Origin of the sequence: Nostoc sp. MG11, from assembly GCF_014904695.1 — a bacterium.
GTDB lineage: Bacteria > Cyanobacteriota > Cyanobacteriia > Cyanobacteriales > Nostocaceae > Komarekiella.
The window spans coordinates 1-49,881 of sequence record NZ_JACXXN010000038.1; the positions used below are offsets into that span (position 1 = coordinate 1).

Below are 49,881 nucleotides of genomic sequence, written 5' to 3' on the forward strand. Positions count from 1 at the left end.
TCGTCTGTTAGGCTGCTAGAGTACTGCATGGCTGCTGGATACGGCTTTTGCGGTAACTTTACTTCAATACAGTAAAAGATGTCAAATGGGTTCTATAATTAGCCAGCTAATTTAATAGAAAGCGGGGTTAAACCTCATCCCCTTGTAAGCGAAGAGGAAAGCCGTCCCGCCGTTTGAGATATCGGCATCTGCTTACTTTTCCTGATGCTCTATTTCCCATGCCTCAAGAGGTGTGGTTTTTTATTTTTCGACTTTTGTAAAATATGTCTTCTATTGTTTTTGATGTCGCACCTCGACAACAGTATGCACATTCCCGCGAGGCGTGAAATCTGCTTTCACAGTGACTTCTAAAGGGTCACAAGCTGCAACAAAATCATCGAGAATTTGGTTGGCAGATTCTTCGTGAGAAATATAGCGATCACGGTAACTATTAATGTAAAGCTTTAGCGCCTTCAATTCCACCACCCGCTCATCAGGAATATAGGTAATGTAAATCGTGGCGAAGTCAGGATAGCCAGAAAACGGACATTTACAGGTAAATTCCGGCAAAGTAATATTAATATCGTATCGTCTTCCCACTCGCGGATTAGGAAATGTAATTAGTTTTCCTTCTGCAATCTCGCGTTCGCCATACTTCATTTCTTGGCTTGGTTGGGATACAGTTTTAGGCAAATTGTCGTTAGTCATTTGTCATTTGTACTAAGCGTTTGCGTAGCGTCTCGTAGAGAAGCCGTTGGCGGAGCCTCCCGTAGAGAAGTATTTGTCGTTTATTATTTGTCAGTGCTTTTATCTACTCTTTTCCCTTTCCCCCTTCACCTTTTCCCAGGCGAAGCCTGCTCCTCATCTACTCCTGCTCCCAGTCTGGACAATTCTTATCATCCCATCCATGAGGATGCATGGCGCAGACTAACAAGTTACCACCATACACATGACCGTGATAATTACTACAACCTATGCAGGCAGAATTTTGTTCTAATGTAGGTTCAACTGAATAAGGAAAACCTTGGTCTGCATCTGCCATCAGGTCGCCTATTTCCCCATAAACTTCTAAAATTGGTTCAGCCAGATCTTGTAAATACTGGTCAACTTCAGTGGCAATCGTGTTATGTACTTGCTCGGTAAATTCTTCGGTTAACTCAAAAAGGGTGTCTACCATTTCACCCATTCCGAGAAAGAAGTGTTCTACTTCTTCAGCTACCGTTTCTACGATTTCCATTAAATCTTTTTGCCATTGTTCCATAACCTTGATGCCCTTCCTGGCTATAAATAGAATACCCAGTGCTACCTGGCTTGAAGCACTAAAGTACATTCTAGGCAATGTAAATATATCAAGTTTCTGTGTGTGATGCCATGCCAAAGTGCCGATAACTACTGACGCTCAACGTAAAAATTGCTTTTTACTGATCTCTTTGTAGGCGTTTTAATTCATCTTGCATTTCTATCACTTGCCGACGCAACTCATCAACATTATCGGTATTGGTTGATGCTTCTTTAACAGTTGGTTCTTCATCTTCCTCTAAAATTTCGATGCGGCGAGGTTCCGAAGGAGCTGTTTTGTCAGGGGTTGCGCCAGATGTTGGGGCTTGTTGGGCTTGCTTCATCATATCTTCGACGAAGCGGCGGGCTTCTTCTGTGTTCATTTCGCCCTTGGCGACCATTTCATCTGCCAGTTTTTGGACTTGCGATCGCAGTTCCGCTAGTTTTCCTCCTGCCTTCTCACCCGCATAAGAAGCCAGCCCAACACCGAGGTAAAAAGCTTTTTGAACAATATCTCCAAAACCAGGCATTGCCGCTGAACACTCCTAAAAATAGGGCGACCCGGAGACTACGCCTACCACAAGCATCCTGTATTGCTGCTACCTTCCGGTTCTGACAAGATTTAGGCGTTGAAGTCGCATAGTTCCAGGTCTATAAACACTATAACATCAAAAATCCGTGAGGTATGTTATTCCAATACAATTTTCCATTCGTAAAGCTGATAGTCAACACAGCCGTTTTGCACTAATGGATCAAGAGCTACAATTGCCTCTGCCTCATCCCTTGAGGCTGCCTCAAACAGCAACATGCCACCTCTTTGCTCTGCCCAGTAGCCCGTTCGTGCTTTGTGTCCTTTGGTAATCAAGTCCTGAACATAAGCTTTATGGGCGGGTACGTATTGGTCAAAGGTTGGTTTATCGACTTTGCCTTCTTCAATTTTCACAAACCAAGGCATTTATTTTGTAACCTCAAATGGGGAATGGGGAATGGGAATTGGGAACTGGAAAGAGCGATTTTCATGCTCTGTTGTGAACATAATTCATAGGGAACTGTATTATAAATATAGTTGTAGTATTTTCAATCCCGTCTCCTACCTTCTGGCTTGAAAAAGTGCTGAATGAGGAGTCATTAAGGCTTCAGTTTAAGATGAAGCGATCTTTCTTAATAATGGTGCTACCGCTTCCATCAGCTCAACGTTTGCTCTGCTTATTGAGATTGAACGGAAGTCGAAGTGACAGATCGTCCCAAACATCTTGCCATTTTCATCTAGCAGTGGTACACCGCAGTATGATTTCACTTCTTGTCGCTTCGGATGTCCGTGAATCCGATCATCTTGAAGCGAGTCGTTTATCATAAATGTGTCGCGGTTGCTACGGACAAAAACGCAATATTGAAGACATGACTGGAATATCCTGAGTTAACTTTTGCGTCGGATTCTCCCGGTCGAAGAAGCAAATGTTATGCAGTGTTTCGTCATCGAACCGATACAACGACGTAAAGCGATGCTCGGTCAATCCGTTCAAAAATATCACCGCAGCGCGTATATCTTTCTGAACGAGAATAATGGATCTCAGTTCGTCCAGCAAATCTGTAAAGCTAGTCATGTGCGTGATATTTAACTATTTATTTGATAAATTTCAATCCAGGTTTAGTTATCCCTAACTGTAAGCTTTATTAGCGCTGCAATTAACTTATCTGAATCAAGAGGTTTACGAATGAGTTCTTGAAATCCAGCGTCTAGTATTTATTCCCCCTCTGCTCCTCTAATATAAATGAGCCGTTTTTTCATCGCCCTCCTACCAACCCAGGATATTCAAGACTACGCCAACCAGATTAAGCAATACTTTGCTGAACAGTATGCCAGTAAGGGAGCGCAAAAGTCTCCGCCTCATATTACCCTGCAACCACCTTTTGAATGGGCAGATGATAAATTGCCATTGCTAAAAGCATGTCTGAGGCAGTTTGCTAGTGGACAAAAGTCAATACCAGTTACACTTAATGGGTTTAGTGCTTTTGCGCCTCGCGTCATATACATTAATGTAGACAGGAGTCAAGCACTTTTGACCTTGCAAGCTGATTTAATGGCTTATGCAGAAAGCAACTTAGGAATTGTTGACGAAGTTGGTAAAACCCGTCCTTTTGCGCCCCACATGACAGTTGCATTTCGAGACTTAACAAAGCAGAACTTTAAAGCTGCTTGGCCAGAGTTTGAAAATCGTCAGTTATATTTTGAGTTTACGGCTGAGAAGTTAACACTGTTAATCCACGACGGTAGGCGCTGGAATATTAAATCAGAGTTTGCATTTTTGTCTTATGGCAGTTGAGCTATTCAAAATTAGACTTGTTATCACGTCTACACCACGATTTTGTCGAGCTAGAACTAAAGAACGTGCCGTAGAATCCTCGTCCATATACAAGCGAATTCGGCTCATAAGAGCTTTTGAATTTTATGCAGTTTCTCTAATCTTTCAGCCTCATCTGCTTCTGCTGCAATGTCAGCATCAACTTTGTCGCGGTTAACATGGTAATAAGCTAGAGCTGCATAAACTTGGGTTAAGGTTCAGATGACTAATTTGATCTGCAATTTCTTCTGCGCTGTAACCTTGTTTATACCAAATGGCTATACGCCTGACTGTCACCTCTGTACCAGAAATAATGGGACAATCACCATGTATTTCAGGATTATGGTTAATCAGTGTGCCAATATCGGTAATAGTTGTCAAAACTTGTTCTCCCAAATGTCTGACACTAAATATTATTGTATTAGTCATACACTACATCTGTAGTTGAGTGCAACGGATGGACAACGCTCGTTATGTTAAGTATTCTATCAATGGAAATTAGGCATGATGGGATGAATCTACTCCATCGAGTTTCACAAAAATTCCATTCTTTTTATAACGCCCGTTGATGATGATTTCGCACGCGCTCGGCACTACCAGTAGGAATCGCAGCAATTAATTTTTGCGTGTATTCCTCTTTGGGTTCCAGGTAGATACTTTCGGCTGTGCCTTGTTCGACAATTTGACCGCGATTCATTACTAAAATGCGATCGCTCATAAATTTAACCACGCTAAGATCGTGAGAAATGAAGATATACGTTAGCTGAAAATCTTTCTGTAATTCTTTGAGCAAATTCAATACTTGCGCCTGTACTGAAACATCCAATGCTGAAACTGATTCATCACAGATAATAAATTTGGGATTTAAAGCCAAGGAACGGGCAATACAAATCCGCTGGCGTTGACCACCAGAAAATTGATGAGGATAGCGCTTAATCGCATCTGCACTCAACCCCACTCGTTCTAAAAGTTCTGCCACGCGTTCTTGTCGTTGTCGCTTTGTCTTACCAACAGCATGAATTAACAACGGTTCCATTACTGCATCCCCAATCTTCATGCGTGGGTCAAGCGAACTAAAGGGATTTTGAAAAACTATTTGCATTTCCCGCCGCAATTTCTGCAACGTTTCTCCTTTGAGGGTAGTAATATCTTGCTTCTCAAAGATAATCTGACCACTCATCGGTTCAATTAATCGCAGCAAGGTTCTGCCGAGTGTGGTTTTGCCACAACCAGATTCTCCTACCAATCCTAATGTTTCCCCTGGTTTGACATCAAAGGAAACGCCATTAACTGCCATGTTGTAGCGTTTTGTACCACCAAATACCCCGCGCACCGGGAAACCAACCTTGAGGTTGTGGATTTGCAATAGCGGTTGCTGTTCGCTGAGATTCGCCAATCTTGCAGAAATTTCTTCATTGGAAACTTCTGGAGGTTGTGGGGGTTCTTTTGCCTGAATTACTAACTGTCCCGTTGCTGTCTCCTCTGCACTCATGTAGTCAGAAACGGTGAGTAGTTTTTGGGGACGGCGGTTGAGTGTGGGACGGCAAGCTACTAAACCTTTAGTATATGGATGCTGGGGATTACTAAAAATTTGCTGTGCAGTATCGTATTCTACAACCTTACCTCTATACATCACTGCTACTTCGTCAGCGATTTCTGAAATTAGTCCCAAGTCGTGAGTGATGAAAATCATTGCCATGTCACGGCTTTGCTGCAATTCTCGCATCAATTCTAGAATTGTCGCTTGCACAGTTACATCCAAGGCTGTGGTTGGTTCATCAGCAATTAATAGTAATGGATTGCAGGAAATGGCCATTGCAATCATTACCCGTTGCAACTGTCCCCCAGAGAGTTCATGGGGGTAGCGTTTCAGCATTGCTTCTTTGTGTTCCTTCACCAACTGGGCCAATTTTGGCGCATCTGGTTTAGATGAATTTGAGTTGGTTTGATTCCAGGTTTCGATATACTGCAGCTGGATCTGTTCATCGCTAGGCAGTAATTTTACTTCTTGCAGACCCGCGATCGCAATTTGTCTGGCTTGGGCGGCTGATACATTCTGATGCCGCATAATCGCTTCTGTTAGCTGAAACCCGATATCATAAACTGGATTGAGCGAACTCATCGGTTCTTGAAAAATCATGGCGATGTCGCCACCCCGGTGTAACTGCATTTGTTCAGGAGGCAATTTCACCAAATCTATGGGATTGGCATTCTCCTGAGTACGAAACCAGATTTCACCGCCAGTAATTCTACCAGGACTCTGCAACAAACCCATTACAGCTAGAGCTGTCACTGATTTACCGCTTCCCGATTCTCCTACTATTCCTAGAGTTTCACCTCGATGTAGCTGAAATGAAATACCATCTACGGCTTTGGCGATGTTGCCATCACTGGAAAAGTCAACTTGTAGATTGCGAACCTCTAGGACAGTTTCTCTCATAGGAGTTGGGTATGAATTTTGTCTGAAAATTATTAGGATTTTAACAGTACTTTTAATGCTACATGGATAAATTTGGCTTTTGTACTCCTTGGCAGTTTTTTCGCTGCTTACACCTTAACCACAATCATAATCATGTCGTGTCAAATCCCACAGCGGTACTAAAGTTTATGAAAATGGTCGTCTGCGTAAACGCTATGGCAGAAATACCTTTGATTTTAAGGAAAGCGATTTGATCGGCAAAGTCAAAGGTCAAGCAACAGAAGTAAAACACTTAAAAAGTGCGCGATGGGTGACTGCACTACTTTGTTTTACAAAGGGTAATGTCGATATTCCTAGCAATGAGTCAGTATATTCATTTAACATGAAGTGTTACAAAAGCTTATCAAAAAAAGTATACCTTCCTCTATTCTTAATTTCTTGAATAGTTAAGTAACCGATCGCGAACAAAAAAAATAGCACATCCTTAAGGATGGCTACTTGTGGAAATTGTCTAATTGTAATGCTTTCAGCTAAGTATGGTTAACAAATTGAATACATGCTAAACTACAAACTTTAAAACGGAATATCGTCCTGATTAGGGTCTTCCTCCTTCTCTGGTTGATAGGTGGTTCGCTCGTAATTTGTGGGCTGGAATATGGGTTCTGACTTTGTTACTTGGGCGACGCCAACATTACTTGTAGCTGGAGTAGTGACAGGACGTGGTGACTCATAGCTGGGAACTGCGGCTGGAGAAGACACCTCTGAGGACGGTTGCCGCAAGGAAGTTTCTGTAAATGATGGAGTTATGCTTGCTGAGGACGATGGATCAGTACTGAAACTACCACCTACAGATTGAATTTGTTGTACTGTCAATTCAGCGCGTTTTTCTTTAAACCCTTCTGGACGATCAATAGTATTCATACTCAAACGTCCTACCAGGATAACGCGATCGCCTTGATGGTAATTTTGCTGTATTTCTATTGCTAAATTTCCCCAGCCGACAACTTTCAGAGTGGCTAGTTGGTCTTCTGTGCGCTGGGAATTCGGAAACTGCACCAGCATCTCCGTGACTCCCAAGTTATCCGCTGTATAGCGAAGTTGCGGTTCTTGAATAATTTCCGCCATCAAAACGCAGCTGTTCATTAAAATTTCTCCTGACTGTCAAAAGTGCTGAGTAAAAAAGTGTGAGAAAGAGGGGATTTTAATATTTTCGCAATCAATTTTCTATATGAGCTCTTTATTAGAGTTAGTTCTAGCATAAAAGCCAAGCGATCGCTTTGAACAGCATTTAAGATGCTGCTCTCTACTTTCGCTTGACTAAGATGAGCATTGAATTCTGCACGAACTAGTATAATTGTACCACTATTAGACAGAAAAAATACTCGACATCAGTTAAGTTTGGACATGAACTGGAAAAACACCCAAAGCAATCAACCGTGCGGGTAGGTCGCGCAAGATGGGCAAGCGCAACAAAATAGATGGCTGAAAGTTGCGATTTGAGGTGAGAATCGGGGCGAATATTTGCTTCTGGACAAAGGTCTGAAATGCCTGAATGATGCGTGTGGGCAACTCGCGTTGACGCTGCACTTTTGCTAAATCACTGAGTTTTACTTGTCGGTTCTTGAGTGGTTTGCTGAGTACATTTGCTGCGACAACAGCGTCTTGAATCGCATAGTTAATGCCAACTCCACCCACAGGAGACATGACATGAGCAGCGTCACCGATGAGTAGCAGCCCTGGAAGATACCAACGCTTAACGCGACTGGATTCCACAGAAAGAAAGGCTACCTGTGACCAATCTTGTAAATTTTGGATGCGCTCATTGAATTCTGGTATAACTTCGACAACAGATTTTTTTAATTCCTCTAAACCAGCAGAGCGCAGCTGTTGATAACCACCTTTGGGGATAACATAGGCAAGTTGCCACTCGTCGCCACGATTAAGCATTGCTACGATGTGTCCTTGAGCAAAACGCCCTACTCCCCCCTCTGGGTCTTCTGATTTTCGGGGTAGACGGAACCACAGAACATCCATCGACGGTGAAGTTTCAATTGACTCAAAACCACCCAGTTGCCTTAAACGTGAGTGGCGTCCATCTGCACCAACTGTAAGTAGCGCACGTACTTCGTGCCAACCTCCTCCTCGATAGCGAACACCTTGAACCACACCATTTTCTGTAACTAGTTCCTGTACATTCGCACCCATCACTAACCGAAAATTTGGATATTTCTGGGCTTCTTGGGTGATAAACTCCAAGAATTTTACTTGAGGAAGCATTGTAATGTAGGGGTAGTGAGTTTTCAGGTGACTAAAATCTGCTAATGTAACAGTATCTTGAGGAGTCTGAACCCTAATGCGGTGCATCTTGGCATGGGGTAGTTGTAGCAAGCGATCGCTCAAGCCCATTTCCTCCATAATTTCCATCACCGATGGGTGAATTGTGTCACCCCGAAAGTCACGATCAAAGTCTTTGTGAGTTTCTAGCAACATTACCGAAATACCTTGACGCGCTAATAGCAAGGATAAAACTGCTCCTGCTGGCCCCCCACCAACGACGCAACAATCTGTAGTTTCTACGTCTACAATGTCATGGGCAGGGTTAATGCTTGATTTTTGAGAAGGATTTGCGGGTACATGGGTAGTCATAACAACACCTCTTGACAGCCCTAAAATCCAGGGTAATTTGCTTTTGATAGTGAAAGCTGTTTTTTTAACTTTTCGTATTTACATGGAATTTCTAGTGAGGTGTTGGCGGCGCTCAATATCTGTACCACGGAGCAAATAAGCTTTAATTTTGTGTCAGCGATCACTATTAATAATCAGAACTTACGCACTCAGATCCCCCAACCCCCTTAGAAGGGGGCTTTAGACGTTCCCCCCTTTTTTAGGCTACGGTGTACACACAAGTCTTTTAGAATTGCCCCACAGGCTTTTGATCCCCCCAACCCCCCTTCAAAAGGGGGGCAAAAACCTCTCAAAGTCCCCCTTTTTAAGGGGGATTTAGGAGGATCTACAACGATTTTGGTTTTGTACAGAGATGTGTGTACACCGTAGCCTTTTTAAGGGGAGCCAGCGCGGTCTTGGGGTCTCCCCAAGTGGAGCGACTGGCGTGGGTTAGGGGGGATCGGGGTTTCAGGCTTCAGTGCGTAAGTCCTAATAATAATCCCCCTTGCCAAGGGGGTTGTTAAAATCCCTTGATACTTTAGAGTGAAATAATCAAGCTTTTCAGAATACCCAACCATCAGGAACTACATTATCCCTCTGGCAAATAAAATTTATACATGAACGCTACACAAGAACAACTAAAACTTAAATTTGAACAGGCTTTGGTGGCTGCTTTTGGCGCTGACTTCGCTGGAGTAGACCCAATTTTGGTTCCTGCTAGTAATCCTCAATTTGGTGATTATCAAGCGAATGTGGCTTTATCCCTAAGTAAAAAGTTAGGAAAGCAACCAAGGGCGATCGCAGGGGCGATCGTTGAGAAACTAAATGTATCAGAAGTCTGCGAACCACCAGAAATCGCTGGGCCAGGATTTATCAATCTGAAACTGAAAACAACATACCTAGAAGCACAACTGAAAAGTATTCAAGCAGACTCTAGGCTAGGAGTTCCGGCGGCGAAAATGCCAAAGCGGGAAATTGTAGATTTTTCTAGTCCGAATATTGCTAAAGAAATGCACGTCGGACACTTGCGTTCCACGATTATTGGTGATTCCATAGCCCGCATTCTAGAATTTCAGGGACACGATGTTTTACGATTAAATCATGTGGGTGATTGGGGCACTCAATTCGGGATGTTAATCGCCTACCTGCGGGAAGTTTACCCAGAAGCTCTTACCACCGCTGACGCTTTAGATATCGGAGATTTAGTCAGCTTTTATCGCCAAGCCAAACAGCGATTTGATACAGACCCAGCTTTCCAAGATACAGCACGGCAAGAGGTCGTAAGATTACAAGCAGGTGCAGAAGACACACTTCATGCTTGGAAATTACTGTGCGAACAGTCGCGGCGGGAGTTTCAAGTAATTTATGACTTGCTTAATATCCAAGTAATTGAACGTGGAGAATCTTTCTATAATCCCTTATTACCAGGGATTGTAGAAGATTTAGAAAAATCCGGGTTATTAGTAGAAAACCAAGGGGCAAAGTGTGTCTTTTTGGAAGGATTTACCAATAGAGAAGGTGAACCTTTGCCTTTAATTGTGCAAAAATCTGATGGTGGCTACAACTACGCTACAACTGATTTAGCATCTTTACGATACCGAATTCAACAAGATGAAGCAAAGCGCATAATTTATGTAACTGATGCAGGACAAGCTAATCACTTTACCCAATTTATCCAAGTAGCACGCAAAGCAGGATGGATTCCTGATGATGTGGAACTAGTTCATGTTGCCTTTGGTTTAGTATTAGGGGAAGATGGTAAGAAATTCAAGACTCGTTCCGGGGATACGGTGCGGTTACGGGATTTGTTAGATGAAGCGATCGCTCGTGCTCATGCAGACTTAGAAATCAGATTAAAACAAGAAGAACGCGAAGAAACTGAAGAATTTATTAATAAAGTTGCTGAGGTAGTTGGGATCAGTGCGGTTAAATATGCAGACTTAAGCCAAAATCGCACCAGCAACTACATTTTCAGCTACGACAAAATGTTAGATCTTAAAGGCAATACTGCACCTTATATGCTGTATGCTTACGCGCGGATTCAGGGTATTAGCCGCAAAGGTGGTATCAACTTTGAAGAGTTGCAAGAAAACGCCAAAGTCATATTGCAGCATGAAACAGAATTAGCCTTAGCAAAATACTTACTTCAGCTAGGTGAAGTTATTAGTATCGTAGAGCAAGATTTGCTGCCGAATCGGTTATGTGAGTATTTGTACGAACTGAGTAAAAAGTTTAATCAGTTTTATGACCGCAATCAGGGGGTTCGCGTGCTAGAGGCGGAAGAACCACTGCGGACATCCCGCTTAGTTTTGTGTGATTTGACAGCTAGAACCTTAAAGCTAGGACTATCTTTGCTAGGAATTCAAGTACTGGAGAGGATGTAATCAGAAGTTTTTCATTGGAGTATTGCAGGCGATCGCCAATGTTACAGACACTATCAAAAAGTATATTGAGCGTTGCTATTAATCCTGTAGTTAATCATCAGAAAGTTAGCTAAGTATTTTCAGCGCTGAAATGTAATTTTGATGAAAGATAAAAATAATGCTCATACTCACAGGGCACTCAAGGGAAATTTAATGCGTCACTATTAGTCATTATGGGAAAACCCTAGTTAACAGCCCTTCTGTTAACTAGGGATAATTCTGATAAAACGATTAAAATGTGACAATTAATGTAGGAAAAAACTATGAAGCGAGCAGTTATTACCAAAACACTTATTACATCACTAGGCTTTTTAACTTTATTTGCCCCAAGTCAAGCATCTGCTCAACTCATACCACAGCCTTGGGTTTCAATTGGTGGAAAAGATGGTGATACAACCTTTGCTGTGGGAGCTAGAGCATTAAATTTGGGAGTTGAGTTAGGAAGTGGGCCTGATGGCGCTACTGGCGTAGATGTTCTGAAATTTCTGAGTTTACCAGTGATTTCACCTTATATAGGAGTTGGATATTATTCAGAAGATAAAGGTGTTGCGGTTTCCGGCGGGGTTCAAGTAGGCGCTACTGATCGCTTTTTTGTAGGTGCTGGTTACAATTCTGTGCGAGGACTCAACGGACAACTAGGAATAAGATTCTAATTGCTCTGCTAATCTTTTAATAGGAGCATAGCAAGAGTGATCAAAGCGCAAATTTCTCATGACGTAATGCATACTTTTGCCGACTCTATTAATTTTATTTGTTTAACAGGCATCTCCTTATGGAGCAAGGATTAAAATTACTCATTCAACTAGTGCTAGAGTTTGCACCTGTAATTGTAACTCTAATACAAAAGCGAACGGAAGAAATAGCTATAACTAATTACCCACTTCCAAAAAAAACTCAAGAATTCCTCGAATTCGGAAATATTTCAAATCAGCTAAATAGTTCTGTGGCCAGATTTGAACAACAAAAACTCTTGCAACAGCAATTAGCCATTTACCAACGTGAGACACAAATACAAATAGCCGAACAAGAGAAAAATACAACTCTAAAGCTACCAGAAGTTAATAAAATTCTTGATAGCTGGCCCTTGAGATTATATCCTTCACAAATTCTAGATCACACGAGCAATGAACGTAAACCACTCAAAATTTTTCTTGCTCCTCCGCAAGTTAAGTTTGACCAATTTGATCATAGGAATGATGGAATACCAGAAATCGAGCTAATGTTAGCTGAAGGTTTACGAAAATTTATCAACAAGCATTACTCTCTCCATAGTCCAATTAGACCGACAGAATTTTTAGCAGGAGCCTGGGATAGCAAACGTTTTCATAGTGAATCTAGCATTAAGGCTCTGTTTGGCATCTTAAAAACAGAGCCAATTTTAATTTTGGAGTCGGAAAATGATGGAGATTATCTAAATTTCCGTATTGCTTATTGGGGATTGGGACAAGAAAACTATTACTACAAAACAATTGCTCGATTATCTCATAGAGAAATTGTTCAGGAGTCTGCAAAAAATCGCGCTTTAGAGTGGAAAAAAATTAGAGATGAACTGCTAACACAAGGAGCAAATTTAGAAGAAATTAACCAATTGGGTAGAGATAATGTATTTAATTTGGCACTTTTGGAAAAGGCAGAAAAATGGAAGGCTCAGGGGATTGATATTAGTAAGTTATCTTTGCAATACCAAATTAATCATCAAGATTTTGAAAAACTTTGTCATGTGTTAACTACCTGTCACTTTCTGGTTGCTGCTTGGGTAGCAGATGTTTATCACTTAGTTCATTATGATGTACCTCCCTTACTACCAGAATTGCTGCCGAGTTTGCTTCAAAATGCTCTTGATTTACAATCAGTGCAAGCAATTATTATCGGTTATAAGCAAGTCTACCAAGCTTTAGAAAAAGAACGACGTTACTGGGTTCCAGAGTTGGCTTTGCAATTAGCTCAAAGTTTATCTCATTTACCCGATCGCTCTTGGGCGCAGGAACAGGTTGATTACTCTATAAGCACATGGTTGGAACTACGTCAATCACCACAAGAATTTAGTAACCTCTTAGAGGCAATGCACTCACTCATCAGGATAGAAGATGAGGAATATGTGCAAAAGCTAAGAGAATACTTTATGACAGTGGGCGATCGCCAAAGTATTCTTGATGCTGAAAAACTTTTGGATGCGATCGCCAATCTCAAACACAAACACCCTCTGGAATCTACTGATCCTAGCTACACCCTGCTCAAACATTCAAGCAAAGTTACATCTGTTGCCATTAGTCCTGATGGCGAGATTTTAGTGAGTGGGTGTGTAGATAAAATCATCAATGTATGCAATCTGAAAACTGGCAAATTACTCCGCACCATCACAGAGAATTTAGGAGAAGTTTCATCCGTAGCAATTAGTCCCGATGGAAATTTTCTCGCTGTTGGCAGTTGCGAACATCCTAAAAGTAATGTGAAAGTGTGGCATCTGAAAACTGGCAAACTCCTCCACACACTTTTGGGACATCAAAAGCCAGTAAACATTGTAGTAATCAGCCCAGATGGGCAGATTCTCGCCAGTGGCAGTAATAAAATTAAGATTTGGAATCTGCACAAAGGCGATCGCATTTGTACCCTTTGGCATTCATCCGCCGTTCAGGCGATCGCTATTAGCCCTGATGGTACAATCCTTGCCAGTGGTAGTTCTGACAATAAAATTAGGTTGTGGAATCCAAGTACAGGCGATCCCCTACGCACGCTCAATAGTCACGACGGTGAAGTAAAATCTTTAGTTATGAGTCCCGATGGACAACTACTTTTAAGCGGTAGTGCTGACAAAACCATCAAAATTTGGCATTTAATTACAGGTAAAGTCCTGCATACACTAACTGGACACTCAGATGAAGTGAAATCCCTGGTTATGAGTCCTGATGGACAAATCCTGTTGAGTGGTAGTGCTGATAAAACCATCAAAATTTGGCGTCTTTCCACAGGTGAACTACTGCAAACCCTGACTGGACATTCCGGGACAGTAAATTCTGTTGCATTGAGTCCAGATGGTAAGTTCTTTGCTAGTGGGAGTGCTGATAAAACCATCAAAATTTGGCAGATAGTGCCAAGATTATCTCTCTGACACTGGTTGCAGAATCTTGTTGCAATGCTGATGCTGCGATCGCCTGAGCTTCAACTACAGTTAACTGAGCGATCGCCTGCTTAATTATAGGTATAGCTTGGGGATTTACACTCAACTCATCTAGCCCTAACCCTAATAAAATCGGTGCTGCTAAAGGATCTGCGGCCAACTCGCCACATAACCCCACCCAAATCCCAGCTGCATGGGCCGCTTGGACAGTTTGTTGCACCATCCGCAACACAGCCGGATGTAATGGATCAACCAAATTTGCCACTCGTGGGTTAGTGCGATCGCCAGCCATAATATACTGGCTGAGGTCATTAGTACCAATACTAAAAAAGTCCACTTCTGTTGCCAATTGATCAGCGAGTACTACTGCTGACGGAACCTCTACCATAATACCGACTTCCATCGCTTCATCGAAGGGGATACCAACTTGGTAAAGTTCAGCTTTTACTTCACGCAGAATTGCCTTAGCTGCATATACTTCTGCCAAAGTCGCAATCATCGGCAACATGATCTTAATTTGGTGTCCAAAGCTGGCTCGCAAAATTGCCCGTAACTGAGTTTTGAACAAATCTGGATGATCTAGACAATAGCGAATTCCGCGCCAGCCTAAGAAAGGATTGGCTTCCGGTGCTACGTTGAGGTAAGAAAGTGGCTTGTCACCACCTACATCTAAGGTACGAATAATCAACGGACGGGTATCTAAAGTTTGAGCGATCACCTGATAAACTGCAAGTTGCTCAGCTTCGGTGGGAGCGCTTGGCCTATCAAAATATAGAAATTCGGTGCGAAGCAGCCCCACACCCTCTGCCCCCCCAGCTAAAGCCACCTGAGCATCAGCTACGCTACCAATATTGGCGAAAATACGAACTTGCTGCCCATCACGGGTAATTGCTGGTTGATGCGCTGTGGCTAATGCTTGCTGTTGGGAAGTTTGCCACGCTTCTCGCTTTGCCTCCAGCACACCTAAAGTATCTGGTTCTGGCTCTACCCATGCTTTGCCACTCTCACCATCGAGCGCCATGAGTGTACCATCTTCCAGGTGCAACACCTCCGCATCTATCCCCAAAACTGCGGGAATACCTAACGTCCGGGCGATGATTGCACTGTGGGAAGTGGCACTTCCAGAAGTAGTACAAATGCCCAGCACTTTTGTTGGATCTAGCCCAGCGGTGTCCGAAGGAGTCAAATCAGTTGCCACCAAAATCGCTGGTTCGGAGAGATTCAGTCCTGTAGGGGCATTCCCAACTAATAATCGCAGCACCCTTTGCCCGACATCTACAACATCGTCAACTCGCTCTTGGAGGTAAGAATCTTCAAGTGTGTGATAGGAAGTTGCCACCTCATCGACTACGGCTTGCCAAGCCGCTTCAGCATTTAGATGGTGTTCTAAGATGTGTTGATGAGCCGCTTCTAACAATACTGGATCTTCTAAAAACAAGAGATGGGCATCAAAGATAGCCGCTTCAGTGTCACCAATTTGAATAGATGCTTGTGAGAACACTGCTTGAATTTCATGTTGGGCAGTGTGAATTGCTGTTTGTAACCGTTGCCACTCCGCCTCAGCATCTTCTACGTGGTATTGCGTAATGGTAATCGGAGTGGGTTGATAATGAACAACGGGAGCGATCGCCACTCCTGGAGAAGCTGCGATCCCCAAAAGTTCGCCGGGAGTTGGTGGGGTAATTTCGTGCTGAAATACTGGTGGAGAATTCAGAGTAGTATTATCTTCACCAAAGTTGGTGGCAAATAATGCTTGCAATGCCGCCAACGCCTTATCTGCATCAGGGCCAGTAGCGGTAATCAACAACTCGTGTCCTTGACGCACACCTAAAGTTGTGACTTGATTAATACTGTCGCCTCGAATTAGCTCAGTATTTCTAGTTAAGTTTTGTACTCGAATTTGGGATTCAAACCGGGCTGCGGTTGCCACAAACTGAGATGCGGGACGGGCGTGTAATCCTAATATATTGCTAACAATCAGCTGGATTTCTTTTGTTGGGAACTCTGCATTCGTTGTTGCTTGGTTATCACTACTAACAACTGATGGCGGGATAATGGTTACACCCAATTGAGTCGCTTTTGCTACTAGTGCGCCTCGTGCTTCGGCAATAACTTGCTGAATGTCTCTACCAGCAGCAGCCGCAACGACAGCAGCGATCGCGCCTTCTACCAAGGGTGCTTCACACAGATACACTTTCTGCCGCTGTGCTTCTGGCAAAAACTCCAACGCCATTTCTGCACTCATCAAAGCACTGCCCAAATCCATTAAAACCAGGACACCATCATCACTGAAAACAGAGGCGATCGCTTCATAAACCTGGATAGGATCTGTACCCAGTGGATTTTCGGGATCTTCAATACCTGCTGCAACCGCAAGAGGAATTCTGCCTTGAACCATTTGCGCGGCGAGTTCCCGCACTCCCAAAGCTAGTTGTTTACTGTGAGAAACGATAACAATTGCAACCACTGCAACACCATCAACCTTGTTGAGAGGTTTGTGCTTAGCCAGTTATCCATTTCATTTTTCATTCTGTACCACTAACAACACCTATCTCTATTACAATTGCAACTACCCAAAAATATTTGAGTTTCTCCAGCTATAAATGCGAACAAAATAACCTTTTTTTAAGAGAATAGGTGGTGTTCACTCATAAGCCTCATGGCTAGCGGTACGGGAAGAAATGTTTTGGATAAGTTTGTTCCCATCGTACAACTTAATTGAGGCATCGCCGTCAAGATTATTTCGCCACAATATTAAATAAGGCTGATCCTTTTCCAAAAGGACTTTAGCAACAGGCTGATTAATAAAGATATGTGAGACAACCTGCTTTTACCTTACTGCTACGGAATCATAGATAATGAGGCAAGTGTCGAAAGGCGGAATTTTCTTGCAGATTCAGACGCAGAGCCGGAAGCGCTGTTTGTGGGAGTACAGCGTTAGCAAAGAATATTTACTGCTGGTTTGCGATCGCTTTGCTTTGCCGCTAACTCCCACACTTTCACACTTTCGTTGTGTCAAGCATTTGCTCAACTATACAACTTTTGAGAAGCGATCGCGCTACAAAATCAGAAAGTTAGTGTCTCTCCAAGAGAAACACTAACTATTTATAATTAAGCTACAGTCATCACCACCTATTTTTCAAAGTGTCTAATCTCAAAGGAGAGATGAACTGTATTGTTTGGATGAACATAAAAGGTATGTAGACTTAAAGCTAACATTCTCATTTATACAGAGACTTTGATTTTCCTCATATCATACATTGCTGTAAATGGTTTATCATAGGGATGATTATTAGCAAACTCTAACATTTCATTCAGTGCATCTGTAAAATCTGTAAACACTTTCTCTACAAAAGCAAAGGCTTTTTCTCTCTGTGCTTCTGTCAATTTTATGCTTTTAACAAAATCTTCTACATCATCCATTTCTGCCTGGATATGACCTGTCTCCTTAGCATAATGAGACTCACCAAAATACGGATGATGCTGCTCAGTAATTTGTTGAAGTTCCTTTCCTACTTGTGCAATCTCAAATAAAGCTACAGTTCCCGTTGCTTCTATCGCCTCAATGATAGCCAACTTTATCAGAATATCCTCTTCAAAAGTACACATAGCAAATAAGTTATTAATTAAAGAGCGTACTTTCTGTGTTTCTTCACCCCAGAGGAATTTCAACGTATCGGTATAGTTTATGGAGTAATCATATCCCATCAACTTTAGGTCTTGTATAAACCATATCCAGTGGCGACCATCTTCATAAGTGTGTTGGTTAATCATTTCTTGGAGCCTGCTAGTTGCTGGCTCTTTGCGGAGTATAATTCTATTGAAATCTTTAAAACTCATGGCAAAAGGAGCAAAGGCAGGAGCCCAAGCTAACCTTTGTCTTGGGTCTATACTTTTGTCCTGAAGAAATTTCATAAATGGCGTTTGGGCAAATTCTTGCTTCTTTTTTTCAAGCAATGCAAGGACTTCTTCCATTTTCAGATCCCCATATAGTTGTATAGTAAAAACTTGTTAAGTACAAAATATCTACTTGTGTGAGATTTTAGTTTATGCAGCCACACTGCAAATTCGAGCAACAAATTTAACAGTAGCTTAAGTGTTTCCTTATTTCATTACCTTCAACTTGTCGCTTGCGAATCATGTTCACGGCTTCATACCCTCTCAATGTTCGCCTCGCGGTGTTGAAGGAGCAAAATCTTATCGCCAGATTAATCAATTTTCTAATCTTGATGATGAATTTTAATAGTCTTGTTCTAAATCGCACATTACGTTATATTCTTTATATCATATATACTATAGTCTAAAAACAAATTAACAACCAAATCAAGGACAAAATGCATGATACGCCTCTTGAGTCAGGGTAAGATTCAAGCTAACGCTGGCATAGTTGTTGTCGATAGTAGCAGAAGGATGGTGAGTCTGAATCGGAGGTTTATAGAAATGTGGAGTTTTCCTCAACACATTATAGTTTCACAAAATGAGGGTCAAGCACTAGAATTGGCTTCTAGTCTAGTTGAGAACTCTGATTTGTTTCTTCATCGAATTCAAGAGATTTACACGCATACAGACTTAGAAGCTTATGATACTTTTAAATTAAAGGATGGCCGAATGTTTGAGCGTTCTTCACTGCCTCAATACTTAGAAGATGAATGTGTAGGAAGAATTTGGAAATTTCGTGAAATAACAGAGCGCCACCAATCGAAAACATTGATAGACATTGGAAATAAAATTTTGCTTTTTCCTGCTAATCATAATAATATATCGCATACTAAGTTGTAGAGAGATTCTTATTTTTTTCATTATTTATTCTCTTTACTTGTATACCACCAAGTTTTATTATAGATTACATCTAAGTAATGATTGAGGAGTAAGTAATGCGATTTTAGGGAAATCTTCGTAGTTACTGTTGCCAATCCGTTATGGTAATGTCTAATACAATTTTGTTTCCTCTTTTTGTTGATACCCAAGCGCCAATAACAATTAACGCTCAAATTGCTGAACAAATTAAGCTATTAATTGCTATAGGGGATTTGCAACCAGGTGATACTTTGCCTACTGTTACTCAATTAGCCAAACATTTAAAAGTAAATCATAACACTATTGCAGCAGTTTATAACTATTTAATTGAATCAGGCTATTTGGTAGCCCAAAGAGGTAAAGGGACGTTTGTTGCTCACACTCAAGTTGTACAAAATATTATTATCCATAAAGAATTTTATAATCTGCTAGGGCAAGCTTTCAATGCTGCTGTAATGACTGGGTTATCTCCATCTGAATTTGGTGCAGCAGCCTACGCGCAAGCCGCAATATTGAATAGACACGCTGTTGCTCCTTTAAAATTAGTATTTATAGAATACTTGCAACACAGTACAGGTGTATACGAAACTATTCAATCAGAAATAAAACTTCCTTTATTGTTTCTCTGTTTGGAAGATTTCAAGATTAACAAATCAAAAGTATTAAAAGAACTGTTAACTGCTGACCTTGTAATTACAACTGCACAACATCAGTGGGAAGTAATTAGATTAACTGCTCCAGAGCAAGAAGTTATTACTGTTAACCTCAAGCCTGACTTGCAACTATTGGCACAAATTTCATCTTTACCTCGTAATGCTTTAATGCTGCTTATTTGTCAAGAAGAAGTTACCTGTAAAGTGATGAAACAGATGCTACAACAAGCTGGAATTTCCCATATAAACTTTCAAACTCTAGATTTAGAGTACCTTCAAAAAAATCATCAAATTTTAGAGCAGGCTGATGCAGTTTGTGCTTCAAGACTTGTTGAGAACTATGTACGACAGTATAGTTTTGAACCTTCTGAAGTTATGGTTTTTAATTTCAGTGTTGATGAAACTAATATGTCAGTATTGAAGGCTCGCTTGGCTGCAATTCAGTTAACTAAATCAACTATCTCTCATACCAATCAGTGACAGGATGAGGTGCTAGATAAATAGTCAAAATGTAGCTAATAGCTTTTACTTGTGTTGCAAAAGCTTGTTGAGGGTAAAATATCCACAGCTTTAGAATAATCTGTATTTTTAAATCTACTAAGTTTCTACATCTGGTTCTTAACCCAGACTTATACAGCAGTTGGCATTTTCATAAATCACATATAGAGACCGTGGATGTAACGTCTCTATAGGGTTTCGCGTTTTATTTATGTACTTGATATACCTGAAATCTGCTGTAAATCAATACAGTTCAGTTAACTAAGAATACTAGTTTAGGGAGCCACTTGTATGGGTGGGTTTCTTGGCTTGAATACAATAGCGTTTAAGCGGATGCAACCCAACAAACACTTTAGTAGGTGTTGGGTTTTGTTCCTTAGAGAATGTTTTAAAAGGGCCTTTGTCTATCATGTTGTAGCAAGATCCCGCAGGGTATGCAGTGTAGCGGAATAAAACATCTCAATATGTAGTCAAAAACTTAGCTGTTTCTCTACGAGACGCTGCGCGTAGCTTGCTTCGCCGTAGGAATACCTTACGCTTTGCTCCACTCAGAATGACATTTTTATACTATCTTGGACTTTACAAACATCCTCTTAACCCAACCTACGTAATTTGGTGTTTTTCACGCTAACTAAACTATATTAAGTTATAAACAACATAATACTATAGATATGGGTTTAATAATACCACTATAGCGGTATGCTGATAAAAGACTAGTTAAGGTAAGCAAGCACTATGTTTGAAAACTTGATACGTAGGTAAAGCAAGATAGCAAACTGTTGAAGGTTTCTAAAGTACAAGGGCAAATATTACACTTAGTGGGTGAGATTATGAGTAAAAAATTGACCGTCAAGCAAATTAGCCTCAACCTGGCATTAGATGAAGTCAAAAGACTTGAAACATACTGTAATCAGACAGGGAGAGCAAAAACAGATGTAATTAGAGAGCTTATTCGCAAGTTGCCTGATTAGGGTGGTAACTAGCAGAGAATTCCCGGTTGTTTTGCAAAAACAGACGTTAGTCTGGTAAAAAAGCTGAAGGCATATCAGTAGCATGAAAACCACAGTTTATGAACCCTATCTGTGTGGTTGCATAAACTGAATCTAACTCAAGCGGATCTTTTATCCTCAATAGGCTCTTGCAACACAACCGGTTCGTGAAGGCGATCGCTCTTGATCTTCACTTCAAAACTAGATTGGGATCAAGTATACCGAATCTGTAATGAAGGTTACTTCAGTCTTAACACTTAATCTATATATAATTTTGGTGTATTAAAATCCGCGAGACTAACATCTGCTAACGGACTTTCGTTGTCAACTTTGCCTAAAACGATGTGATTAGTAATTTGGCAAAGGTTAAAAATGAGTTCGTAGTATTTGAGTTTCTGACAAAATTTAGAACTTTTAGAGTACGTTTTTTGAGATTTTATTTAACTTTAACCACCCAGAAGGTGCTTATTACAGAAATCGCCATAAAATTATAAGTATTAATACGAAGTTTTAATTCTTAATTGTTAGATATAGAGTTTTGCTCAATTGTCAAGCGATCGCTCCAGGCATCACTAACTAACATTCAACAGACTAAAATAGCATTTGCTCACAAGGGGTAAACAAAAAAAATTTGTCAGTGAAGTCAACTTAAATACTCGCCAATTAATTTGGCACCTTTTTACTAGGCGTCCAGTAGAGTGTTCTATATCTCTAGAAATTTGTTATATATAGAACTGAATTGGCGAGAAATCGCTGATAATTACCCGATATAATTCCTGAAACCCGGATAACTTTACCTAGGTTTTTACTAGATATTGATGGCTAGGTGTAACATGTGCGATGGGCTACGCCCCGCCGTAGGCGATCGCAACGCCAACACAAATTCAATACAAGTGTGTCATCTTACAGTGATTAGACATAAATAGTATTTGCTAGCCCTAATAACAAATATTTCACTTCACTCTCAATGCATTTCGTCGTATTCTGGGGCTTCAACTCGTCTTGCTTCTAGTCGAGAAGGTGGGAGAAATTCAGCGCGACGCACAGGAACCAAAGGCGGTGTAGTTCCTTGATAGGGATGAATAACTTGTACAGTACGGGCTGGACGTTGCCGAGGTGAGAACAAAGCTAATACCCCAGCGACTACAACACCACCGCCAATAGTCAGACTCATGCCTCCTACTGCCCACACTATGGGTGAAGACCACCAAGGATTTTCTGGTTGGGATGGTGCTAATGCTGCTTTTGGTTGATTGTTCTGGGCTAATTGTAGCTGCTGGGTGTTGTAATTATCGAGAAGTCGTTGGTTTTGAGTTTTTAGCTGTTCGTTGTCGCTTTTTAAACGATCAAATTCTACTTTCAGCTTTTCCCATTCGACGCGCTGTTCAGAATTGGGAGCTACAGGTGGTTGATTGGGATAGATTGGTTGCCCATAAGGCCCATAAGGATACTGCGCTTGTGGCTGCATAACCTGGGGTGGCATTACAGTGGCGGGCATTTGTGGGGCAACAAAGTTAGATTGTAGAGGAGTATTTGTTCCTTTGAGTAATACAAGAGCCGCCAGTCCAGCTACGGCGACCCCGCCGATAAATGCCATACTCTCACTCATCGCCTTTGCCCCTCAATTGCGACGTAATTATAACCATTTGTGACTGACTCACTCTCACACTCATAATTTTTTACCTACTTAACTTCAGATAATACTCAAAATATAAGCAACTGTATCAGCTAGTTTTTTTACATCCTGATATCTGATGTTAATATTCAAGACCATAACCGTCAAATTGTCCACCAACTAAGGACAAAAAAACTACGCTGTTATACTTTTTAATCTACTTTCTCAGTCTGAGCAAGATGAGTATTTGTGCCGTTGTTGTCGGTCTTGATGGCTGACTTGAGACTTTGACAAAAATCAGCGATCGCCCTCAGTCCTTGCTCTGGTGTGCCTTCTGCCAGCCTTTTCACAAAAGCACTGCCCACAATCGCTGCATCAGCGCCCCATTCCCTGACTTGACGAGCTTGCGCTACTTGAGAAATGCCAAAGCCTACACCGATGGGTTTATCAGTAACACCACGAATTTGTTTAAGTAAATCTGACACTCGCGTTTCCATCTGGGAGCGTATGCCTGTAACTCCAGTGACACTAACTAAATAGATAAATCCTTGGGAGGAGCGAGCGATCGCTTCTATTCGTTCGGCTGAGCTGGTGGGAGCCACCAACAAAGTTACATCAATTCCCATTTCACCAGCTGGTTGAAGCAAGCCTGCGGCTTCTTCTAAAGGTAAGTCTGGTACTACCAATCCTGCCACCCCCGCAGCAGCAATTGAAGAGAGAAATTTGTCAATTCCCCGGTGCAAAATTGGATTGTAGTAGGTAAACAGGCTAATAGGCGATCGCAATTTAGGACTAGTTGTTTGCAACATTTCCAGCACATGCTCCAACTTAGTTCCCTTTTGCAGAGCACGGGTAGCAGCCGCTTGAATCACTGGCCCATCCGCTAGAGGATCGGAGTAGGGTACACCTAGTTCAATAATATCTGCCCCACTACGATCCAGAATTTGCAACGCTGCTGCTGTTGTTTCTAAATCTGGATCGCCAGCGGTGATAAATGGAATCAGAGCACACTCCCGATTCCGTACAAGAGTTTCAAAGCAATCAGAAATCGCAGTCATTAATTTTAAGAGTCAAGAGTCCAAAGTCAAGAGTTAAAATCTAGACTTTGGACTCTTGACTAATAGATAACTTTACACCTGAGTTTGTTCTTCTTGTTCTATTTCAGCTTGAATTCGTGCTAGTTCTTCGGGAGTAAGTTCTTCCAGCCGCTTTTGGAGAAAGTCCTGTTCATACTTTTCCCGCTGTTGGTGGTAGGTCATTTTTTGTCCCACTGCGCGGAAAAAATAGGTGACTAACCAGCCAACCAATCCACTGACTAATAAAACTTGGCTCCAGATGCCAGCTTCTTGATTATCTAACCCGACTAGCTGCAATAGTATGTATGCCAAGCCACCAGCCAGGAAAACGCCCAAGCCAATACTAATAGCGTCAACGCGTCGCATGAGATTTATGACCTACCAATCTTGTTAAACTTCAATTTGTCGCCGCTGGGGTCGAAAATTCACAAACGGCGATAGAACCAACAGACCTGGAAAGAAGAAAAACACCAAAAAGTACATAAAGGTACGCTCGATGGCGGTAGCCACATACCAACGCTGTTTCAGGTACAGCAAGATAGCAATTGGCATTACTAAAAGATAAGCTCCAGCCAAAGTCAGATAAAGCAGGGCGACAATCATACTTTTTTGTCTAAGCGTCTATTTTCCTATCATAGGCTGAATGCCTGATCTGAGGGAAGTATTGCCTATTGCAAAATAGGTTGATTTCGCAGGTCATCCCACATCCAGACGGGCTGACTGCTGGTTAGACGAATACCAACCGACGCGATCTCGCTAATACTAATCTCCAACCAATTCACCTCTCCCTGCACCAAAGCATGTCCCGCTTTAGTTAACTGGAGTACTCGCTTATACCAAGGTTCCTCTAGAGATGCAGTTGTAATCTCCAATGGTGGACAGTTACTTTGCAGCATTTGAGTCAGCACATACCAATACATGGTGTCTCCTAGATAGGGAAGCGGTTCTTTTTCCGCAACCAGAGTTCCAAAAAGTTTATCGACTCTCATAGTTTCCTTGTCTGCCAGAATTGAGAGCGTTAGCTGCTGTGTCAAACTGAGTCCATTTTTAACCCAAGGAAGTTCTTGGAGATGTCGCCGTAGCGCCTTCGACATTGGAGGAATTTCAGGAGTTCCGGTATTCACAATCTCGATCAGCGCTTGGGGTGATTCAGCGCTCAAAGCTTTCCAGACTCGATTTCCTAATTGAAGTTGTTGACGAGTAATGGGATGTCGCCGCTCCCAAAGAGTACAAAGTGCCTCCGATGAAAGTTGTCCCAACCCTACAAAGCGCTCAACACCTGGAAAAGAATCGATACAAATTAACTCTAAATGTTTGGGAAATGATTGGATCTTCCAAAAGTGGTGAAGCAGATGAGCTAAAACTAGCTGATCGTAAGAATCATGTTCAAACCACAGCACTACCCGCTCATATTGGTGGCTGATACATAATTGACTATATTCCCGTTCAAGGCAGTTTTGAGCATCCTTTAAAGTAACGCTGTATGCTTCTGAAATGAAGGCTGCTCGTATGTTCAAAAATCGGGACAGGTTAGAGTCTGAAGGAATAGGCCCCTGGCAATAAGGATCGGAAAATTCCAAGAAATCGCCACAAAAGCCTGCGAGCGCCAACTTATTCGCAATATCTGATCCACACCGTAGATGCAGGGTTTTTAAATCGGCATCGAAAGCTGTCATAATACCACGGGATATATCGTCACTGGCTTGATCAATGCGTTGGATATGCTCCTTGAGCTTCACCCAACTTGGTAATCCATTTTCCCTGGCTATAACCAGTTGAGCATCACTAAGCTGAGGTTGAAATGCCGCAAAATCTCTAATTTGAAAAGCCTTGGGATGATATTGCTGAAAACGTTTAAGCGCTAACTCCTGATAAGCTCTGTACTCAAAAAGCAAATCTTTTGCACGTTTCTTCTGTTGTTCAAGATTTAAGCGCTCCTCTTTAAGTGGCTGGCGCGGATTAGACATACGACCTCCTCTATTACCGCCTGTGTCCGCCAGTCAGGCAAAGGAAACCGTATTATATAAAGCTGTGATGATGGGCGCAGCCCTTTCCGCGGACGTGGTAGCGTATTCACGCATATAATTATTCTAACACAATTACGTTGTGCCCACACTCCGTATTGCATTAAAACCAGAACTGCTGTAGATTTATGACTGTGGAATTCGTCAACAAAGTCAAGTAAAAAGAGAGACAAAATACTGATTCACGACAAAATTTTTGAAATCTAGTTGCACAAAAGACACAATTGATGGTGGAATAGATAGGGAAGTATTTGCTGCCTTAGAATAGTAAGTATTTACCAAACACCTAAGGGGGTGTGGCGGAATGGTAGACGCTACGGACTTAGTAAACTGAGCCTTGAAGGAGAAATCCCTCAAGTGGATGCTCTCAAACTCAGGGAAACCTAAATCTGTTAACAGACACGGCAATCCTGAGCCAAGCCCATCAATTTGAAGTTTTAAATTTGTGATTGTTCTGCAATCCCAAAGTCGAAATCCAAAATTGAGGGAAGGTGCAGAGACCCGACGGGAGCTACCCTAACGTTAAGTCGAGGGTAAAGGGAGAGTCCAATTCTCAAAGCCTGTGATTGCTAAAGCTATCAGGCAGTAGTGAAAGCTACGAGAGAATGAAAATCCGTTGACCGTAAAAGGTCGTGAGGGTTCAAGTCCCTCCACCCCCACTAAAAAATTCAAAAATCAAAAAAACTAACCCATCAAGTACAGGTGGGTTTCATAGTATTTTAGATAAACAGATCTGTAAAAAATGTGTTATTATTGTTACTTTGAATCTTAAGTAATTTTTCTTAATTATGGAATACTTTAAATTTAAAATTTTATTTATCCAACTTTATGTAAAAAAAATGCTGAATCTTTGAAGAATAGATTGATACTACTGTTCGGCAAGGTTAAGCTGATAACAATATAAACAGAAAGCTCTTTTGTCTTGAGAACTGGAATGACCGCTAATAGTTTACCAAGTAGCCAGGGATATCAGCATTTTGTTACGTCCAACTCTAGACAGCTTAATGTGGAAATTGCACAAGAGAGGGTTTACAGTTTCTTGGCGGATATTGTCAAACAATCTCCACCAGAGGATGTTTTGCGAGAATTTAAAGGTTTATTTATAGATGGTTTGGATTCACTAAGTTCGGATTATGTTCCAGGAATATACGGAATCTTCTTTGACGATAAAGAACAAGAGTTTCGTAACACACTTAAACGATGTTGTTACATAATAATTAATAACTGGGAAACTAATAGAAAATACAAATATATTCAAGAATTAGTTAACTTATTTACTACTAGTAATCTGATAACTGAAACAATAAATTCTTCAATAATTAATATCTGTAAAAGCTGGCTAGACAGTTTTATCAAAAGTAATGATTATCAAGAACTTAAATTATTTGCTGCTAGATATAATGAACCAGACAAAAACTGTTGGACTCATCGCTATACTTCTTATTTATTAGTTGCTCAATCTTTGAATGAAACTAATTCTAAAGAGCAACAAGAGGCTGCCAAGAAGCTGTCTAAACAGATAAAAGACAAATTTAAGTTTGAACTAGCAATGTATATTGCTCGTTGTCAATCTGCTGCTTCAAGTACAACACGTTACAAAAATCCTAGTATTTTAGGAGATAATGTTTTACATTTGATCAAGGTAATTGTCTTAAGAAAAGGTGTATTTAGCCATAATAATATTGCTAATATATTTGTCCAACAAACTAAAAACCAAAGTCTTGAAGAATTCAAAGAAAGTATTATAAAATATTTATTTTTTTCAGTAGAGGATCAAGAATTAGCAAAAAGTTTAAAGCAGCAGTTTGTAGAGAAGTTATCGTCATGGAAGACAGAACATAATGAAGAAGTTATCACGAAAGAGTTTTTTCTAAGAACCTGTAACCGTGTGATCGATTTTCTGACTACAGAACATGGAAAAGAACCTTCATCATTGTTCCTTTTATTGCTTTCACAAGGAAATCCCCTCACATTAGTGATTATACTGCTGAAGATTATTTTGATTTGTAGAAACTCTCGTATACATTTAGAAGCTCGTATTGCTCATCTGATTTATTACTACGAGAAGTATTCCGCAGATGAATGTAAGTGGGTAATTAATTTTATTGAAATTTTTAATATCACGTTTGCAATCTACGCAGACAATGTAGAATACAACTTAATTAAGATGAAAGAAGATCAAAATTGTAATCCGCAGTTGAATCTAGATAGTTATCGTGTGTTTTCGCAGTTGAAGACAAATTCACAAAAATGAATGCAGTCTTAAATTTATTTGTTTGGGGAAATAATCGAAATTATAAATCAAAACTTAGTACTGAGCAAGACGTTCATCGAACCAAGCTAAAGCAGCACCAATAGTTTCAGCTAGAATACTAATTAGGCGGTATAGAGCGATCGCACCAAATACTAGGGCCCCTGGAAAGTGGTACTGTAACAGTTCATAAGCAGTTGCTTCAAACACGCCCAATCCACCAGGCGCACCTGGAATAACTAACCCTAGCAACCAAGCGAAACTAAAAGCCCCCAGTAACAAAGGAATTTGACTCCAATTTAAAGAACTCAGCGCAGCAATAGTTAATATAAAGCCAGTACCACGCAATCCTAAAAAGCCTAATTCTCCTAACAAAGGTCGTAAAGGATAGCGTTCAATATTAAAGGGAACAGTAGGCTGAGTCGTATCAGCAGATTTTTTTGCTTTCAGTCTGTACAAAAAGCGAATGGCTAGGTTCAAAAACCGGGGATGAACTGCACAAAGCACCACAGCTAAACTCAGCAATTGCAATATTTGCACAACCGGAGTGGTATTTGCTGCTGCAAATTGACTACCAAATAGAACAATGATGATTAAAGCAGCCGCTACCATGAGTAGCGGTTCTAGCAAAACGCTTAAGGTGGCTGCACCACTGGGTATATTAGCATTCTTCGTTGCTACAATTCGCCCATAGTAATGCCAGACGTTACCTGGTAAATACTTGGCAATGTTTGTTTTTAGATAAACTTGAATAAACTGGGAAGATGATACAGGTTGATTTAAATCTTGCAGAACCCAAGTCCAAATCCAGCCTGCCAAAATATGTGCTAGTAAAGTTACGCCTGTAGCGATCGCGAGAATTGCCCATCCTATACTATCAATGCGGATAGCAGTCACCTCAAGCCAATTATCTTTCAAAGCTTTCGCTAAAAAAAACAGCGTCCCACCCAAAATTATCCAGCGTAAAATTTGCTTCATGATTTTGGTAATTTAACGGTTAGAGCAACTAAGACTGAATACCTCAAATATTATGATGTATCAGCTACATCTGCAAAGATTTGGAGAAAAGATTCTTGACTTGTGAAAAAACCTAATGTAACTTTATTTACAAACTTTGTATTAAATTAATATAATTTACTGTCACACAAAAATTATATTGATATTGGAGTTTTTTAGATACTCTACACTCTAGAGTGTGTTGTCCAAGACAGATATTACATTGGTTCTTAACTGTTGACTATTGACGTTTATTTGTACTAAGATATTCATCATCTACATACATATTTAATATCTTTCTTAAGGCTGATATCACTTAACATAAATTGAACCCTAACTTATATATTGAATTTATACATTCACTCAAAATATCCTTAATTTTCTTACACAGAATCAACAGATTATTACATTAAATTATATCTCTCTATAGTTAGATAAAAATAGAGGTTTAGTACTAAGGAGAATGTTACCTACGCTAGATGTAAAGGTCGTTTTAGTCCTCTTATCCTTAACTAGGGTTATTCAAAGATTCGCTAACTAAGAAAAGCATAATAATTTGCCGATAAACCCGATTATTCAGCAAAAGTAATAGCTCATTTTTAGTTGAAAGGAGGACTAACGTGAACGTTTTGATAGGTTTCTTGAAAAAACTACGACTACGCCAGATGCTAACTATCTTTTTAGCTGGACTATTGTTGATAGTTAGTACTGCTTGTAGTGGAGTAAATGCTCAAGGTGCAAATCCACAAAATCCTGCTGTGCAAGCTGGCGGCGCAAACAATCCTTACAAGGGTGGTGGAGACAAATATACCAAATATAGGATGTCCACAGATCCGAAAGTAACGAATACAAAAGCCAATAAAGGGCAAGACCATGCTAGCTTACAACTAAACTCACAATTGCTCATTGCTACAAACAGAGAATCCGAGCTACTTTATCCTGGTGCTGAGACACCAGCAGGTAGACTAAACAAAGAAGCTGAACTGCCAATCATCACGGATAAAGACTTTCGCCAGTCTGAACCAGGTGGTTTAATTCAACGTGAACCAGATTTAGGCACTCGAGTTCAAGAGCGACTTGAGACTGTGAAAGAAGAATTTGAAGAAGCTTCCGGTTTTTTGAAAGAAAAAGCAGATGAGGCAAATGCCAGACCTGAAGTACAAAAAAATCCAGCGGTAGGCAGATAGAACTTTTATTTCGTCTCAATACATGAGATGGAAAATTAACTCTAAATGCTCCTCGACTAACGTTTAACTTAGACACAAAAATGCAAGGACTAGGACTATGAAAAAAATAAGCGCTTGGCTAAATAACATTCGTCCCGTAAAGATTTTAACTGTCTTTCTAGCAGGAATCTTCATCTTTTTGACCCAAGCTTGTGGTGATCCAGGAATAGCAAAACAACCACCACAGCCTGATGCTCAATCACCTTATACCAAACGATACGATCCCACAAAAGATTATCCTCTCTCTGCTCCTGCTGGCGGGATGAATAACTTTAGTGATGTAGACCCCAGAGCGAGAGGAACTGAAAAGGCAGCAAACGATAGATCTGAAGCGCTATCGAAAAATGCTCAAAGGAACGTTGAGGAGAAAGGGAGTGACAGTCGCGAGCAATACGGACGAAATTTTAAAGAGGGTACACCCTTGGGTGAAAGAGTGAAAAACCTAGGTGAAGATGTTGGTAGTTCTGCTGGAGAAGTCGGAGAAGGAGTCGCTAAGGGAACTAAGCGCGGAATTGAAAATATTAAGCAAAACACTCAAAACGCTGCCCAAGACCTGACTAGAAATGCTCAACGTGCAGGTGACAATGCCAGTAAAAATATTCAGCGAGGAGCTGAAGATGCAGCCGACGCAGTGAAAAACACAGTCAGATAGGCTAATTAAAATTAGTCATTGATTGTAGAACAGGCTTCTCGCCTGTTCTACTTTTGTATTTAATATGGATAATTATTATTAGTCTTTATTTTATTTTCAAATTCAAAAAATAGTATAAATATTTACTTATTTAAAGTAGTTAACTGCTATGTATAGATTTCTAGCAAACCTAGTTAGTCACTAACTATAGGAATCCGGTTTGATTTCTAAAAAGATACGTAGGGGAGCCAGTTGCGTGGGCGGGTCTCCCGACTTGAGCAAACTGGCGGTGTGTTAGCGACAGCGTAACGCACCAAAACCTCGATAATGGTGCGTTACGAACTCCGTTCTAACACACCCTACAATACCTAATTTCGTTCAAAAATCAAATAGTAATCCTATATAATCTAAATCCGGTAAGCTAAAGTAAGCTATTGCGATACCATCCTTATAATGTAAATCAAATCACATAAGCTTATGGAGCCAGACTCTTTACAAACCGAGGTGATTCTGACGTATCCGCGTGAGTCCCTCGGCAGAGTGCAACTTGATTGGACACCTCAACCCGGAAACTATCTCGATTTTCAAGGTAAGACCTACGCGGTTTTAGAGCGCCGCCACAGATATCAATTTAAGGCGGGGCGATATCGTTTGCATAATATTGCCATTTACGTGCAATCTGCTAAACGACCATCTGAAAAAAGTTTAGTACAGGGACGTTGGGTAATTGGTGATGCCACTTGCAGGTATAATGCTCGCTCAGAAATTATTCGCTGTGCTGTCAACCCAGATGGGCCTTGCAAGTCTTGTCGTTTCTATGAAAACTTAGAAGTTACGAGTTAGGAGTAATTAATCATCATCTCTCCATTTCTCCGTCTCCCACTCTCTAACTACCAGAGCCAAATACTTCTCCTACAGTTAAGCGAGTACCATTCACAAAATCCCATCCCGACTGGGGACGTTTACCAGCTAGCTGAACCTCTCGTAACAGCAGAAAACCTTCTCCAGTTTGGGCGATCGCTCCCAGTCCCTTAGTAATACTTACTACTTCTCCAGGGTTGTCTGATACAGTTGACAGATGAGATAATTTAGGTATTATTTCTTGTAATTCTGGTGGTAATTCGCGATCGCAAGCAGAGCCAAAGGGAGCAGAAGCACTGATTTTTAACGGTTTGTTGCGAAAGGTAGCAGTGCAATTAGGATAAAAGCCCCTAATTTGATTGTGTAATTGGATAGCGCTCTTTGACCAATCCAACACATAATCCTGTTTTTGAATTAAAGGTGCATAAGTCGCTTCTGAATTATCTTGGGGAATTGGTTCAATTTCCTTGGATTCTAGCTTCAATAAAGTTTCCACTAACAAATCTGCACCGATTACCGCTAGTCTATCGGCTAGATCTTGGGCATTCTCCAGTAATCCAACAGGCGTAGTCGCTTTTAGGAGCATTGCCCCAGTATCCATCCCCGCATCCATTAACATGGTAGTGATCCCCGCTTCCTTCTCGCCGTTATGCAGACACCACTGAATCGGAGCTGCACCCCGATATTTTGGTAAAATTGAGCCATGCAGATTAATGCAACCCAACTTTGGTATATCCAAAATTTTTTGCGACAATATTTGTCCATATGCGACAACGACAAATACATCTGCGTCTAATTGTCTAAGTTGGGTTAATGTTTCAGTGTTTTTTTTCACCGATTGGGGCTGACATACTGGTAAGGCGTGAGTGGTAGCGATGGTTTTTACTGGTGAAGGGATAAGTTTATTTCCGCGTTCCCGGCGTTTATCTGGTTGGGTTACAACTGCCAACACTTCAAATTCTGAGTGATTTAGTAATTTTTCTAAGGTGGGAACAGCAAACTGGGGAGTACCAAAAAATACGATTTTCATTAGTCATCAATCATTATTCATTAGTTAATAGTAAGTGCGACCCTAATAACTGACAACCGATTCAATTACAACTTTAATGCCGTAGTGCAAAGTACCGTTGACTTTTGTAAAGAGTATTAGTTGTTTGGTGATCAGATATTCTGTGATTGGTGAAACCAAAAGTTGCTTGATATACTTGTAACTAAGCTGGCAGCTAGATCAGCAAATACCAACTGTATCTTGCTTCTGGTGAACTGAATATTTTGACGATATCTGATGACAAATTGCCAGAGCATCTACCTGCTAAATTTAGTTCATAATTTTGTCTCGAATTAGCGTTGAGTGCGGTTTTGCTTGTAAAACGGGATGCTTTCCTGTTAGTTGCGGAGCTAATATTGCAATTTCTGTCTTTTAGTGGATGACACTAATAGTTTTTGAGTAATATGTATTGTGTGTCTAGTTCCCAAGTTTTTCAAGTAACGCCTCATACACATTTAACGTTATCGGAGTTTGTGTTGTTGTAGCAGGTATAAATCAACTTGCTAACTGCGGCTTAGTTACTATAGTCCAATTTTTGACAGCCTCCTATCTGATTTTGGGCTGCCAGTATAAATTCCCTTAACTTTCCCCAGTAACACTTAATTCTGGCGGGGTTGAGTATAGGAATGGAAATGGTGTATTTCATGCAGTAATTACTGAGTTATCTGCACGATTACTATACTGGCGTATTTTCGTAAAAAAATATTCTGTACCTACATCCATAAAACAAGTAACTAATAACACTTTAGTTTCGTAAAAATATGCGAAATTTGAAGCTAAGATCTCGTAAAAGGCTTTAGTTTCTTGTTATACATATAATCAGACCTTGCTCATTGCCGTATAGGCATTGCTCCTCACACAGCAACCACCCTTCTAAAGAGTCTACACATGCTTAAACCCCTTTTGCTGTCAGGATGGTTCCGCACGCACCCATTTCTTAATTACGTGGTCGTTGTGATACTGCTCGCACCTTTACTTGCGGCATCGGGTCACTCTACCGCAGCCAAATCGAGAGTAGCAAAGGTAACTTCAATGACTGGAGAATCTGACTCTGTGTCAAATGAAGTGGCTGCTATTAAAGAACCTGATATAGCTGAAATTATCAAAGCAGATCAAACAAACTCGCTGAGAGAAGAATTTGATGTGCCAATTAAAGAGGCTGCTGTTGAGACGCAAGTATTAGCAACAGATAAAATTGAGTCTTTACTAGAGAAAGATAATTCTCTGTCAAACCGTGATGTGCCAACTGCTAATCCATTATCAGCAGTTGAACTTGCACCATTACCAGAGGTGTCTGTTAGTAAACTTAATTTAGTGCAAAAATTAAAAGCTGCTAAGGTTAAGTCTTTGATAACAGAAAATTCTCAAATAAGACAAAAGCCTATTTCTCAATCATTAGCAGCAGTTGAACTTGCTCCAATTGCAGGAGAATCACAACCAGCTACAACAACGGAAATACCTACTGAAGAAGCCCAAGCAGAACAGACAGATCCAATAGGAAGTCCTCATCCCATTCCTTGGAAATGGATCACAGCTACTCAAGAGACTATTGGTTCTAAGGGTGGTTCTGGAGTGCGCTACTACCGCAGTGTGCCTGTAATTTCTCCAGATGGTAAATATGCTGTTTATAGTCGGGTGCAACTAGAAGTAAAACCGGAAATGTATAACAGTCGCGTCACCAGCGTTCTGTTTGTACAAGATATGCAAACTAAGAAGTTGTGGGTGATGGCTTCAACTGCTCCTGTTAGTGATCCCTTGTTAGCTGTAAAAACGGTGTCATCAGAACAGAGTGATACTGATGGGTCAATTGGGGTGTTAGTTCCCGTTAGCTGGTCGGAAAAAGGCGATCGCTTTTTAGCACGTAAGTTTAAAGGGGTGTTTAATACAGGCGATGCTACAGATCATGCAGTGATTTGGGATCGGCAAAAAAATCACGCCAACACTATTGCTCCTGCTCAAGAAGAAAATGAGCATGAGAAGATTGCCATATTGTTAGGTTGGAGTAAAAGCCAACCCGATCATGTGCTGTTCCGTGCTGGTGAAATGGGCGAGGAAAACTGGCCCTTGGTAAAAGTAGCTAATGATGGCAAGACTGTACCGACAACAACAGATGCAGATCAGCCTATTACTTTTGGTAAAAAAGTTACAGAAGTTTGGGCAGGGCCACAAGTTGCTTATCGATAGTTATAAAAAATCTTATATACTGCTCTCGTTGTTGCTAGTTGTAACAACGGGAAATTTTTTTTTAAGGAGATAGCTAACAGCCGTATGATCCAATAGAGGTTCTGAGTTATGAGATAACGTGAGGAATCAATATGATTGAAAATATCATTCCCATCTCAACTCTCTTTATTGGGCTTAACGGTATCACAGCATTTTTTCTTTCGTATATTGCGGCATCTGAGCGGGTAAATACCAGGGTTTGGCATGGTGAGTCTAAGGAAGATGTCGCAAAACAACCCGATCCACTAGCAAACCCTAGTGCTTGGGCAGCTATGGTGGAAAATATGACTCAAAAGCTATTTCCTGATCAAAGAAATAATGATGGTTTGCTACAACGCAAGGTTCGCGCTCACGGGAATTTTGCTGAGTATGTGCCTCATGGATTGTTCTTTGTGTTAGGGCTGGAGCTAATGCAAGCACAAGCATGGTTATTGTGGCTACTTGGAAGTATTCTCACTGTGGCGAGAATTGCCCATGCATGGGGTCTGATCAAAATATATGGCCCCTCTCCAGCAAGAGCGATCGGCTTTTTTTTGACCTGGTTTGTTTATTTAGTCGGCAGTTTGGCGTGTATTTATTACGGTGTTAAGGGTGTAATCTAACGATATTTACTTCAACTGATTTTATTTTTTTCAGCAATAAAACGGCGTTACATTGAATGATGAACTGTTGAAAAACTGTTCATTAATAAATGCTTCACCTGAGTGAATTACTGTTTATAAAAAATACTAATTTCTCAACAAAGCTACTGTTATTTATCGTTACTTTCTTATTCAGGTATAACTCCTTTTATGCGACGGATGGGCAAATTAGCAATTAAAGCTGTCGTTCGTTGGTTGCTTTCTAGGGAGAACTCTAAGCCTTCGGTGTCAATTTCTACATAGCGACAGACTACATCTAGGATTTCTTGCCGCATTTTTTCCAACGTTTGAGGGTCTAAGTCAGCGCGATCATGGGCAATCACTAATTGCAGGCGACGTTTAACTTGAGTGCGACTGCTGTCAGGACCGCGAGAAAAAAGTCGTTCTAGAAGTTCAATCATTGCAAATAGGTCTGGGGCAAGAGACTGGAAAGTGAGTTAAACAATCTTTGTCCACAACAACCTTCGCAGACGGGCGAAGATGTTGTCCTGGGACGAGTCGATCTCAAGAAATTGGATCGATTCCCCTTCCAATCTACGAGCAATGTTTTCAAAGGCTGTGGCAGCTAAAGAGGGAGTATCCGCTAATACTAAAGGTTCGCCGCGATTGGTAGAGACAATAACGCGCTCATCGTCAGGGATCACCCCAATTAGGGGTATTGCAAGAAGTTCCTGAACATCTTGTACTGACATCATATCATTCGCCTGCACCATTGAGGGTCTGATACGGTTAATTATTAAATGAACACGCTTGATGCCTTGTGCTTCTAGTAACCCGACTACTCGGTCAGCATCACGAACTGCGGAAATTTCTGGCGTGGTTATAACTAGGGCTTCTTTAGCTGGGGCGATCGCATTTTTAAACCCATTTTCAATCCCAGCAGGGCTATCAATGATTACGTACTGATACTTTTGTGCCAGTGCATTCACTAATAACTTCATCTGTTCGGGAGTGACTGCATCTTTAGAGCGGTTTTGTGCTGCTGGTAAAAGTACAAGGTTAGGTTGTCGTTTATCTTTCACCAAAGCTTGTTCTAAGCGGCACTCTCTGGCTAGAACTTCCACCGCAGTATAGACGATGCGGTTTTCCAGCCCTAGCAGCAAATCCAAATTTCTCAGACCAAAATCCGCATCAACTAAGGCAACTTGACGCCCTATTTTGGCTAAAGCCATGCCTAGATTTGCCGAAACTGTGGTTTTACCCACGCCTCCTTTGCCGGAGGTAATTACAATAATGCGAGTCATGATAGAAATGCGCTCGATTAGGATTCAGGAAATATAAAACAGTAAATGAAGTATAAAGTATGAAGTATCGTATCAAGTATGAAGAAATATCTGAACTCCCTGATGAGGGTGAGGCATGAATATTTTCTTTACTTCATCCTTTATCCTGACATCTTTTAAGTAAATACTTATGGCTCTTGATTAATCCTAGTTAATTGGTTTCTAGAAAAATCAGTAGCTCTAGCGATGCGAATTCCTTGGGGCGTAATATGTGCCACTTCTGGAGAAAACTGCATCGGTAATTTCTCTGGTGCTCTAGCTACGGCATCTGCGATCCGCAATTGGGTTGGTTCCATTTGCAGGGCCATAATCAGACACTCGCGATTGCCTGCGGCACCAGCGTGAGCAATGCCACGTAAGCGACCCCAGACTAAAATATCTCCATCTGCAACTACAATACCACCTGGGTTTAAATCTCCTAAGAGAATTATTGTACCAGGATGACGAATTTCTACTCCAGAACGCACCGTCATTTCGAGGTAGAGAGCATCTGTTAGGGGTATAGCAGCAGCTTGGGATTCGGATCTCAGGGAAGTTCCTGGCTGTAGTTGTTCTACAGAATAGCCAGATGTGACGGCTGCGATCGCAGTTTGACGACGACTAGTCGAAACAGATGTTAGCTGAAGTTGGACTTCGCTTAAGGTTTCGGCGAGTTCTTGTAGTTGTCTAGCATCCACCAAGCGATCATATGCCATCAGATGCACTATGGTGTTAGGCGATCGCAAGCGATCCCCAGCATTCAAACGGTGCTTCATCTGTTGCCAAATATTAGACCAAGTAAGTTCTGAGGCAGGTACTTGAGATTCTGTTGGCAAAATTAATAATAGTCGTCCCTCCTCACTTTTTAACTGGACTTGAAGATTGTGTACCTGATGCTTGAGTAATGGTGACTCCGTAGGATTTGAATCAGTCAGGATAAAGTTTGATGCTGCATCAGAAAAGGCGGGATTTGAATCTAAATCCGGGTTAGTAGGATTTGATTCTACATCGGGAGGTGCAGCGTTTGATTTTAAATAGAGGAGAACAGATTTTAGCTCTGCATCTGGAAGAATAGAATCTGATTCTGCATCAGTAACGCCAGAATCAGAATCTACATCAGAAGTAGAATTTAACTCTATATCAGAAAGGGTAGAGATTGATTCTGCATTAGGATGTGCAGAATTTGACTCTAAATTGGGTATAGCAGAATCAGAAGTCATGCAGCACCAGCCAAAAGACGCAAATACACCGAGCAATTACCAATATTTAGATTAGTTGCATTCTGCAACCACATCCTCACCCTAGGAAGTGATAAGTAGTAGTTCAGAATGATCATCTTCACTTTTAACTCAGCGAGAAGTTGGATCGGAGCGCGAAGTCTGAGCGGAGGAAACCTCCGCTCAGAACTTTGTAAGAGAGGCTTCCTCCGATCCAAACTTCGGTGACTCGTGACTCAGGACTGTTTTAGTTAACCTTTGATAAATTGTGCCCAAAGCATCAGCATCACCGACATTACCAGGAAACAGCACCACGGGCAAATTAGGAAACTGGGAATGATCAGATGGCGTTAGCACCATCGAACAACCAGCTAATATTTGACCGAGTAAGCGTGCTGAAGTTAAGGCAAGACCAGTACTTAAGACATCATTTGAAGTAATGCCACCTTTGCTGATTAAGAACCCTATATCAGATGGTAAGCCGCGCACAATATCCATCAATAAACCTGAAACCTTTGCCCCAAAATCCAACCGTGTCTTGACATCCTTGAAAGATAGTTCTTGGCGGCTAGTATAAACTACTGGTGTTTTGCCAGCATCGTGTACCGCCTTTGTACTTTCCAGGATCTCGGTTAGCAGTGTAGCAGATTGATTTGCCCCATCATCAAGTAATCGCGCTACATTGACTTCAATTCCCACGGTTCCTTCAACTCGCAATAGTGCCTCTAACTGCTGAGTCGTCTTTTTCACGTGGGAACCAACTATAATCGCACCTGGTTTACCTTGTCGTACATACTGCACCATGTTTTCGGCGGCAATAGGTTGAGGAGGTAACGCCGCTAAAGCCGTTAAAATACTGGCAGCACTGCGAAACAAAAAGCGTTTCCCTTGAGTCGCCGCAGCTAGCACGTCCACTGCAAAGCGATTGAGATCGGTTTGAGTTTCACCATCTACAACAGCGCACTGATTTTTAGTGAGTTTCAGCAGACGTTCCAGGCTACCAGCGCGAATGTCAGCTAGTAAAAATCTTTCTACAGCCTCCGCACTAATTCGCCCTTGAGTCTTTTCTTCTACATACTTTGGCAAATAACTGTGATGGTAGCCGAAGACAGAATCACGGGCAAACTCAGTTTCATGCACTGGTTTTGGCACACCATCGATAATCAAATAATGTATGCTGTCGCGGGTGATACGCCCACCCTCAAAAAATGCTGGGACGAGAAAATGAGCGTCAAATAGCCCGAGTTCTTGGGCGATCGCATCTGTTTCAATCGGGTAATGTCCCCGCAAAGTAGAATCAGAACGGCTGACAATCAAAAAATCGTCGATTCCTTCGGCATTTAAGGCGATTTTTAGGTTCTGGCAAACTTCTTTGGTAACAGACGCGGCTGACTCTGGAGGTAAGGATCTGGTATTGGTCAGCACAAAGAAAATTGGCGAATCATCTCGTAACCCAGTACGTAAAGTATCTACATCCCAGTGCATCAGCAGCAAGCAGCTGTGGACTGTTTGAGAACCTGTAGGGTCATCATCCAGAACAATGATTTTTGGTTTGTTGGTCATTCTTGCTCATTTTAAGTCAATGGGGCGATTGTTTTTCAAGAAAGTTGAGCCACTGCGTTGGACGGAGAGACGCGAAGGGCGATCGGGGTTTCCCGGCTTGTTCGCTCTTAGCATTCCGCTTTCTTAGCAAGTGGCATCTAATTGGAGAAACCTCCGCTTAGACTTTTTGCAATTTTCTAATCTCTGCTTGCACATCGAGAGCAATCTGCAACGATTGATTTAGCAGTTGAGCGTATTCGCCTGCCTGACTACTAACTTGTAAGGCTTGTAAACTAGCTAAATTATTGACAAATAACTCTTGGTTATTAGCAAGCAATTTTTTATTATCTCGCAAAATTCGTTCTGTTTTCAGCGCTCTTACTAAATCTTCTCTAATAAGTTGCAAGGCGGCGGTTACTTTAGTTCGGTCATTTATGCTGCTTTGAGAGTTCCCTGACGCTGCCAATTGGTCATTAATATCTATGGCTTCAATCAGAGTATGATATTTATCGACTTCATCTAAAAGTATTGTTAATCCTTCAGGACAGGTCAACTGTCGCCAAAGCGATCGCCCAACTAATATCGGGATTGGTACTAAAATTAGCAAGAGGATTCCTAATCGAATTGAAGAACCAATAGTTGGCAAAATAATAAACGCATAAATAAAGCCAACAATTATTGGGGTTAGCGCCAGCGTCACCAGCGCTTCACTGAGCAAAAACCCTAATCGCTTCTTACTATCTCGCAGAACAGAAGGTCGAAAAACGTCTTCTGGATCGAATCCAGTCAAGCGTCTCAGTTCCCCCTTGCTAATTTCCAAGCTTATTAAGTCCGGCTGCACGGCTGGATACTCCTAATAGAAGCGCGAGTTGCGTATTTATTTTAATCGGGTTTGGTAGAGACGCAATGTGTAGTTACGTATAGCTTTCCAACAATGAATATATTGATACATATATAAGTGCAGGGTACGGTAGAAATCCTCGTCTCCACACCAACATAAACTTATTGCCATCAAATTTCAGATGCACCCTTTGGTATTTACAAAGACTAGACAAGTACAGAGATGAGTTCCAGATACGAGTAATTTTTATTAAACGTCACTTGGGAGTGAGTTCTATTCCTTGCCTTACCGCTTTTAATCTCCTTCTAAGTTGGTCATTTCCTTTTGCACTTCTTGTGCAATTTGTAAAGCTTCAATGAGTAATTGGGAATATTCATGCGCCTCATGGTTGACTTGCAAGGCTTGTACATCAAACAAATCACTTGCCAAAAGTTCGGTGTTACGAGTTATGAATGCCCGATTTTTACTGAAAATACGCTCTGTTTTTAAGGCACAAATTAAATTCGCTCTTGTAGTGGCAAGTGCTGCAATTACTTTTTCTCGTTCTTGCAAACTTACTTCTTTGTTTCCAGCTTCCACTAGCTGGTCGTTAATATCTATTGCTTTTAAAATCACATTGTACTTATCCACTTTTTCAAAAAGATTTTTTTGAAATTTCCTTAACCATTTCCATTTAATTAAATATGCTATGGAAATGAATCCCCACCCTAAAATTAATATTTGCTGGAGATAATCGCCTATTAGCAATAAAAGTGCTAGACGAGGATATTTCAATTTAGCATAGGCTTTCAAGTCCCAATTATTTACACCAGCTATGTTTTTCAAGTCTTCTTGAGTAAGATACAATTCTTCTAAATCAGGTTGCATAGCCGTGCATATTTTCGAGAATAAGTGGAGCTAGTGGTTATATAAACCAGTTTTATTTCCAAGGTGAGGCAAACTTTGAAAGTTTAACTACAGTTTACAATCAAACAATTCCAGAAGGAGCACACAGCGATCGCCAAACAAAAAGAGGCAGATAATTTATCTGCCTCGTAAATTAAGGAGTATACAAATAATCAAGGATAAAGCCCTCTATCAGTAAGCGCCTGAGCAACTCTACCCACACCCAAGGTGTAAGCTGCCAATCGTAGAGGAACTTGCCGCAGCTTCGATTGTTGAACTACTTGGTGGTAAGCTCTTACCATTAAATTTTCCATTTCGCGGTTAACGCGTTCTTCATCCCAAAATAGGTAAGAAAGACCCTGCACCCACTCTAGGTAACTCACCACTACACCACCAGCATTAGCCAAGATATCAGGTAGCACAGTCACACCCCGCGCCTCAAGCAACTCGTTGGCTTCCAGAGTAACTGGCCCATTTGCTGCTTCGGCGATCATCTGCGCTTGTACCTCATTAATATTTTCCCCTGTAATCTGGTTCTCCAAGGCTGCTGGTATCAAGACATCGCAAGGTAAAGTTAGCAAATCTGCATTACTAATTGATACTGCTTGGGGAAAGCCTACAACACTTTTGCGGTTTTCAGCAGCGTAAACTTTCAATGCTGGAATATCAAGACCGTCTTGAGAAAAAACACCACCTGCACCCGTCGAGACGGCGATAATTTTTGCTCCTGCTTGGTATAGTAGTTCTGCTGCGGCACTACCAACATTACCAAAACCCTGAATAACAACTCGTGCTCCTACGAAAGATTTACCTTGATCTGCCAATGCCTCACGTATAATAATCATCACACCGCGTCCGGTTGCCATTTCCCGTCCCCGCGAACCACCGATAGAAAGTGGCTTACCAGTCACAATCCCCGGCACGGCATGACCAACATTTACAGAGTAAGTATCCATCATCCAAGCCATTTCACGAGCAGAAGTACCCATGTCTGGTGCTGGGATGTCTACTGAAGGGCCAATATCTTTAATTAATTCACTGATATAACGACGGCTGATCCGCTCTAATTCGCCAACGCTGTAGCATTTTGGATCTATGGCAATGCCTCCCTTCGCACCACCATAAGGAATACCTAACAGCGCACACTTCCAAGTCATCAGCATTGCTAAAGCTGACACTTCCCGCAGAGTTACAGCAGGGTGATAGCGAATCCCTCCTTTATAGGGGCCTAAAACATCGGCGTGTTGCACTCGATGCCCAGCAAAAATCCGCACTTCACCGTTATCTAATTTTACGGGAACGGAAACTGTCACGACTTTACGCGGGTGGCTGAGGATTTCCACCAACCCCTGATCTAACCTTAATTCTTTAGCCGCGGCCTCTAAATAGCTACAGGCTTGATCAAATGGACAAATGTATGCTGGCGAAGCAGCTTCCAGCGGTAACAAAGACTTTAAACTCATAAAATTTTCTTCTAAATCGCGGTTTTTTCACGAACCGGATATATATGCTTATATACCTAGCTTATCCTTTTTTTTTAATAAATAGGATTTCTGTAGTTTTTGTTACAATTTAATTTTTATTTTATGATATGTCAATGAACACAGATAATTCTTTTCTGTGTTCATTGGCGATCGCTAAGCAGGAGATTTAGTTGGTGCAAATACCTTAGAAGTAAAGTTTCCATGCAGACCATAAGGAATATGATGTTTCAGATGCAGCCGTGCGATCGGGCTTTTGTGGAAATCACTAGCATCCAAGATGACCACATCTGAACGGTGATGAGCAGCATCATAAACCAAAGCTAGCACCCAACCATCATCTTCTTTGTCGGAACCTGGGCGTGGGACAAAAATTGGCTCACCCATGAAACCAGATGGTGCAGCACTCCAAAGTTGTCTTTCTCCAGACTCTAAATCAATTTTCAGCAATGCTTGCAACGGAGCGTTACCGGTATCTGCATGAGTCGCGCCTATGTATAAATAACGATAAGGACGCCCCACATTAGCCGGATTGATACTAGGAAACTCACAACAGCGGCTTTCAATCAACTTCTGTTGTACCGTCGCATCTTTGAGGTTCAGACAAAACCGCCAAAGTGTTCCAGGCGACTGAGCCTCAAAATTGACTTGGCGAAAATCACTTTCTGGCTCGACTTCTGGTAATGATTGGTAGCAAATAGAGTCAATTAAAACTTCATTTCCCATCTCAAAAGCATTGATGTGATGGAAGACGAAACCAGACTGAGTTTCTAGAATTTTTACCTCACTTTGCTCTTTTTTGGAGGTGCGAGGAATAACTATAATACGAGTTGGTTGATTCGGCTGGAACTTGATACATTCCCCTGCTGCACGTATTCCCAAAGCTAGAGGTATAGGGTTAAAGGTGACGGGATTTTGAAAGAAAATGCAGTAATTGGGAGTAATGACAAAATCGTGGATAAAACAAAAGCCCGGAACACTATGAGCGTGCTTCCTAACAATTTCACCCGCTAGGTTTAGCTCGAAAATAGTAATTGTTGTGGATAGTCCCGGCTTAATAGAAAAATTTACCAGGCAAGGTGCGCCTCCATCTTGATTGCAACTAGAGTCTAAGCGGGGATGTGCGCTAAAAGCTTCACCTGGTGACAAAACACCGTTGAAATATTCTCTTCCCAAAGTTTCTAAGGTGTAGGGGTTGAGACGATGTGGTTCAGCAGCTTCCCAGAGTGCCAAAAGTTTCTCACCCCAGTAAATTACGTTGGTGTTAGCAATATTTTTGATTTTGAAGTCGAAGATATTAGCTAGCCAACCACCAGGTTTTTGAGTACCAAAGACACCGCGATAAAGAATTTTTCCGGCTTCTTTTTCTGCTAAATAGCCCTCAGTATGGACAAAACGGTTGCGGAAATGAGCACGACCATTGACAAAGGTAATTCGGCTAATCATGCCATCGCCATCAAAAGGATGATGAATCCGTTGTCCGTTTATATCCAGCAGACCAGGGCCATTTCTAAACAACGTACCTTGCAATTCTGGGGGAATTTGTCCTTCTACATCATCAATCCAATAATCAAACTCTTGATTTAGAGATTGATATCCTCCCTGCCAGTCGTTACGAGTGTAAGATTTTTCTGTATTTGAGTTTTCTTGAGTTTTTAAATCCTGCATATACTTTGTTTTTTCTTGTTATTTTGCGCCAAAGTGTTAGGGCAACTCAGAAGAATCTGTTTGCCGCTTTTGGTGAGATTATTTTTTAAAGTACTCAACTGCTTATCAATCTGGTTTTTGCAGACAGCATCAACTTAGAAAAAAACGGTTGTTACCTATTCTCAACCGAGGCAGGTTGCAAAGTCAGTGGCTCAGTTTGCTCCTCAGCAGCGGGTAGCCAGTTGAGGAATGGTAGGGGTAACAGCGTACTGAAGTTAGTAATTACTACCAATAGCCAAAGTGACTCAAAGTTAGTAGAAGTTATCCCTAACCAATTCATGATTAATGCCCCAGATGCGTGGGAAACCATTCCTGCTGAATTAAATATCGACATTAACAAGGCAAATAATGTCGCTTCTACGCCAAGGGGACAAAGCCTCGCGGCTAGTACCATCACTGGCATAAAGGCAATTTTGCCCATCACTGAGAGAATAAGACTATCACCCAAACTAAACCAGTGATCATCTATACCCACAAGCCGATTTGTGTGAGTTACTAATATCAGCGTCGTCATCCCCAAAGTGGCAGAAAGAAAGGTACTCCAACCAAAAATCACGCGAAATGGGATGCTTTTGAGGAAACGTTGAAAAATCCAAACTCCAACTAAAGAAGCAAGACTTGTCAATAAATACACTCGTCCCAAGAATTCTGGTTCAAAGTGTAGTTCGTTAGTAGAAAAGAAGAAAAAGGCTGAGTCAGCACTCGGCGTGGCTTGCCAGATGAAGATGAACGCTGTTGGCAGCCAAATTGCTTTTTGAGTAAAGGCCTCGCGTAGTTGCCTTACTTGATGCTTTACTGCTAAGAAATTGGTGTGATTACTCTCTTGAGCGTCTTTGCTGACGGGAGTCTCGGCAATCAACCAAGCTACAACTGAGAGCAGAAGCGGAAATAAAGCGGTAACCCAAAAGACAGTTTGGGTAGTGAAATGCTCTAGGAGCATACCGCTAAAATAAGCTGTGATCAAACCTCCAACTGCGGAAGCACCCCAGCACAGGGATTGTAGAGAACCTGCATCCGCTTGAGATTCAGCTCTCGCTCGTTCGACAACCAGTGAGTCAACTATCACGTCGCTGGCGGCAACAGAGAGAGAACCTAGAAGAATCGCCACCGTAGCCGCCCAGCTAGTATGAACTATTGTCGCCAGACTCACCCAAGCAGCAGCTCCGAGTATCCCGGATAGAACCAAGTAAGGACGCCTGCGATAGCCAAATATGGGAAAGCCATCGGAGACAAAACCAAACACAGGCTTGATCATCCAAGGTAGGGCAACAATTCCCAATAGTACTGACATCTGAGCCGGACTTAGCAGCAGTTCATCTTTGAGGAAAAAGCTTACGGCTAGACGCGCTAGTCCTAAAATTCCTTGGACAAAGTAGACAGTAAGAATTGCAATTAATTCAGCATTGGGTTCATGACCCAAGAAAATTTTTTCTGTTACTGAGTCTTTGACCTTGGACAAGCCAGAGGAGTGAATCAGCATTTGATGAATATTCTTGAAGTTTTATCCATTTTTATATCATATCGATTTTTTAAGGCGAATATATCCCTGTGAAGATGGATAATTTCACCTAATTAAACAAAGTTTTCCCCAAAACTGGCTTAGATTTTGCACTCAGCAACCAAATCTGAGTTACCTAACGCTATCACTGCATTCTGTCCACCAAAACCAAAGCTGAAACATAACACGCGCTGAACTTTACTTAGACGCGCCACTTTTACTATGTTTAAATCAAACTCTGGTTGCTGCAATCCTACACAAGGCGGTAAAATTTGATGCTTTAACGCCATCAGAGAAAAAGCTATTCCTAAAGCTCCTGATGCGCCTAGGGTATGACCTGAGCTTCCCTTTGTGGAACTAACTGCCACTCCTTGAGAAAACAAACGCTGAATCACTTTGCTCTCTATGTGATCATTAAGCTGCGTAGCTGTACCATGAGCATGAATGTAATCAATATCGGTTGGTGTCAAGCAACTACGTTTTAGACATTGCCTGATAGCTGCGATCGCACTCTTCCCTTCTGGTTCTGGTGAATTGGGATGATATGCATCGTTTGTTAAGCCAAAACCCACAATTTCACCATATACTCTTGCCTGACGCTGTTTTGCCGACTCTGCTGATTCCACGACAAACACTGCTCCACCTTCACCTAAAACCAAACCCTCTCGGTGCAAATCAAGGGGATAGGCTCCAGTTTTCGCTAAAGCACCCATCTGCTGAAACCCTGCTAAAGATAGGGGGGTAATTGGTGCTTCCACTGCTCCAGCGATCGCCTGTTGACATTGCCCAGTTTGCACAAGTAAAGCTGCTTGAGCGATTGCCCAAATACCAGTAGCACAAGCTGCCATTGGTGCTAAAACTGTCCCAGATGCACCAATTTGTCGCGCAGCTGCGATCGCATTCATGTGAGGTAAGGTGTCTAACCAATTTTCTAAACCTACTCCCTGCTCAAAAGAAGAGGGAGAAACAAGAGGAGGGGGTTGTTTACTTACCTTCCTCATTCCTCCACTCCTTTCCTCCATATGCTGTGCCAGTAGCTCCCAAGATGCCTGATGAGAGCGACTCGATCCTATGACCACAGCACAATCAGCTAAAGGTGGAACCAACCCAGCATCTTGCAAAGCAGATGCAACAACCATCTGAGTCAAAGTTTTTAATTCAGCTGGTTGTTGACCAATCAACCCTAAAGGAAGCGGTTCCAGTTCTGGAAATGGTTGATGCAATCGAATTCCAGATTTACCAGCTAGCAATTTTTGCCAGCTATCGTTTAAGCTTCCGCCTAAAGCAGAAACTAAACCAATGCCAGTAATAACAACTTTCACCAATTTTGAAAATTAGGAGACAGGAGTTAGGAGTCAAGGGTCAAGGGTCAAAAGTTACAAATTCTTCCCTTGCTCCCCCTGCTCCCCCTGCTCCCCCTGCTCCTCTTACTAACCGGGTGTTTTCAGATTTTCTACGCCTTGGGTGACTTTAGCAGAGTCAATGCGATCGCCTTGCTGAATTTTGTTAACTACATCTTGACCTTGGGTGACATAACCAAATACGGCGTAGCTACCATCCAGAAAGGCGAGATCTGCTAGAGCAAAATAAAACTGCGCTGAAGCAGAGTCGGGTTGTTGCGATCGCGCCATCGCTACTGCACCCAGTTTATGAGGCAATAAGACAGGTTGAGCGGTGGCATCGAATGGTTTATTGTAAGTTGGTGTATTTGCACCTTTAGGCGTGATTTCTAAAGGTATGTAGCGAGCGTTTCCTGTTTTTGGGTCAATGTAACTGCCCGTTCCTAGTCTATTGGCTGGAACTTTTGGGTCTTTACTTTGAGGATCGCCCCCTTGGACTACAAACGGTTGGGGATCGCGTACAACTCGATGGAAAGCTAAGCCATCGTATACACCTTTTTGTACTAAATCTACGAAATTGCCCGCTGTAATTGGTGCATTAGTGCCGTCTACTGCGATCGTAATTGGCGAGCCTTTAACCGTGATTACTACAGTAGCGTTGCCTTCTAGGCGTGGTAAATCTGTCATTCCTGGTACACTCTCACTAGTAGTTTCAGATACAGATGTTGCTTCAGTAGTTGTCTTGGTGGTTGCCTCGGTTGCTGGAGAGGTAGCTGCCGAAGTTGGAGAATTAGAAGCGACTTGCTGAGTTGAACATCCTCCCAATGTCAAAGCACTGATGATCAAAAAAGCAAGCAAAAATTGTGAAATTTTTAACCGCATTGCGAGTTACTGATTCAACCAGAGTATCTTATCGTTTCAAGCGGTTCTTGATTTTAGATTTATCCAAGAAGTGGTCAGAGACGCGATTAATCGCGTCTTTACAGGAGTTAGTTATTCTGTTTATCTCCCTGATCCCGTTGCTTCCTGCTATCTCTAATCCAAAATTTAGAGTCCTTCTAAAGGTACTTCCAAAAAGCAGGCTAACTCCGCACCTTGGGTTTCTAACTCTGTTAAGGATAACGGTTGACCTACCCGTGTTAAAGGTATGTCGCGCCGACCCTTAAGGCGTAGGTAAAGTGCGCGAGTGGGATTAAGACCTTCTTTGATAGCTATTCGCACAGATTGGACATCTTTTATGCTGCTATCAATCTCAATACGGCGGTTTTTACCAGGAAATCCCCAACGGAAAATTTTGATTGTGCCAGTTTCCTGATTAAACTCATTGTAACCGCCGCCTAAGTCCCATAAAACTACTAGCCATAGGTATAAGGCTAAAGGCAAGCCAGCAGCGCCGTATAGCCCCATTACCAATCCTTGAGGCACGAATATCAGTTGTGTTGGATCGGTAACTATGAGTAAATTAACTTTTAGGTAACTGGATATCCCAGCCAGCAAAAAGCCTGTAGCTCCCAGAGTAACGATAGTTGCCCACCAGTAGTTGCTGAACCGACGAGAACCGAGAACATTTTGATGCAGGAGGCGATCGCCTTTGTTAATCGTTGTTGATGCCGTCATTGAACTACCTTGGCCCGTGAGATACTCCCTCTAAAAGTCTGCCATTTTAACTGGATATCTTGCAAGCTGAGGGGCTAGTACCCATTCTCTACGAGACGTTACGCGAATGTTGGATTTTAAATCCAAAATAGAATATTTAAAATTGAATAACCCTTGTGTGTTCTACCTTTTAACCTCTTGAGAATGAGTTAGCTACTTTCGTCCCTCTGCACTAAACTTTTTAGATTTCTGAGAAAACTTGTGTCAAATTGTTAAATTTCTGATATTCATATTATTTATATAGGTTCGCGTAAAATACCCGATTTGCTTCCGTGTGTTGGGCGAAAACTCGGACTAATATGATAAGTTAAGAATCATTAAGTTACCAAAAGCTAGATTACTAGCCAATGGTACGGGTAAAGGCATAACCCTGAGAAATGCTAACTTAACTAAGCGGCAACTTCTCAGAATCTCAAGTGCTTTAAGGCAGATGAGAGTGTCAAAAAAAAACGTTAGTTCCTCACGGTAGTTGCTGATAGAAGACTCACGCCACTTCCTTTAACGGGGTTTACCCCGTAACCGGACTGGCTCCTCAAGAAAGCTCTACTTCAGAAACGTTGCAATTTTAGTAAAAAGAGGATTTTAGTTCGATGACCATCGCAGTTGGACGCGCGCCCAGTAGAGGGTGGTTTGACGTTCTAGACGACTGGTTAAAGCGCGATCGCTTCGTATTCGTAGGATGGTCAGGGATATTATTATT

General features: G+C 41.6%; 45 protein-coding genes, 1 other RNA gene and 1 pseudogene. 16 read left to right on the forward strand and 31 right to left on the reverse strand.

Features of this window, described 5'->3' with window-relative positions; all coding sequences use genetic code 11:
• Window positions 1-270: 270 nt before the first annotated feature.
• The 6 genes from queF to HCR01_RS40900 form a co-directional block, all read right to left on the reverse strand.
• Window positions 271-687 (reverse strand): preQ(1) synthase, encoded by a 417-nt coding sequence (gene queF, locus HCR01_RS29620; protein WP_193199595.1) that lies wholly within the window; start codon window positions 685-687, stop codon window positions 271-273.
• A 157-nt stretch (window positions 688-844) separates the two neighbouring features.
• Window positions 845-1,240, reverse strand: coding sequence for a hypothetical protein (locus tag HCR01_RS29625; RefSeq protein ID WP_193199596.1), 396 nt, complete (start codon window positions 1,238-1,240; stop codon window positions 845-847).
• Between the two features lie 157 nt (window positions 1,241-1,397).
• The gene (locus HCR01_RS29630) at window positions 1,398-1,787 is read right to left on the reverse strand and encodes a phasin family protein (RefSeq protein ID WP_193199597.1); all 390 of its coding nucleotides are present in this window, start codon (window positions 1,785-1,787) and stop codon (window positions 1,398-1,400) included.
• A gap of 25 nt (window positions 1,788-1,812) precedes the next feature.
• Window positions 1,813-1,909, reverse strand: an RNA gene (ffs, locus tag HCR01_RS29635) — signal recognition particle sRNA small type.
• A gap of 36 nt (window positions 1,910-1,945) precedes the next feature.
• Window positions 1,946-2,212: a YciI family protein gene (locus HCR01_RS29640; RefSeq protein ID WP_193199598.1), complete on the reverse strand. Its 267-nt coding sequence runs from the start codon at window positions 2,210-2,212 to the stop codon at window positions 1,946-1,948.
• A 186-nt stretch (window positions 2,213-2,398) separates the two neighbouring features.
• Window positions 2,399-2,668, reverse strand: coding sequence for a GAF domain-containing protein (locus HCR01_RS40900; protein WP_413773983.1), 270 nt, complete (start codon window positions 2,666-2,668; stop codon window positions 2,399-2,401).
• A gap of 49 nt (window positions 2,669-2,717) precedes the next feature.
• Here HCR01_RS40900 and HCR01_RS29650 point away from each other — a divergent pair, with 49 nt between their 5' ends.
• Both HCR01_RS29650 and HCR01_RS29655 read left to right on the forward strand, forming a co-directional pair.
• Window positions 2,718-2,876 (forward strand): hypothetical protein, encoded by a 159-nt coding sequence (locus HCR01_RS29650; protein ID WP_193199600.1) that lies wholly within the window; start codon window positions 2,718-2,720, stop codon window positions 2,874-2,876.
• Between the two features lie 153 nt (window positions 2,877-3,029).
• Window positions 3,030-3,581, forward strand: a complete 552-nt coding sequence (locus HCR01_RS29655; protein WP_193199601.1) for a 2'-5' RNA ligase family protein — start codon at window positions 3,030-3,032, stop codon at window positions 3,579-3,581.
• A 192-nt stretch (window positions 3,582-3,773) separates the two neighbouring features.
• Here the strand turns inward: HCR01_RS29655 and HCR01_RS29660 are convergent, their stop codons facing one another.
• The 4 genes from HCR01_RS29660 to HCR01_RS29675 all read right to left on the reverse strand — a co-directional run bounded on the left by HCR01_RS29660 (window position 3,774) and on the right by HCR01_RS29675 (window position 8,664).
• Complete coding sequence (locus tag HCR01_RS29660; RefSeq protein ID WP_320073206.1) at window positions 3,774-4,028, reverse strand: DUF433 domain-containing protein; 255 nt, start codon at window positions 4,026-4,028, stop codon at window positions 3,774-3,776.
• 124 nt (window positions 4,029-4,152) lie between these two features.
• On the reverse strand, window positions 4,153-6,039 hold the full coding sequence (locus HCR01_RS29665; RefSeq protein WP_193199602.1) for an ABC transporter ATP-binding protein: 1,887 nt from the start codon (window positions 6,037-6,039) through the stop codon (window positions 4,153-4,155).
• 552 nt (window positions 6,040-6,591) lie between these two features.
• Window positions 6,592-7,161 carry a single-stranded DNA-binding protein gene (locus HCR01_RS29670; RefSeq protein WP_193199603.1) on the reverse strand — a complete coding sequence of 190 codons (570 nt, stop codon included), beginning with the start codon at window positions 7,159-7,161 and terminating at the stop codon, window positions 6,592-6,594.
• A gap of 249 nt (window positions 7,162-7,410) precedes the next feature.
• Window positions 7,411-8,664, reverse strand: coding sequence for an FAD-dependent oxidoreductase (locus HCR01_RS29675; RefSeq protein ID WP_193199604.1), 1,254 nt, complete (start codon window positions 8,662-8,664; stop codon window positions 7,411-7,413).
• A 635-nt stretch (window positions 8,665-9,299) separates the two neighbouring features.
• On the opposite strand from HCR01_RS29675, the gene argS reads away from it, so the two are divergent.
• The 3 genes from argS (at window position 9,300) to HCR01_RS29690 (ending at window position 14,214) form a co-directional block, all read left to right on the forward strand.
• The gene (gene argS / locus HCR01_RS29680; protein WP_193199605.1) at window positions 9,300-11,066 is read left to right on the forward strand and encodes an arginine--tRNA ligase; all 1,767 of its coding nucleotides are present in this window, start codon (window positions 9,300-9,302) and stop codon (window positions 11,064-11,066) included.
• A gap of 302 nt (window positions 11,067-11,368) precedes the next feature.
• On the forward strand, window positions 11,369-11,758 hold the full coding sequence (locus HCR01_RS29685) for a hypothetical protein (protein WP_193199606.1): 390 nt from the start codon (window positions 11,369-11,371) through the stop codon (window positions 11,756-11,758).
• A gap of 119 nt (window positions 11,759-11,877) precedes the next feature.
• Window positions 11,878-14,214 (forward strand): WD40 repeat domain-containing protein, encoded by a 2,337-nt coding sequence (locus HCR01_RS29690; protein ID WP_193199607.1) that lies wholly within the window; start codon window positions 11,878-11,880, stop codon window positions 14,212-14,214.
• Here the strand turns inward: HCR01_RS29690 and ptsP are convergent.
• Window positions 14,177-16,690 carry a phosphoenolpyruvate--protein phosphotransferase gene (gene ptsP / locus HCR01_RS29695; protein WP_193199608.1) on the reverse strand — a complete coding sequence of 838 codons (2,514 nt, stop codon included), beginning with the start codon at window positions 16,688-16,690 and terminating at the stop codon, window positions 14,177-14,179. The genes HCR01_RS29690 and ptsP overlap by 38 nt on opposite strands.
• 391 nt (window positions 16,691-17,081) lie before the next feature.
• Here ptsP and HCR01_RS29700 point away from each other — a divergent pair, with 391 nt between their 5' ends.
• On the forward strand, window positions 17,082-17,324 hold the full coding sequence (locus HCR01_RS29700; RefSeq protein ID WP_193199609.1) for a hypothetical protein: 243 nt from the start codon (window positions 17,082-17,084) through the stop codon (window positions 17,322-17,324).
• 124 nt (window positions 17,325-17,448) lie between these two features.
• Here the strand turns inward: HCR01_RS29700 and HCR01_RS29705 are convergent, their stop codons facing one another.
• Window positions 17,449-18,198 carry a hypothetical protein gene (locus HCR01_RS29705; protein WP_193199610.1) on the reverse strand — a complete coding sequence of 250 codons (750 nt, stop codon included), beginning with the start codon at window positions 18,196-18,198 and terminating at the stop codon, window positions 17,449-17,451.
• 363 nt (window positions 18,199-18,561) lie between these two features.
• Here HCR01_RS29705 and HCR01_RS29710 point away from each other — a divergent pair, with 363 nt between their 5' ends.
• The 3 genes from HCR01_RS29710 (at window position 18,562) to HCR01_RS29720 (ending at window position 21,142) form a co-directional block, all read left to right on the forward strand.
• Window positions 18,562-19,002 (forward strand): PAS-domain containing protein, encoded by a 441-nt coding sequence (locus tag HCR01_RS29710; RefSeq protein ID WP_193199611.1) that lies wholly within the window; start codon window positions 18,562-18,564, stop codon window positions 19,000-19,002.
• A gap of 146 nt (window positions 19,003-19,148) precedes the next feature.
• On the forward strand, window positions 19,149-20,153 hold the full coding sequence (locus tag HCR01_RS29715) for a GntR family transcriptional regulator (RefSeq protein ID WP_226889717.1): 1,005 nt from the start codon (window positions 19,149-19,151) through the stop codon (window positions 20,151-20,153).
• An 848-nt stretch (window positions 20,154-21,001) separates the two neighbouring features.
• The gene (locus HCR01_RS29720) at window positions 21,002-21,142 is read left to right on the forward strand and encodes a CopG family transcriptional regulator (RefSeq protein WP_162399400.1); all 141 of its coding nucleotides are present in this window, start codon (window positions 21,002-21,004) and stop codon (window positions 21,140-21,142) included.
• Window positions 21,143-22,124: 982 nt separating this feature from the next.
• On the opposite strand, the gene HCR01_RS29725 is transcribed toward HCR01_RS29720, so the two are convergent.
• The 5 genes from HCR01_RS29725 to HCR01_RS29745 form a co-directional block, all read right to left on the reverse strand.
• Entirely contained in the window at window positions 22,125-22,769 is a 645-nt protein-coding gene (locus tag HCR01_RS29725; RefSeq protein WP_193199613.1) for a heterocyst differentiation related protein, read from the reverse strand.
• Between the two features lie 218 nt (window positions 22,770-22,987).
• Window positions 22,988-23,833 carry a tryptophan synthase subunit alpha gene (gene trpA, locus HCR01_RS29730; protein WP_193199614.1) on the reverse strand — a complete coding sequence of 282 codons (846 nt, stop codon included), beginning with the start codon at window positions 23,831-23,833 and terminating at the stop codon, window positions 22,988-22,990.
• Window positions 23,834-23,905: 72 nt separating this feature from the next.
• Window positions 23,906-24,217, reverse strand: a complete 312-nt coding sequence (locus HCR01_RS29735; protein WP_193199615.1) for a DUF3007 family protein — start codon at window positions 24,215-24,217, stop codon at window positions 23,906-23,908.
• Between the two features lie 24 nt (window positions 24,218-24,241).
• Window positions 24,242-24,454: an NAD(P)H-quinone oxidoreductase subunit L gene (ndhL, locus tag HCR01_RS29740; RefSeq protein WP_193199616.1), complete on the reverse strand. Its 213-nt coding sequence runs from the start codon at window positions 24,452-24,454 to the stop codon at window positions 24,242-24,244.
• Between the two features lie 65 nt (window positions 24,455-24,519).
• On the reverse strand, window positions 24,520-25,818 hold the full coding sequence (locus tag HCR01_RS29745; protein ID WP_193199617.1) for a DUF1835 domain-containing protein: 1,299 nt from the start codon (window positions 25,816-25,818) through the stop codon (window positions 24,520-24,522).
• A 991-nt stretch (window positions 25,819-26,809) separates the two neighbouring features.
• Here HCR01_RS29745 and HCR01_RS29750 point away from each other — a divergent pair.
• A complete protein-coding gene (locus HCR01_RS29750) occupies window positions 26,810-28,129 on the forward strand; it encodes a hypothetical protein (RefSeq protein WP_193199618.1) in 1,320 nt (439 codons plus the stop codon).
• 54 nt (window positions 28,130-28,183) lie between these two features.
• On the opposite strand, the gene HCR01_RS29755 is transcribed toward HCR01_RS29750, so the two are convergent.
• Entirely contained in the window at window positions 28,184-29,104 is a 921-nt protein-coding gene (locus tag HCR01_RS29755; RefSeq protein WP_193199619.1) for a lysylphosphatidylglycerol synthase transmembrane domain-containing protein, read from the reverse strand.
• 638 nt (window positions 29,105-29,742) lie between these two features.
• Here HCR01_RS29755 and HCR01_RS29760 point away from each other — a divergent pair.
• The 3 genes from HCR01_RS29760 (at window position 29,743) to HCR01_RS29770 (ending at window position 31,822) form a co-directional block, all read left to right on the forward strand.
• Window positions 29,743-30,309: a DUF6658 family protein gene (locus HCR01_RS29760; protein WP_193199620.1), complete on the forward strand. Its 567-nt coding sequence runs from the start codon at window positions 29,743-29,745 to the stop codon at window positions 30,307-30,309.
• Window positions 30,310-30,406: 97 nt separating this feature from the next.
• Entirely contained in the window at window positions 30,407-31,000 is a 594-nt protein-coding gene (locus HCR01_RS29765) for a hypothetical protein (RefSeq protein WP_193199621.1), read from the forward strand.
• 456 nt (window positions 31,001-31,456) lie between these two features.
• Window positions 31,457-31,822 carry a DUF6464 family protein gene (locus HCR01_RS29770; RefSeq protein ID WP_193199622.1) on the forward strand — a complete coding sequence of 122 codons (366 nt, stop codon included), beginning with the start codon at window positions 31,457-31,459 and terminating at the stop codon, window positions 31,820-31,822.
• A 43-nt stretch (window positions 31,823-31,865) separates the two neighbouring features.
• Here the strand turns inward: HCR01_RS29770 and fmt are convergent, their stop codons facing one another.
• Complete coding sequence (gene fmt, locus HCR01_RS29775) at window positions 31,866-32,870, reverse strand: methionyl-tRNA formyltransferase (protein WP_193199623.1); 1,005 nt, start codon at window positions 32,868-32,870, stop codon at window positions 31,866-31,868.
• A 906-nt stretch (window positions 32,871-33,776) separates the two neighbouring features.
• Here fmt and HCR01_RS29780 point away from each other — a divergent pair.
• Together HCR01_RS29780 and HCR01_RS29785 are read left to right on the forward strand one after the other, a co-directional pair.
• On the forward strand, window positions 33,777-35,072 hold the full coding sequence (locus HCR01_RS29780) for a hypothetical protein (protein ID WP_193199624.1): 1,296 nt from the start codon (window positions 33,777-33,779) through the stop codon (window positions 35,070-35,072).
• 131 nt (window positions 35,073-35,203) lie between these two features.
• On the forward strand, window positions 35,204-35,713 hold the full coding sequence (locus tag HCR01_RS29785) for an MAPEG family protein (protein ID WP_193199625.1): 510 nt from the start codon (window positions 35,204-35,206) through the stop codon (window positions 35,711-35,713).
• A gap of 167 nt (window positions 35,714-35,880) precedes the next feature.
• Here the strand turns inward: HCR01_RS29785 and minE are convergent, their stop codons facing one another.
• The 12 genes from minE to HCR01_RS29845 form a co-directional block, all read right to left on the reverse strand.
• Window positions 35,881-36,153 (reverse strand): cell division topological specificity factor MinE, encoded by a 273-nt coding sequence (gene minE, locus HCR01_RS29790; RefSeq protein ID WP_193199626.1) that lies wholly within the window; start codon window positions 36,151-36,153, stop codon window positions 35,881-35,883.
• A 36-nt stretch (window positions 36,154-36,189) separates the two neighbouring features.
• Window positions 36,190-36,996, reverse strand: coding sequence for a septum site-determining protein MinD (gene minD, locus HCR01_RS29795; protein WP_162399385.1), 807 nt, complete (start codon window positions 36,994-36,996; stop codon window positions 36,190-36,192).
• A 167-nt stretch (window positions 36,997-37,163) separates the two neighbouring features.
• Window positions 37,164-38,234, reverse strand: coding sequence for a septum site-determining protein MinC (gene minC, locus HCR01_RS29800; protein WP_193199627.1), 1,071 nt, complete (start codon window positions 38,232-38,234; stop codon window positions 37,164-37,166).
• 180 nt (window positions 38,235-38,414) lie between these two features.
• Window positions 38,415-39,794 (reverse strand): four-carbon acid sugar kinase family protein, encoded by a 1,380-nt coding sequence (locus HCR01_RS29805; protein WP_193199628.1) that lies wholly within the window; start codon window positions 39,792-39,794, stop codon window positions 38,415-38,417.
• 157 nt (window positions 39,795-39,951) lie between these two features.
• Window positions 39,952-40,614, reverse strand: coding sequence for a hypothetical protein (locus HCR01_RS29810; RefSeq protein WP_162399382.1), 663 nt, complete (start codon window positions 40,612-40,614; stop codon window positions 39,952-39,954).
• Window positions 40,615-40,908: 294 nt separating this feature from the next.
• On the reverse strand, window positions 40,909-41,481 hold the full coding sequence (locus HCR01_RS29815) for a hypothetical protein (protein WP_193199629.1): 573 nt from the start codon (window positions 41,479-41,481) through the stop codon (window positions 40,909-40,911).
• A 191-nt stretch (window positions 41,482-41,672) separates the two neighbouring features.
• Window positions 41,673-42,962, reverse strand: a complete 1,290-nt coding sequence (locus HCR01_RS29820; protein WP_193199630.1) for a Glu/Leu/Phe/Val family dehydrogenase — start codon at window positions 42,960-42,962, stop codon at window positions 41,673-41,675.
• Window positions 42,963-43,136: 174 nt separating this feature from the next.
• Entirely contained in the window at window positions 43,137-44,648 is a 1,512-nt protein-coding gene (locus HCR01_RS29825) for a carotenoid oxygenase family protein (protein ID WP_193199631.1), read from the reverse strand.
• Between the two features lie 151 nt (window positions 44,649-44,799).
• A complete protein-coding gene (locus HCR01_RS29830) occupies window positions 44,800-46,167 on the reverse strand; it encodes a folate/biopterin family MFS transporter (protein WP_193199632.1) in 1,368 nt (455 codons plus the stop codon).
• Window positions 46,168-46,286: 119 nt separating this feature from the next.
• A complete protein-coding gene (locus tag HCR01_RS29835; RefSeq protein ID WP_193199633.1) occupies window positions 46,287-47,510 on the reverse strand; it encodes a beta-ketoacyl-ACP synthase in 1,224 nt (407 codons plus the stop codon).
• A gap of 105 nt (window positions 47,511-47,615) precedes the next feature.
• Window positions 47,616-48,407, reverse strand: coding sequence for a peptidylprolyl isomerase (locus tag HCR01_RS29840; protein ID WP_193199634.1), 792 nt, complete (start codon window positions 48,405-48,407; stop codon window positions 47,616-47,618).
• A 165-nt stretch (window positions 48,408-48,572) separates the two neighbouring features.
• Window positions 48,573-49,142 (reverse strand): photosystem I assembly protein Ycf4, encoded by a 570-nt coding sequence (locus HCR01_RS29845; protein WP_193199635.1) that lies wholly within the window; start codon window positions 49,140-49,142, stop codon window positions 48,573-48,575.
• Between the two features lie 629 nt (window positions 49,143-49,771).
• Between HCR01_RS29845 and HCR01_RS29850 the strand changes: the two are divergent.
• Window positions 49,772-49,881 (forward strand): annotated as a pseudogene (locus tag HCR01_RS29850) (photosystem II D2 protein (photosystem q(a) protein)); the annotation flags it as partial.

Excerpts from the sequence above, each read along its gene's own strand:
- queF (WP_193199595.1), bottom strand. The coding sequence starts at position 687 with ATGACTAACGACAATTTGCCTAAAACTGTATCCCAACCAAGCCAAGAA.
- HCR01_RS29625 (WP_193199596.1), bottom strand. The coding sequence starts at position 1,240 with ATGGAACAATGGCAAAAAGATTTAATGGAAATCGTAGAAACGGTAGCT.
- HCR01_RS29630 (WP_193199597.1), bottom strand. The coding sequence starts at position 1,787 with ATGCCTGGTTTTGGAGATATTGTTCAAAAAGCTTTTTACCTCGGTGTT.
- HCR01_RS29640 (WP_193199598.1), bottom strand. The coding sequence starts at position 2,212 with ATGCCTTGGTTTGTGAAAATTGAAGAAGGCAAAGTCGATAAACCAACC.
- HCR01_RS29650 (WP_193199600.1), top strand. The coding sequence starts at position 2,718 with ATGCAGTGTTTCGTCATCGAACCGATACAACGACGTAAAGCGATGCTC.
- HCR01_RS29655 (WP_193199601.1), top strand. The coding sequence starts at position 3,030 with ATGAGCCGTTTTTTCATCGCCCTCCTACCAACCCAGGATATTCAAGAC.
- HCR01_RS29660 (WP_320073206.1), bottom strand. The coding sequence starts at position 4,028 with ATGACTAATACAATAATATTTAGTGTCAGACATTTGGGAGAACAAGTT.
- HCR01_RS29665 (WP_193199602.1), bottom strand. The coding sequence starts at position 6,039 with ATGAGAGAAACTGTCCTAGAGGTTCGCAATCTACAAGTTGACTTTTCC.
- HCR01_RS29670 (WP_193199603.1), bottom strand. The coding sequence starts at position 7,161 with ATGAACAGCTGCGTTTTGATGGCGGAAATTATTCAAGAACCGCAACTT.
- HCR01_RS29675 (WP_193199604.1), bottom strand. The coding sequence starts at position 8,664 with ATGACTACCCATGTACCCGCAAATCCTTCTCAAAAATCAAGCATTAAC.
- argS (WP_193199605.1), top strand. The coding sequence starts at position 9,300 with ATGAACGCTACACAAGAACAACTAAAACTTAAATTTGAACAGGCTTTG.
- HCR01_RS29685 (WP_193199606.1), top strand. The coding sequence starts at position 11,369 with ATGAAGCGAGCAGTTATTACCAAAACACTTATTACATCACTAGGCTTT.
- HCR01_RS29690 (WP_193199607.1), top strand. The coding sequence starts at position 11,878 with ATGGAGCAAGGATTAAAATTACTCATTCAACTAGTGCTAGAGTTTGCA.
- HCR01_RS29700 (WP_193199609.1), top strand. The coding sequence starts at position 17,082 with ATGAGGCAAGTGTCGAAAGGCGGAATTTTCTTGCAGATTCAGACGCAG.
- HCR01_RS29705 (WP_193199610.1), bottom strand. The coding sequence starts at position 18,198 with ATGGAAGAAGTCCTTGCATTGCTTGAAAAAAAGAAGCAAGAATTTGCC.
- HCR01_RS29710 (WP_193199611.1), top strand. The coding sequence starts at position 18,562 with ATGATACGCCTCTTGAGTCAGGGTAAGATTCAAGCTAACGCTGGCATA.
- HCR01_RS29715 (WP_226889717.1), top strand. The coding sequence starts at position 19,149 with ATGTCTAATACAATTTTGTTTCCTCTTTTTGTTGATACCCAAGCGCCA.
- HCR01_RS29720 (WP_162399400.1), top strand. The coding sequence starts at position 21,002 with ATGAGTAAAAAATTGACCGTCAAGCAAATTAGCCTCAACCTGGCATTA.
- HCR01_RS29725 (WP_193199613.1), bottom strand. The coding sequence starts at position 22,769 with ATGAGTGAGAGTATGGCATTTATCGGCGGGGTCGCCGTAGCTGGACTG.
- trpA (WP_193199614.1), bottom strand. The coding sequence starts at position 23,833 with ATGACTGCGATTTCTGATTGCTTTGAAACTCTTGTACGGAATCGGGAG.
- HCR01_RS29735 (WP_193199615.1), bottom strand. The coding sequence starts at position 24,217 with ATGCGACGCGTTGACGCTATTAGTATTGGCTTGGGCGTTTTCCTGGCT.
- ndhL (WP_193199616.1), bottom strand. The coding sequence starts at position 24,454 with ATGATTGTCGCCCTGCTTTATCTGACTTTGGCTGGAGCTTATCTTTTA.
- HCR01_RS29745 (WP_193199617.1), bottom strand. The coding sequence starts at position 25,818 with ATGTCTAATCCGCGCCAGCCACTTAAAGAGGAGCGCTTAAATCTTGAA.
- HCR01_RS29750 (WP_193199618.1), top strand. The coding sequence starts at position 26,810 with ATGACCGCTAATAGTTTACCAAGTAGCCAGGGATATCAGCATTTTGTT.
- HCR01_RS29755 (WP_193199619.1), bottom strand. The coding sequence starts at position 29,104 with ATGAAGCAAATTTTACGCTGGATAATTTTGGGTGGGACGCTGTTTTTT.
- HCR01_RS29765 (WP_193199621.1), top strand. The coding sequence starts at position 30,407 with ATGAAAAAAATAAGCGCTTGGCTAAATAACATTCGTCCCGTAAAGATT.
- HCR01_RS29770 (WP_193199622.1), top strand. The coding sequence starts at position 31,457 with ATGGAGCCAGACTCTTTACAAACCGAGGTGATTCTGACGTATCCGCGT.
- fmt (WP_193199623.1), bottom strand. The coding sequence starts at position 32,870 with ATGAAAATCGTATTTTTTGGTACTCCCCAGTTTGCTGTTCCCACCTTA.
- HCR01_RS29780 (WP_193199624.1), top strand. The coding sequence starts at position 33,777 with ATGCTTAAACCCCTTTTGCTGTCAGGATGGTTCCGCACGCACCCATTT.
- HCR01_RS29785 (WP_193199625.1), top strand. The coding sequence starts at position 35,204 with ATGATTGAAAATATCATTCCCATCTCAACTCTCTTTATTGGGCTTAAC.
- minE (WP_193199626.1), bottom strand. The coding sequence starts at position 36,153 with ATGATTGAACTTCTAGAACGACTTTTTTCTCGCGGTCCTGACAGCAGT.
- minD (WP_162399385.1), bottom strand. The coding sequence starts at position 36,996 with ATGACTCGCATTATTGTAATTACCTCCGGCAAAGGAGGCGTGGGTAAA.
- minC (WP_193199627.1), bottom strand. The coding sequence starts at position 38,234 with ATGACTTCTGATTCTGCTATACCCAATTTAGAGTCAAATTCTGCACAT.
- HCR01_RS29805 (WP_193199628.1), bottom strand. The coding sequence starts at position 39,794 with ATGACCAACAAACCAAAAATCATTGTTCTGGATGATGACCCTACAGGT.
- HCR01_RS29815 (WP_193199629.1), bottom strand. The coding sequence starts at position 41,481 with ATGCAACCTGATTTAGAAGAATTGTATCTTACTCAAGAAGACTTGAAA.
- HCR01_RS29820 (WP_193199630.1), bottom strand. The coding sequence starts at position 42,962 with ATGAGTTTAAAGTCTTTGTTACCGCTGGAAGCTGCTTCGCCAGCATAC.
- HCR01_RS29825 (WP_193199631.1), bottom strand. The coding sequence starts at position 44,648 with ATGCAGGATTTAAAAACTCAAGAAAACTCAAATACAGAAAAATCTTAC.
- HCR01_RS29830 (WP_193199632.1), bottom strand. The coding sequence starts at position 46,167 with ATGCTGATTCACTCCTCTGGCTTGTCCAAGGTCAAAGACTCAGTAACA.
- HCR01_RS29840 (WP_193199634.1), bottom strand. The coding sequence starts at position 48,407 with ATGCGGTTAAAAATTTCACAATTTTTGCTTGCTTTTTTGATCATCAGT.
- HCR01_RS29845 (WP_193199635.1), bottom strand. The coding sequence starts at position 49,142 with ATGACGGCATCAACAACGATTAACAAAGGCGATCGCCTCCTGCATCAA.